Genomic DNA, 42044 nt, shown 5'->3' on the forward strand with positions numbered 1-42044 from the left:
AGAGCACGTTCTGCCCGTCGAGCAGGATCTGGCCATCGGCGCGCTGCTCGGGATACAGGCTGTAGATGCGGTTGAAGGTGCGCAGCAGCGTCGACTTTCCGCAGCCGGACGGGCCGATGAGGGCCGTGACCTGCCGGTCGTAGAAGTCGAGCGAGATGTCCTTCAGGCTGCGGAAATCGCCGTAATGGAAATTGAGGTTTTTCACGGCGATGCGCACCGGCGCGCCGGTATCCGCAGCCGCCGCGTTTCCGATGGCGCTGCTCGTGTTGAGGGCAATCGTGCTCATCGGACTTTATCCTTCCTCAGGAGCAGGCGCGCCACGATGGACAGCGCCAGGATCGACATGGTGATGATGAGGGCGCCGGCCCAGGCGAGTTCGCGCCAGTTCTCATAAGGCGACAGGGCGAACTGATAGATCATGACCGGCAGGTTCGAGACGCCGCCCATCAGGGTCGGGTTGAACCAGAAATTGTTGTTGAGGGCCGTGAAGAGAAGCGGCGCGGTCTCGCCGGCGATGCGGGCCGTGGCGAGCAGGACGCCGGTGACCATGCCGGCGCGGGCCGCCTTCCAGCTGATCTTGATGATCACCGTCGACATGGGCGCGCCGAGCGCCGCTCCGGCTTCGCGCAAGGAACCCGGCACGAGGCGCAGCATGTCCTCGGTGGTGCGAACGATGACGGGAACCGCGATGATCGCCAGCGCCACGCCGCCGGCCCAGCCGGAATAGCCGCCCATCGGCTGCACCATCAGCATGTAGACGAAGAGGCCGATGAGAATGCTCGGCGCGGCGAGCAGGATGTCGTTCACGAAGCGGATGATCTCGGCAAGCTTCGAGCTCTTGCCGTATTCGGCCAGATAGGTGCCGGCCAGCACGCCGATGGGTGTGGCCACGACGATGCCGAGGACGGTCAGGATCAGGCTGCCCACGATGGCATTGGCGATGCCGCCGCCCTGGCTTCCGGGGCCCGGCGTCGTCTCGGTGAAGACCGCAGGCGAGAGGCCGCCGATGCCTTCGACGAGCAGCATCAGCAGGATCCAGCCGAGCACGGTGGCGCCGAGGATCGTGAACAGGGTGCAGACGATCTTGAGGGCGCGGTCGGCCACATGGCGGCTGCGGCGCACCCGTCCCCAAGGAGCCGGGGCAGGCGTCGTTCCGGCCGTCACGCGGGTCTGGAGAGCGGTATCCATCATCAACCTCCTACCCGACCTTCACGCGCGCCACCAACAGGCGGGCGAGCACGAGCACGGTGAACGTGACCAGGAACAGGATGCAGCCGAGAGCCATCAGCGCATTGAGCTGCAGGCCGACGGCCTCATTGAATTCGTTGGCGATGCGCGAGGCGATGGTGGAGCCAGGATCGAACAGCGAACCCGACAACCGGTTGGCATTGCCGACCACGAATGTCACGGCCATCGTCTCGCCCAGCGCGCGGCCGAGGCCTAGCATGACGGCGCCGATGATGCTGACGCCTGCCTGCGGCAGGAGCACGTTGCGCACCACCTCCCAGGTGGTGCAGCCGATGCCGTAGGCGCTCTCGCGCAGCACGGACGGGATCTGATCGAGGATGTCGCGCGAGATCGACGCGATGAAGGGAATGATCATGATCGCCAGGATGATGCCGGCCGTCAGAATGCCGACGCCGGAAGGCGTGCGCGCATAAAGGATGGTGCCGACGATGGGCATGCCCTCGACGATGTTAGACAGGGGGATCTGCACGTAGTTCGCGAAGAGAGGCGCGAAGACGAAGAGGCCCCACATGCCGTAGATGATGCTGGGCACGGCGGCGAGCAGCTCGATGGTGGTCGCCACAGGGCGCTTGAGCCAGGGCGGGCAGAGCTGCGTGAGAAAGATCGCGATCCCGAGGGACAGAGGAACGCCGATGACGAGGGCGATCGAAGCTGTCGACAGGGTGCCGACGATGGCGACCCACGCGCCGTACTGATCCTCGTTGACGTTCCAGACGCTCGACGTGATGAAGCCGAGGCCGAATTCCCGGAACGCGGGCAGGCCACCGTAGATCATCGACCCGATGATGCCCAGGAGCACGATCAGCACCAGGAGGGCCGATCCGAGGCTCGCGAGACGAAAGAGCCGGTCGAAGCTCGGTTGAGAGGATCGGTGAGCGGGAGCATCCGCGCTCGACACGAGACGTTCTTGCGAGAGAGCCACCATTCGCCGATCCGCTTTGTTGTGCACGCGAGGTCAGATTACTGATTGAAGACGGGCTGGCCCGAAGCGTTCTTGATCTCGCTCGCCCAGGTGGCGCGAACCTGATCCTTCAGCTGGGTCGGGAGCGGCACGTAGTCGAGTTCGACAGCCATCTTGTCGCCGTTCTTGAAGGACCAGTCGAAGAACTTCAGGGCCTCGGCCACCTGCTCGGGCTTCTCGGGGGACTTGGGCACGAGGATGAAGGTCGGAGCCGTGATCGGCCAGGCCTCGTCGCCGGGCTGGTTCGTCAGCGAGATGCCGTAGCCGGGAGCCGACTTCCAATCGGCATTGGAAGCGGCGGCCTGGAAGGTCTTGGCTTCCGGCGACACGAACTTGCCGTTCTTGTTCTGGAGCTGAGCGAACGGGATGTTGTTCTGCTTGGCATAGGCGTATTCGACGTAGCCGATGGAGTTCGGCACCTGCTTCACGAGAGCGGCGACGCCCTCATTGCCCTTGCCGCCCTGGCCGACCGGCCACTGCACCGAGGAACCGGCACCCGGTCCGCTCTTCCAGCCTTCCGAAACTTGGGACAGGTAGGTGGTGAACACGCTGGTGGTGCCCGATCCGTCGGAGCGGTAGACCGGCGTGATCGACGCGTTGGGAAGCGTCACGCCCTGGTTGGCCTGGGCGATCTTGGGGTCGTTCCATTTGGAGACCTTGCCGTTGAAGATGTCGGCCAGAACCTCGCCCGTCAGCTTGAGCTGGCCGGCGCCCTGGACATTGTAGACGGCCACCACGCCGCCCATCACGGCCGGGAACTGGACGAAGCCGTCCTTCTGCAGCTCCTCGCCCTTGAGGGGGGCATCGGTCGCACCGAAATCGACGGTCTTGGTCCGGATCTGGCGGACGCCGCCGCTGGAGCCGATCGATTGATAGTTCATGCGGTTCCCGGTTTCCTTGTAATAGGCCTCGGCCCACTTGGCGTAGATCGGAAACGGAAAGGTCGCGCCTGCGCCGGTGATGTCAGCAGCAGTTGCCGTGGTCGTAAGGCTCGCGACGGCAAGGCCGGCCGCAATGGCGTAGGACATAATCTTCACGATAAGTCTCCTGTTCCTGCAAACGCGACAGGCGGCTTAGAAGCCTTGGGCCGTGTCTCGCGATGGGACAGCTAGGCCCTGCGGATGTCTCCTCTACGACAGTTGGATGACAATTAAATGACACCCTAAAAGGATCCCTCGGGAGGGGTGGAACCTTCACGTCATGGCCGGGCTTGTCCGGCCATCTCGATAAGGTGAGGCTCGGCGCTTCTTGGACCGGGATCACCGGCACGAGGCCGGTGATGACGTCGCGGGTGTCGTCACCGCCACGCCTCTTCCTCTCCCGCCCGGGAGAGGGGATTCCGTAGCCCCTACGGGCGAGGCCCCGCCTCCGAGAACCGCACCGTGAAACGGGCGCCCTGCCCCGGCTCGCTGGCAATGTCGAGGTGACCGCGGTGGCGGTTGACGATGTGCTTGACGATGGCCAGCCCGAGGCCCGTTCCGCCCTTGTCCCGGCTCTGCACGACATCGACCCGGTAGAACCGCTCGGTCAGGCGCGGCAGGTGCTCGGGCGCGATGCCGGGGCCGTAATCCTGCACGGAGAACGCGACCTGGGGCACCGGCCCCTCCGTGCGGGCGACCGCGACATCCACCTTCCCGCCGCTCTCGCCGTATTTCACGGCGTTCTCGATCAGGTTCTCGGCCACCCGCAGAAGCTCGTCCCGGTCGCCGAGCACCAGGACGGGCCGATCCGGCAGGGTGGCCTTGACGACCACGCCCCTCTCCTTGGCCAGCGGCGAGACAGTCTCAACCATCTGGGAGGCGATGGTGGCGAGATCGACGGTTTGCGTGGGCGAGAGGTGAGCGCGCATCTCGATGCGCGACAAGGACAGGAGATCGTCGATCAGGCGCTTCATGCGCTGCGCCTGCCCCTTCATGATGTCGAGGAAGCGCTCTCTCGCCTTGACATCGTCGCGGGCAGGACCCTGGAGCGTTTCGATGAAGCCGAGAAGCGAGGCCAGCGGGGTGCGCAGTTCGTGGCTCGCATTGGCGACGAAGTCGGCCCGCATGGCCTCCAGGCGCCGGGCCGAGGTGAGATCGCGGAAGAACAGGACGACGCCCGCGTGGACATCCGCAACATCGGACTGGAGAGGGCCGATATGCACCTCGAAGGTCCGCTCCGTCGGAATCCGCTCCGAATACTCGACCTTCAGGGGCTCAGCCGTCTCCAGCACCTCCTGGATGCCGTCGAGCACGTCCGGGGTGCGTAAGGCAAATGACAGAGGATGACCCGTCTTCAGCCCTGCCAGGAGCTCGTAGGCGGCCCTGTTGGCCTCGATCACCACCGCCCGCTGGTCCACCAGAATGACGGGATCGGGGATCTGGGCCAGGACCGCCTCGGCGACGCTGGAGCGAGGATTTGCCTTCGGCTGCGGCGTGATCCTGGTTCCGAGCCCGAGGCTGCGCTTGGGTCCCGCGACGAGAATTCCGGCGAGAATGGCCACGGCGGCCCAGAACAGAAGCCACGCATCCCCGTAACCCCGTACCAGCGCAACGGCGACCAGAACGAAACTGGTCACGACGGTCCCGCGCAAAGCGGCGTCACGGATCGGCGTGGCGCTCTGCCGGCCGGGGTCCGGCGTGAGGTCGTCGGGATCGCTCATGGCGGGATGACTTATGGGAGGAGGTGTCTCGGAGGCGCTGCCTGTCTTCTTTAGGCGAGGCACGCGCAGGTGTCATCACCCGCCAAGCTCGACGTCGCCCTCATCCGGCTTGAAGGCCAGCCGGGCGGACCGGATGCGGTTGCGGATCTCATACGCGCCGAGAATGGCAAGGGCGATCATGAAGGGGACGAGGTAATAGCAGAGGCGGTAGAGGAGCAGCGCTCCGAGGACCGGTTCGCGCGGATAGTTCGACAATGCCAGGAGAATGGTGGCCTCGAAGACCCCGAGCCCGCCCGGCGCATGGCTCGCGACGCCCAGCATGACGGCGAAGATATAGACGGCCAGGAAGGTCTCAAAGCTGAGATTGTGCCCTCCGGGCAGGAGCACGAAGAGCACGCCGGCGCCGGCACAGACGTCGCCCGCGCCGATCAGGATCTGGGCGAGGGACAGGCGAAAGCCCGGCAGTTCCAGCTTCCAGCCCTGGATTTTCACGGCGCGGCGCTGGATCGAGACCCAGATCATGTAGCCGACGACGAAGGTGGCAGCGCCCAGGCCCACCAGCTGGTTCATCCAGATATGGGTATAGACCAGGCTCGCCAGCTCGTCGGCCTTGCTGATCAGGCTCCAGGCAAGGACGAGCGCCATGCCGAGCCAGAAGGTCACTCCGGCGATCACGGTGAGGCTCGCCACCCGTCCCGGGCTCACCCCTTTCGGGGAATAGATCCAGTAGCGGACCGTGCCTGCCGTCAGCAGGGGGAACCCGAGGGTGAAGCTCACCGCATAACTCGTGAAGGAGGCGAGAGCGGTCGTTCGGTAGGGGATCTGCAGCTTGAGCTGCCGCAGGGCGATGGCATCGTAGCAGGTCAGCAGGCCGTAGCTGATGGCGGTGAAGAGGACGGCGAGACCGATCTGGCGCAGGCTTGCCGCCGTGAAAGCGGATTTCAGTTCGTTGACATCGATCTCTGACACGATGTGCCACAGAACTACCAGAGATGCACCAAACAGCAGGATGCTTGCCGCCATCCCGATCCAGGCGAACCGGCGGGAGCGTCGCTCCTTCGGATGAAGGGCTTCGGCAGAGGACATCTCGGGCGGAGACACCGGACGGGGGCTCATATCATTCATGAAAACGGTCAATCAGCCTCAGCGTAGGAAAGATCGCATCGGGGTCCGAGGGCTGTCCTGCATCTATGCGCTGGCGGGAGGAACCGCCAGACGTCGCCGGCCTTTTAATGGTTTCGCAAGGCTGGCGCTACTCTTTCGCCTGAGAAATCGCCGCTGGTGTCCGATGTGGGTTGTCAGCCTCGAAAAAGGCCTACAACAATGGTCCCCTCGCTATCGGGACTTGGCTGCAAGGGCAGCCCTGGGAGTTTTGAGTGGATTTCAAGGAAACGCAGTTTGCTGTTCTGGCGGAGTCTCTGCCTCAACTTGTCTGGTCGTCCCGCTCTGATGGATCTGTCGATTACGTGAATCGCCGGTGGCGTGAGTTTACAGGACTTTCCGGAGAGCAATTTTTAGAAGATGGCTGGGAAGTGGCCATCCACCCGGATGACTTGCCCCAGGTCCGGGAGCACTGGCACCGATCCGTCTCAACCGGACAAGCCTATGAGTGGGAGTATCGGGTCAGGAACGCCGCGGGCGATTACGAGTGGTTTCTCAGCCGGGCCATTCCGATCCAGGATCTGACAGGAAAAATCACCCGCTGGTTCGGTACGAGCACCAATATCAATGCCCAAAAGACCGCCGAGGAAGCCGTCCGCATGCTCGAGAGCCAATACCGGCTCGCCCTCGAAGCAGCCGATCTCGGGATCTGGCAGATCGATCTGGACAAGCACCTGATCACCTGGGACGAAGGCTCCTGCGCTCTCTATCATCTTCCGCACAACGGATTGTACAGCCTCACCCTCGAAGAGGCCTGGGCCATGATCCATCCGGACGATGTGGACGAGGTCAAGGCGCGGATTGCAGCGGCAGCCGCTCCCGGATCCGATGGCAAGTATGACAGCCAGTACCGCGCTATTCTGCCGGATGGGAGGCTCCGCTGGTTCCGATCGCACGGACAGGTGCTTTATACGAATGAGGGCGGCTCGCATCGGGCCATCAGCCTTTATGGCGTCGTCAGCGACATCACGGAGCGCCATGGGTTGGAAGAGGGTCAGAAGCTTCTGACGCGAGAACTCAACCATCGCGTGAAGAACCTGTTCGCCATCGCCAACGGGATGGTCTCGATGACCGCCCGCACGGCCAAAGACACCAAGGATATGGCCAATGCCCTGCGCGGGCGCCTGAGCGCTCTGTCACGGGCGCATGAACTGGTTCAGCCTGTCGCAGCGGGCGAGATGGGCGCAGGCCCCGACGTGGAGTTCGCCCGGCTGATCGAAGCGGTCCTCGAGCCCTACCAGCAGTCCGGCCAGAACAGGATCGCGATCGAAGGGCCGAGCGTGCTCGTCGGGTCCAACACGACGACGAGCCTTGCCCTCGTCCTGCACGAATTGGCCACCAACGCCGCCAAGTATGGCTGCCTATCATGCGCGGAGGGCGAGCTTGTCATCCGATGGGCCCTGCAGGATGAGAACGTCGATCTCCTCTGGACCGAGAGCGGCGGACCACCCATCGAGAGCCCTCCGACCTTTGAAGGGTTTGGCACCCAGCTGTCGCAGCGAAGCATCACCGGGCAACTCGGCGGGACCCTCGAGCGCGAGTGGAGACTGGAAGGCTTGCGCGTCCACATGATACTGCCGCTCAACCGGCTGAGCGCCTGAGCGATCATGAGCATCTATCGCCGCGTCCTGGTCCTGGGCGGAGCACGCTCCGGAAAAAGCCGCACCGCCCTGCAACTGGCCGAGAGCGCATCCACAGAACGGATCTACATCGCAACCGCTCAGGCCTTCGACGGTGAGATGCGCGAGCGCATCGCGCAGCACCAGGCCGAGCGCGACGGTTCCTGGCGAACGGTGGATGCTCCGCTGGATCTCCCACAAGCCGTTCAGGCGCAGACAGCTCCTGGAAAGGCCGTGCTGGTCGATTGCCTGACGCTCTGGCTCTCCAACATCGTCCTGGCCGACCATGATCCGGCCCGTGAGGCGGATCGGTTGGTTCAGGCCGTTCGGGACGCACCAGGCCCGCTTATCCTGGTCTCGAACGAGGTCGGCCAGGGCATCGTGCCCTCGACACCCTTGGGGCGAACATTCCGGGACGAGCAGGGCCGCCTCAATCAACGGATCGCAGAGGCTTGCGATGCGGTCGTCTTCGTCGCGGCGGGCTGCCCGATCCTCCTCAGGCCGGCCCCTCCCCTGCAGCTGCGGCTGGAATAGGCTTGTGTCCCGATCAGCGCAACCTGGCCTGCACTGCGGCGCTCAACATGTCGATCGCGACGGGAGTCGAGGGTCCTCCGCAGATCGTGAGTTGGCCAGGCAGTGCCAGGCGCTGCTCCAAGGGCACGGCCCCTGCAAGGGCAGGGTGCGCGAAGAGCGCCGTACCATTATCGACCGCCTGGCTTGAAGCCGCATCAACGAGCATGAAATCCGGCGGCATCGTAACGATGGTTTCGAGACGCGCGACCCCGCCCTGGCCCAGTCCCAAAGCCTCCTGATGCAGCCTGAAGCCCATGTGAACCAGAATCTCGTTGAGCGGCGAATGGAGAGCCATGACCCAGCCGCCTCGTTCATAAACCAGGATGCTGCGCCTGACCGGGACGATCCCCCTCGCCCGCTCCAGGGCCGCATCGATCCGGGCGATCAGAGTCTCGCCGCGATCCGGATGCCCCAGCCTGCGGGCCAGAGTGCGAATTTGCCCACGCCCATCCTCCAGGTCCGCCCAGGGCCCGAGGGACAGCACCTCCAGCGCCTGCCCTTTCAGAAGAGCGATCTGCTCCTGGTGGCCATAGGTGCCCGTCAGCACGAGGTCCGGCCGGTCGAAGAGGATCGTTTCGGCGCTGCCGTCATTCATGGGCAGCCCGGCGGCTTGGTCGGCCAGAAACGAGATCGAAGTGTCCCGGGCGAGACGGCTTAAGGACAAGATCTGGCTGCGATCGGCCAGAGTCAGAACGAGCTGATCGGTGCAGAGGTTAAGGGACGCAACCCGCGACGGCCAGGATTGAGCCTGCACTGCCCCGGTGACGAAAGCCGCCAAGCACGTCAGCAGAGCCAGCGCTGCACCGGAGCTGGCGTGTCGGTGGAGCATCATGAGCGCTTTCGGTCCGCAGTCCGCAAGTTCTTTATCATTCGCCGACACAGTTACGAAAGTCGCCAGTAAGCCCATCGGCCCATCGGCCCGGCCGGAATGCGGTCTCACCTAGGATCGGTCTGAGGCAAGGCGCAGCCGTCATTCGGCCTGTCAGGGTACCTTTGGGGTGCGCGAAGCGCAGTATTACGTTGCGAAAGATGAAGCAAAGTAGGCTATATCCGGCTCATCAAATCGTATTATTGACCCTGCGTCATCTCGCCACCAGTCATACTCATAAAAAATTAAGCTTTTCGTTGAGAAACAAGGCTTCTTTGAAGATGAACCGCTTTGAATGAACAAGCGCGAATGGTCGCACCCTGGAACATAATCGAAGTTTTAACGCCAAGCTGACCTATTCTGGACATATCGACCTATCACATACTTGCCACTGTTGAACGAAGAACGCCCGTGCAACCGCCATGGCGGAGAAGCGGCGCATTCCTGGGGGCTTATTCATATGCAAATCGCTCTGACAGCGTTTCAGGACGCATGCCAGCAGACGGCCATTTGCCTTAAAAATGAAACGAAGACGGGGCTCAAGTCCCGTGTCGTATCCCGCCAACGCTCGCGGTTGCAGGGGGGCAGAACCCTGCTCGACCTCACCAAGTGCTTCGGTTTCGGCGCATGCCTGACGATCGTCATCGGCACGGCAGCCCACACGCACTCCGCCTCGGCTGCCGAACCGTGGACGACCCTGCCGGCCGCCCTTGACGTCGGTCGCAATGCCATCCAGGTGCCATTCGACCACCCGCCGATGCCGTTCACCATGTCCGCTGAGGAAGCCACCCCAACCGATCCGCTCGAAGCCATCGTTCCGGTTCCGACCGTGGAGGCGACGCCGGCCGAACTGCAGAAGCAGATCATCCTGTCGATCCCGCTGTCCGATTCACCGACTTCGGAGGGCAGCAAGGACGAGGAACCTATTTCCCGCGAACTCACGGAGTTCATGGAGTTCGAAGAAATGCGCGTTCCCGTCTGGATCGTCGACACGATCCTGCGGGCCTCCAAGCTGACCGGCGCCGATCCCGTGTACATGATGGCCCTCGCGGACAAGGAATCGAGCTTCCTGCCCGGCAACAAAGCTTCGACATCCTCCGCCGTCGGTCTGTTCCAGTTCATTTCCAGCACGTGGCTTGAGGCCGTGAGATCGTTCGGCCCCTTGCATGGCCTCGTCGCCGAAGCGCAAGCGATCGTCGGCTCGGGTGCGAAGATCGATGTCGCGGACGGAGCGATGCGCCAGCACATCCTCGGCCTACGCCGCAACCCTTACATCTCGGCCCTCATGGCCGCTGAGATGATGAAGCGCGACAAGACGAAGATCGAGACAAAGCTCGGGCGCAGGCTCAGCCGCTCGGAATTCTATCTGTCCCACTTCTTCGGGGTCGACAGCGCGAGCAAGTTCATCGCGCTCGTGGACGACACGCCCAAGAAAAGCGCGCCAGATGCTTTCCCGGCTGCCGCAAAGTCGAACAAGTCTCTGTTCTTCACCAAGGACGGCAAGAAGAACCGCCAGCTCAGCGTGGCCGAGGTCTACGACAAAATCGACGACATGATCGATAAGCGCCTCAACCGTTACGAGGCAGTATCGGCCCGGGCCACGGAAGACGCATCCGCCTTCTGACCGGGTTCTTCAGCCTGGCGCGAATTGTTCGAGGCGGAGACCTGATCCTCGACAGCATTGATGTCTGCGCGGGGCGTAAGGCTCCCCGTGGCAGAGCTGGTGGGGGCGATATCCGCAAAGCCTCCCCTGGTGGGCGAACGCTGCACCTGGAGGATCCGCACCACGATGAAGATGACGAGCCCGAGGGAGGCTATGGCCGAGTAGATGAAGAGCCCCTTCGGCCCCATCATCTCCATCGCTGCAGCGCCGAGCAGGGGCCCAACAGTGACACCGGTGGCCCAGGAGAACAGTAGAGTGCCCACGGTGGAGACGATCTGCCCCGGATCCACGATATCGCAGGCATGGGCCACGCAGACGGAGTAGATGCATAAGGCCAAACCGCCCCAGGCTGCGAAGGACCACAGGATCAGCAGGTTCGCGCCCTGCGCGCTCGCCCACAGGATCAGAAGCGAAACGAGGCTGGTTCCTGCAGCGAGCCCCGCAATCACATAGCGCCTGTCCGACCGATCAGAGAGCCACCCGAGCGGCCATTGCATCGCGAGGCTGCCGGCCTGCAAGGCGAACAGAAGGGCGGCGGCCTGATCCTGGCCCAATCCGATGCTGACGCCGAAGACGGGCGTGATGGCGATGACGGGACCATTGACCAATCCGACCACGAAGGCCCCGATCACGGCGGACGGGGCCTTCGCGAACAGCTTCCGAACCTCGATCCGCACCCCCTGCGGCGCAGCCGGCTCCTTCGTTGTCGTCGCGGCGATCGGGAGAAGCGAGAGCGAGATCAGCGCGCTCACCGCCATGAACAATCCGTCCGTGCGGATATTCCCGAAGCCGATTCCGAGCGGGGACAGCATCAGGGCGACCTTGGTGCAGATCATGTAGATCGACAGAATCCGCCCGCGATGGCTCGATGTGGCGCGGGCGCTGATCCAACCGTCCGTGACGGTGAAGATGCAGGCCAATGTCACGCCTGTCAGCCCGCGCAGGATGATCCAGGCCAGAGTCGAATGAGCCTGGGTCATGACGAGCACCAGGACGGACACCACGGCCGCGAGGCTGGCGAAGGCCCGGATATAACCCACATGACGGATGAAGCTCGGGGCCAGAAAACAGCCCGTCGAGAACCCAAGGCCGTAGGCCGCCGCCACGACGCCGATGGACGCGACGGAGATCCCCTCGGCCTGCATGCGCAGAGGCATCAGCGCCTGAAGCAGACCATTGCCGGCCTGCAGCAAGGTGGTTGCGGCCGTGATGGTCCAGATGAGAGCGAGGGAGGAGTTCACAATCGAATCGGTGATGCAAAGCGGCGGGCGCAAAGATCAGCAAGATAGAAAGCAGGTGCCGCCCAAGATCAAGGGTCGATCCGAACCGTATCGATGTTCTTTAGTCGATCGGGCATGCCCGGCCGATGAGCCGGACATACGGGAAAGGCCGCCAGTCCCTACCGGCCGGGACGGTCCTTCTGGAAGCTGGCGAAAAGATAAAAACCGTTGAAGCGAACGCCTTCCACGGCTGCCCTCCGGTCGAAGCCGAGGGGCGCCTCCTGGTTCTCGATCCGCCCGCCGAACTGCCAATTGGGCCCGACGACGAAAGAGGGAACCGAGCGCTCTTCCGGAACAGCACAGACAAGTCCGTCCGGTTGCGTACTTCGGAACAGATTATATGAGTACATGTCCCTGCTCCTATGTTCGCGTCACGAATCGCACCCTGCAGGAAAAGAGTGACAGGAGTGTGATATTGCAGCGCAACAAAAGCAAAATTTCTTCTTTTCCTTCAATTGAGGGAAGTGGCGCAAAGGGATGATCCTTTGTTAGGCTCACCTGAGCCCATAGGGTGCAACGACAGAAGAGGGAGATTGTCAGCATGATCACTCGGAGCGCCCTTCGGCGAGGTTTCTTCGGCCTCGGCCTTCTTGCCAGCCTTCCCTTGTCTGCGCCGGCATTCGCCCAAGCTCTCGCTCCTGCGCCCGAAGCCCCCACAGGGCGTACGTTCAAGCCTGTCGGCACGGCGACGAAAGACATGGTTGCCGCGGCCAATCCCCTGGCCGCGCAAGCGGGCCGGGAAATCCTGGCAGCCGGCGGCAGCGCCGTCGATGCGGCGGTTGCCGTTCAGCTGGTTCTCAATCTCGTCGAACCGCAGAGTTCCGGCATCGGCGGCGGCACCTTCATGGTCTTTTGGGATGGAAAGACCATGGCCACGCTCGACGGGCGCGAAACGGCCCCTGCCGCAGCCAAGCCCGAACGATTTCTCGGGCCGGACGGCAAGCCGATGAAATTCTACGATGCCGTGGTCGGTGGCCGCTCGGTCGGCGTGCCGGGCACGCTGCGCCTTCTGGAGGCGGCACACAGGAACTGGGGCAAGCTGTCCTGGCCTCAGGTGATCGAACCGGCGGCTCGTCTCGCCGAGGAAGGCTTTGCGATTTCACCGCGCCTCAACGGCCTTCTAAGCCAAGAGAAGTATCTCCAGAACGATCCGGTGGCGCGTGCCTATTTCTACGAGGCCGACGGCAAGCCGAAGGCGGTCGGGACCGTTCTCAGGAATCCGGCCTTGGCCAAGACCCTGCGCACCATCGCCGACAAGGGAGCCGACGCCTTCTACACGGGGGAGATCGCGCAGGACATCGTGACGACGGTGACCGGTCATGCTACGAATCCAGGCGACATGACCCTGGAGGATCTGAAAGGCTACAAGGTCCAGGAGCGTGATGCCGTATGCGGCAATTACCGCACCTATCGGATCTGCGGCATGGGCCCGCCGAGCTCGGGGCAGGTCGCAGTGCAGCAGATCATGGGCATTCTTGAAACGCAGGACATGGCATCCCTCAAGCCCGGACCGGATGCGGTTCACTGGATCGCCGAAGCGGGCCGCCTCGCCTATGCGGACCGGGCGCTCTTCCTGGCCGATCCCGCCTTCGTGAATGTGCCGGTCAAGGGTCTGACCGATCCAGGCTATCTCAAGAGCCGTGCGGCTCTCGTCGATCCCAACAAGTCCATGGGCAAGGCAAAGCCCGGTGATCCTCCCTTCCAGAAGACCTTCCTGTGGGGCGCGTCGGACAGCATCGAGTTCGGCACGAGCCACATCTCCATCGTGGATCGCAACGGCAACGCAGTGTCGATGACGACTACGATCGAGGACGGCTTCGGCTCGAGGCTGATGACGAAGAGCGGCTTCCTGCTCAACAACGAGTTGACCGATTTCTCCTTCGCCACGACGGAAGACGACAAGCCCATCGCCAACCGGGTCGAAGCCGGCAAGCGGCCGCGCTCATCGATGGCGCCGACCATCGTGCTCGACGGCAGCGGCAAGCTCTATGCGGTCGTGGGCTCGCCGGGCGGCAGCCTGATCATCAACTACGTGGCTAAGACCCTCGTCGGCATCCTTGACTGGAAGCTCGATCCCCAGGTTGCCGCCGATCTTCCCAATGTGGGCAGCCGCAACGGCCCGACCGAACTGGAAGCCGGGACGGAGGCGGAAGGATGGAAAGCTGCGTTGGAGGCGAAGGGCCACGAGATCAAGCTGATCGACCAGAATTCCGGCATCCATGCTATCGTCGTGACACCGGCCGGGCTGGTCGGCGGCGCCGACAGCCGTCGCGAAGGCGTTGCCATCGGCAACTGATCTTGCCTGGGCGGCCTTGTTCCGATAGGGCCGCTCGCACCATCAGAGAGGATTGCGGGAGTCCATGCGTATCATCGTCGTCGGCAAGGAGGGACAGGTCGCGCGCGCTCTGGCGGAACGTGCACGGGCGCATGGTGCGCAAGCGGTGCTCGTCGGCCGCCCCAAGCTCGATCTTGCCGACCCGTCAGGCATCGAAGATGCCCTGATCGAAACCGGCGGCGACGTGATCGTGAATGCAGCCGCCTATACGGCCGTGGACCAGGCGGAATCCGATCCGGAACTGGCTGAGGCCATCAACGGCATCGGCGCAGGCGTCGTGGCCGGCGCGGCAACCGCCATGAACGTGCCCGTCATCCATCTGTCCACCGATTATGTCTTCGATGGCACGGCCGACCGGCCCTACCGCGAAGACGATCCGGTTTCTCCGCTGGGAGCCTATGGTGCCTCCAAGCTTCTGGGCGAGGAGGCCGTGGCTGCCGAGGCGGAGAACCACGTCATCCTGCGCACCGCCTGGGTCTACAGCCCTTTCGGCAAGAATTTCGTGAAGACCATGCTGCGCCTTGCCGCCGACCGTGAGGAGCTCGGGGTCGTGGCCGATCAATACGGATCGCCCACAAGCGCCCTCGACATCGCCGATGGCATTTTCGCGGTGGGCCGCAATCTGCTCGAAAAGCCAGAGGACCGGAGCCTGCGTGGGCTGTTTCATATGACGGGAACGGGCTCTGCGAGCTGGGCCGAATTTGCCACGGAGATCTTCACCCTCTCTGCCCGTTTCGGCGGTCCCTCGGCGAAGGTCCGGTCGATCGCGACGGCGGATTACCCGACGCCGGCCAAGCGGCCCGCCAATTCCAGGCTCGATTGCAGCAAGCTGAAGCAAGCCCACGGAGTGGTTCTCCCGCCCTGGCGCTCCTCCCTGGAGCCTTGCGTGAAGCGGCTGATCGAGGAGGCCCGCAAGGAAGTCGCTCGCTGAGAGCGGGATCGGAGAAGGAAGTTGCGAGACTTTCCGCGAAAGAAGACGATTGTTCTTTTTAAAGAACAATCGTAGGATCGCCTCATGACCTCGCCTCAGCACCCCGATCATCATCTAGAAACCCGCCTCGTTCACGAGGGCTCTCAACGCACGCCTTTCGGTGAGACGTCCGAAGCGCTCTTCCTGACCCAAGGCTTCGTCTATGAAAGCGCGGAAAGTGCCGAGAGGCGTTTCCTGAACGAGGAGCCCGGCTACAGCTACAGCCGCTACTCCAACCCCACGATCGATGCCTTCGAGCAGCGCATCGCCTCCCTCGAAGGAGCCGAGGCGGCCCGTGCGACGGCGAGCGGCATGGCCGCAGTGACGGCCGCCATGGTCGGGCAGGTTCAGGCCGGTGACCATGTGGTTGCCGCGCGTGCCCTCTTCGGTTCCTGCCGGTGGGTCGTGGAGGATCTCCTGCCCCGCTTCGGCGTCGGCTGTACCCTCGTCGATGGAGCGGATCTCAGCCAATGGCGCGAGGCCGTCCGGCCGGAGACGAAAGCCTTTCTTCTCGAGACACCGACCAATCCGAGCCTCGACATCATCGACATCGCCGCCGTCGCTGCCATTGCACACGAGGCCGGCGCAACGCTAACGGTCGACAACGTCTTTGCCACACCGCTCTTCCAGAAGCCCCTGGCGCTGGGTGCCGATTGCGTCGTCTATTCCGCGACCAAGCACATCGATGGACAGGGACGATGTCTCGGCGGCGTCATCCTGGCGTCCACCGAATTCATCGAGACGAAGGTGCAGCAGTTCCTGCGCATGACGGGACCGTCGATCTCGCCCTTCAATGCCTGGGTGCTCCTGAAGGGATTGGAGACGCTTCCGCTTCGCGTCGAGAAGCAGACTGCAACCGCAGGCTATCTGGCGGACGCGCTCCACGATCATTCCAAGCTTCAGCGCCTCATCTATCCAGGACGAGCCGATCATCCTCAGGCCGAGCTGATCCGACGCCAGATGAGCGGCGCCTCCACCATGATCGCCCTCGAGGTGAAGGGTGGAAAGGCCGGTGCCTTCCGGTTCCTGAATGCGCTGAACCTGATCCGAATCTCGAACAATCTCGGCGATGCGAAAAGCCTCGTCACGCATCCGGCGACGACCACTCACCAGCGCTTCACGCCCGAACAGCGGGCCGAGATGAGCATCCCAGATGGACTCGTGCGCCTCTCCGTCGGGCTGGAGCACCGCGACGATCTGCTGGCGGATCTTACCCGTGCTCTCGAGTGCGCGTGAGAACGGCTCGTTCTTGCTGCAAGAAACCGGTCGCACGTTGACCTGAGCGCAGGAGAAGCCAGCCGGCGATCAGCATAGCGGCACCCCAGATCAGAAAGCCCAGGTCCCAATAGATCCATTGCTCCCGTGGCACGGTTTCGTTGACGTGATGAAGGCCGAGAAGCTGATGGTTGACCGTGCCCTCAACCACATTGAACAGACCGAAGCCTATCAGGAGAGTGCCGAAGAGCAGCTTGCTCGACCAGCGGAGATGGGTGCGCCGTGCGGCCCGCCATAGAAGTCCCAGCCCAATGGCGACGAACACGTAGGTGAGCGCATGAAAGAGCCCGTCCCAGAACGTGTTGATCTTCAGGTTCTCAAGGCTGTCGGGCGGATAGCCGGCAGCCGTGACCATATGGTGCCACTGCAGCAATTGATGCAGGACGATCCCGTCGAAAAAGCCGCCGAGGCCGAGACCGAAGAAGATGCCGGCTGAAACAGGAAAGCTTGCACTTTCTCGAGCGATCTCGCGGTCCATGGCGCCTCTGGCCCTTGGGCGCCTTTATTGAGGTGACTGAGAAGGAGCCGGAGTTGCCGGCGGCCTCGTGGTCGTTCCCTGCTGGGATTGTATCCGGTCGAACATCCGCAGAGCGGCATCGACACAGGCTTGCGTGGACTCTCGATTGCCACAGACGATGCGAAGCTGCGTGTCGCCGCTGCGCAGGAAGAAACGAGCGCCACGCTCAGAACGCTCACTCCGGTCGTCCTCGTCATCGTCCCGCATGATCGGGCCGCTGCGATGATCCCTGTCGCGGTCCCATCTGTCTCGCCCTTCACGCCAACTTCCACGGTCGTAGCCATCACGATCTCGCGATGATTCCTGGCCGAAAGCACCTGTCGCGAAAAGAGCGAGACCGGCAGCCAGAATGAAAGCACTTTTCATATGAAGCTCCATTCGGAGACACGCGAAAGAAGAACCCGGTTTCTTTCGCGATGCACCCTGACAATTGCGTGTCGTTACGCATGAAAGTGAACAGGCCACAGGGCTCATGGTTCCTGATGCTGGACCTCAATCCTTCTTCCGGACGTCGCCTCCAGGCAAAGCACCTACGACTAACGTCGTAGCATCTGCATGGTGTTGGAAAGTAAAACTTTCTCCTGGATCCAGCATGACCCAGGTTTCATCTGCAGCCACTTGCACGACCTGCCAAAATGACGCACCATCGATCAAGGAATAACGCGTTCCAGCACAAGAAAGCGCGGTCCTTCACAATAAAGGGGGTGAGGGAGGACGCTGTGAAGAAAGACAACTCGTCTGCGCCAAAGACTTCAAGTGAATCCAAGCAATCGCGCCGCCGGTTCCTGCAGGTGGCCGGCCTGGGAGCAGCAGCAACAGTCGCGGTTCCCCAGATATCCAGAGCCCAGACGGCCACATGGAAATTCCAATCGACTTGGCCGAACCGGGACATCTTCCACGAGTTCTGCAACGACTTCGCCAAACGCGTGAACGATATGTCCGGAGGGCGTCTGAAAATCGACGTTCTCGCCTCCGGGGCGGTCGTTCCGGCCTTCCAGCTCCAGGATGCCGTCCATGCCGGCATCCTCGACGGCGGCCACGGCGTTGCCGCCTATTGGTACGGCAAGAACAAGGCCTTCGCGCTCTTCGGCACGGGTCCATCCTTCGGCTGGAACGCCAATTCCTTCCTGGATGGATGAACTATGGCGGCGGCTACGATCTCTATAACGAGTTGCAGAACCAGATCCTGAAGCTCAACATCGTCGGCTTCGTATCCGGTCCCATGCCCGCCCAGCCTCTCGGCTGGTTCAAGAGCGAAGTGACCTCCGCCGATGTCTTCAAGGGCCTGAAATACCGCACCGTCGGACTTGCCGCCGACCTCAACCGCCAGCTCGGCGCCGCAGTGACCATTCTTGCAGGCGGCGAGATCGTGCCGGCGCTGGAGCGCGGGGTTATCGATGGAGCCGAGTTCAACAATCCATCCTCGGATCTGGTGCTCGGCTTTCCCGACGTCTCGAAGAACCTGATGCTCCAGAGCTATCACCAGTCCGGCGAGACCTTCGAGCTCATCTTCAACAAGACGAAGTATGATGCGCTTTCGCCCGAGTTGAAGGCCATCATCAAATATGCCGCCGAGTCGGAATCGGCGGACATGTCCTGGAAGGCGCTCGATCGCTACTCGAAGGATCTCGAAGCCATCCGCGCCCGCGGCGTCAAGGTGGCGAAGACGCCCGACTCGGTGCTGAAGGCTCAGCTCGACGCCTGGAACAAGGTCATCGACGAATTCTCGAAGGATCCTTTCTTCAAGAAGGTGATCGACAGCCAGAAGGCCTGGGTGCAGCGCACCTATGCCTATGAGCGTCTGAACGAACCTTCGCGTGACATGGCCTACGACCACTTCTTCAAGACGACCTGAAGAATGGCGCGGGAGCCTATTCCCGTCTGAAGGACTCCTTTCAAAAACGAGGGCGGCAGGAGAAATGCGGCCCTCGCGACACGTTCCGAAGGCTCGTGAAAGGGCTTCGATCCATGCGCTTCGTCTATTTCATCGACCGCATCAACACCTTCATCGGAAAAACGGTCGCCTGGGCCATCCTCGGTCTGACCTTCGCGATCTGCTACGAGGTATTCTCGCGCTATGTGTTGCGGTCGCCGACCGAATGGGCGTTCGACGCGAGCTACATGCTCTATGGCCTGCTCTTCATGGTGGCTGGACCCTACACGCTGGCCCGCAACAACCATGTGAGAGGCGATTTCCTTTACCGCAATTGGCAGCCTCGGCGGCAGGCGGGGTTGGACCTCGTGCTCTATTTCCTGTTCTTCTTTCCCAGCATTCTTGCGCTCGTTTATGCCGGCCTGCCGTTTACGGAGATGTCCTGGATGATGAACGAGCATTCGATGAATTCGCCCAATGGACCGCCGATCTATCCGTTCAAGGCGCTCATTCCCATTGTGGGCGTACTGATGGCGTTTCAGGGTATGGCGGAGGTCATCCGCTGCATCGTCTGCCTGCGCCAAGGTGAGTGGCCGCCGCGCCTCCATGACGTCGAAGAAACCGAAAAGCTCATTCTCGAGCAAGCCGAACAACAAGGCCTTACCAAGGGGACCGTCTGATGCTGGCATCGTGGGGGCTGGGAAATCCCGAACTGGGCGTGCTGATGCTCGGCCTGTTCGTGGTTTTCATCATGTTCGGATTTCCCATTGCGTTCACGCTGATGGCTTTGGGCTTCGGCTTCGGCTACTTCGCCATGGGCGACATCGTGTTCGCCCTCGTGGTGCAGCGTGCCTATTCGGTGATGACGAACGATACGCTCGTCGCGATCCCGCTCTTCGTCTTCATGGGCTACATCATCGAGCGAGCGAATATTCTCGATCGCTTGTTCCACTCGATCCAGATCGCCGTCGGCGGACTTCCCGGCTCGCTCGCCATCGCGACGCTGATGACATGCGCCATGTTTGCCACCGCGACGGGCATCGTCGGCGCGGTCGTTACCCTCATGGGGCTTCTCGCTTTCCCAGCCATGCTGCGCGCCGGCTATGACGTGCGCCTCTCGGCCGGCGTGGTCTGCGCCGGCGGCTGCCTAGGCATTCTCATCCCGCCCAGCGTGATGCTGATCCTCTACGGGGCGACCGCGGGCGTGTCCGTGCCGAAGCTCTATGCCGGCGCCCTCTTCCCGGGACTGATGCTCGCCGGCCTCTACATGCTCTACGTTCTTATCCGCTGCGCGCTCAATCCAAGCCTCGCGCCCAAGCTGCCGCCGGAACAGCGCAAGGCTTCGTTGGTGAAGATCTTCTGGTCCCTCGCCACATCGTTCTTCCCCCTGGCGCTGCTCATCCTGTCCGTTCTCGGCGCGATCTTCTTCGGCATCGCAACGCCGACCGAGGCCGCCGCCGTGGGCGCGCTCGGCAGCCTTCTGCTCGCAGCCGCCTATCGCTCGCTCTCGTTCGGCAAGCTGAGGGAATCGGTGATCCTGACGGCGCGCACATCAGCCATGGTGTGCTGGCTCTTCGTCGGGTCCTTCATCTTCTCCTCGATCTTCGCCTTCCTCGGTGGACACCAACCGATCGAGGCCTTCGTCACGCATCTGAACCTGTCCCCCTTCTGGTTCCTCATCCTGACGCAGGTGATCATCTTCGTGCTCGGCTGGCCATTGGAATGGACGGAAATCGTCGTGATCTTCGTACCGATCTTCCTGCCGCTTCTCGATAATTTCGGCATCGATCCGATCTTCTTCGGCATTCTGATCGCGCTCAACATTCAGACATCGTTCCTGTCGCCACCTGTCGCCATGGCGCCCTTCTATCTGAAGGGCGTCGCGCCGCCGCATGTGAACATCAACGATATCTTCGCAGGCGTGATGCCGTTCCTGCTGCTGGTTATCGTTGCCATGGCGATGTTCTACATCTTCCCGGGAATCGGCCTCTGGCTGCCGCGTTATCTCTATGGCTGAGCTTGAAGAGCTGGACGCTCGAAGCTTCGCATGAAGCAGTTGGTTGAGGGGCGGAACCCTGACTTCAGCTCCACGTTGGCCTCCTGTTCATGCTGCAAATGGAGGCCATCATGAAGTGCCAGTTCTGCCAACAGGAGATCGAGAACCCCTGCCATAATGCTCAGGAGATGCAGCAGCGTGCGGCAAGCCATGTGGAGCGTTGCGAGCATGCTCTCCAGGACCGGCAGGGCATGGGATCCGGCTCACATCGCAGCGATATTCAAAGCAACGGGTGAGGCCATGGCCGGCAAGGCTGAAGACCGCGCTCAAGGCTTGGCCGAGCGAAGCGTGAACACCAGCATCGTGCATCCAACCGAGGGCAACTCCGATCGTCGGATTCGAGACGGCCATTCCGCAAGCGACCGCCACCTGACCGAGAACGATCAACGCGAAGGTATGGAGAAAACCGATCCTGGAAATCCGAAAGCTTAAGGCGCATGAAGCCTTGGCAGTGTGCCGAACGCCTGGAAATCCCGGATGAGACCGTCCTGGAAGAAGGTGTAAGGCCGGAAGCAGAAGTCCACGGGTCCCCGTAACGAACGGGTCACCCAACGCAGTTCACCACTGAGAGAGTTGCTTCGACGGCCCGTAAAAGCGGGCCGTTCCTATGTCGGATTCCTTCTTATCGGAGACGATGCGATAGACTGGCAAAGCCGCTGGCAATACATGACATTTAATAACGTTAATCCTTCCAAGTAACCTCGAATATTTATTGTGATTTTCCACACATCGGACATTGTGCTCGCGGTTGTAGTGAAAACGTAAACAAACCAACCGGGGAATACTTTCAGGAGGACCTTTATGACTGCGTCGTCGCTCAGCTTCAAACTTGCTGTTTTGTTCGTCATTGCAGGCATGGCGATGGGAATCGGGATGGCGGCTTCCCAGGACCATTCGATCATGCCGGCCCATGCGCACCTGAACCTGCTCGGGTGGGTGTCGCTGTTCCTCTTCGGCATTTATTACGAGCGCCGCCCGGCCCTCGATGCGAGCCGCCTGGCCCTGGTCCAGGTCATTGTCTGGTCTGTCGGCACCGTCATCCTGACCATTGCCGTTGCCGCCCTTCATCTCGGCTACACAGCTTTCGATCCGGTTGCCGCGATTGCATCGCTCATCGTGCTGGCCGCAATGGTACTGTTCGCCTATTTCGTCTTCAGGCCTGCTCGTGGCATCGCTTCGTCACCGACGGCTCGCCTGACGCCCGCCGAGTGAAAAGCATGCAGACGGGGCGGCGCCTGCCGCCCCGGAACCATCGCTGCTGTCGGCAGGTCTTAATTCGCGCCGGCAGAACCTGCCGCTCTTTTGAGCGCAGCTGAATTAGCCATGTCCAGAAAAGCAAAAGCCTCGCACGAGGCGAGGCTGCTTATCGAACCTTTGGCGCTCCCTAGGGGACTCGAACCCCTGTTTTCGCCGTGAGAGGGCGACGTCCTAGACCGCTAGACGAAGGGAGCTAGCAAGGTTGAGGCCGCTCGTATAACCACCCTTCTGAATCCCTTCAAGTCCTTTTGCTGAAAAAAGCGAACGGCCCAGGTGAAATGAGGATGCGGTGAACGACACGACTCAACAGGAATGGCTCTTGGAAGACGGCATGGCGGCCGAGCGGCTGGATCGGGTGCTGGCACGCCTTCAGGCAGATCTGTCGCGGAGCCGCCTACAGGCGCTCATTCGTGACGGTCAGGTTGCCGTCGATGACACGCCGGTCCTCGATCCGAACCGGAAGGTGGCAGGCGGTGTTCGGATCACCCTGACAGTGCCGCCGCCCGTTCCTGCAGAGCCCGCCGGCGAAGCGATCGATCTCACCATCGTCTACGAGGACGACGACGTGATCGTCATCGACAAGCCCCCGGGCCTCGTGGTTCATCCGGCGGCCGGGCACGATTCCGGCACTCTGGTGAACGCCCTCATCGCCCATTGCGGCGAGAGCCTTTCGGGGATCGGCGGCGTGAGGCGGCCCGGCATCGTCCATCGCCTCGACAAGGACACGTCAGGCCTGCTGGTGGTCGCCAAGAACGACCTCGCTCATCAGGCGCTCGCAGCACAATTCGCCGATCACGGCCGGACCGGCCCCTTGGAGCGCGCCTATCTGGCGATCCTCTGGGGCGTGCCCGAGCGGCGGCGGGGAACCGTGGAGGCGGCGCTCGCCCGCAGCACCCATAACCGCGAGAGGATCGTCGTGGTGGGAGAGGATCGTGGCCGTTATGCCATCACCCACTACGAGGTCCTGGAAGGCTTGCCTCCCGCCAACCCTATCGCAAACCTGGTCCGATGCGAGCTGGAGACGGGCCGCACGCACCAGATCCGGGTTCACATGGCCCATCTCGGCCATCCCCTCCTGGGCGATGCGACCTACGGCTCCGGCTTCAAGACCAAGGCGAACCGTCTCTCGGAGCCGCAGAAGGAGGCGCTGAACGCCCTGAATCGACAGGCCCTGCATGCCGCGATCCTCGGCTTCGAGCATCCGCGCAGCGGAGAATTCATGCGTTTCGAGAGCCCCCTTCCCCTGGATATGGCAGCGCTTCTCCAGGCTTTGCGAGTTGCAATCTAGCGTCAATCGGTCGCAAAATCAGGTTACGCTGGCACCCTTGCGACTCTGAAGCGTTCACCACGTCTTGAAGCCTGAGGCCTCTATTCGGACAACGTTGAACCGCTTATATAGAGGGCAGGGTGGCCGGCCATGGAGGGGGGCCACCCCAGGCTTGCCTCGTGTTGAGGGAGCCAAAGGAGGAGACAATATGGCTGCAGCGCTTCCAGTGCTTGCCAATGAAGGGGGCCTTTCGCGCTATCTCGACGAAATCCGTCGCTTCCCCATGCTCGAGCCGCATGAGGAGTACATGCTCGCCAAAAGCTGGCGTGAGCATGGAGATCGCGAAGCGGCCCATAAGCTCGTGACGTCCCACCTGCGCCTGGTCGCCAAGATCGCCATGGGCTATCGCGGCTATGGCCTGCCGATCGGCGAGGTGGTGTCGGAAGGCAATGTCGGTCTGATGCAGGCCGTCAAACGCTTCGAGCCCGACAAAGGCTTCCGCCTCGCCACATATGCCATGTGGTGGATCAAGGCGGCGATTCAAGAATACATCCTGCGCTCCTGGTCCCTCGTGAAGATGGGCACCACCGCGAACCAGAAGAAGCTGTTCTTCAACCTGCGCAAGGCAAAGGGCCGCATCTCCGCGTTCGAGGAAGGTGATCTTCGCCCCGACCACGTGAAGCAGATCGCCACCCAGCTCGGCGTGACCGAGCAGGACGTGGTGGACATGAACCGCCGCCTCGGAGGCGACGCCTCCCTCAATGCGCCCTTGCGCGACGAAGGCGAAGGTGGCGGCGAATGGCAGGATTGGCTGGTCGACACCGGCCAGAGCCAGGAGCAGGTGCTCGTCGAGGAGGAGGAGGGCCAGAACCGTCTGGCCGCCTTGCGCTCGGCGCTCTCGGTGCTCAATCCGCGCGAGCGCCGCATCTTCGAGGCGCGCCGCCTGTCTGACGATCCGATCACGCTCGAAGAGCTCTCCACCGAGTTCGGCGTGTCCCGGGAACGCGTCCGTCAGATCGAGGTGCGGGCCTTCGAGAAGATCCAGGAAGCGGTCAAGAAGAACCTGACCCAGATCGAGACCTCGTCGGCCGACGCTTAAACCGCCGACAGCGGAAGCATGGAAAAGCCGCGCATCGAGCGCGGCTTTTTTGTTGTCAGAGATCGGTTCGTCTTACTGCCACTGATTGAAAGCGTCGTTGAGGATCTGGCTGCCCGAGCCGCCTTTCTCGAAGCTCAGGATCGCGCGCTGGCCGGACGCCATCCGCACCGGCAGGTCGATCCAGTTGCGGCGCACGAACAGCTGGGTGTTGCGTGCCACATCGACCTGGAGATTGGAGAGGCCGATCAGGAACAGGTTCTCGCGCACCGGCACCGGAAGCCCGGCGACCGGGGTTCCGCGAGCGGCTTCCTCATCCTTGAACTGCAGCAGGCCCACATCCCGGATGACACGGTTCGTGTCGCCTTCGCGGGTGGTGAAGGTGAGTTCGACCGTATGCGAAGCGGGCAGCGTCGCGTCGAGGTTGCGCCTCAGCACCATGCGCATCGTCAGCCCGGCATCGGGCACCTCGATCTGGGCGCTGACCGCTTTCTCGAGCGGCTGACCCTGACCGGGATTCACGTCCTCGAGACGCCACGTCACGCGACCGACCTGCGCCTTCGGGGTCTGCGGACTGGTGGGATCCTCCTCATAGAAGACCGCGCGCTGCACCACACCCGCCTCTTGGCGGGGCGCGGGAGTGGGAGCGGTCGTGGGAGCAGCCTGACCGCCGACCCGCTCGTTGATCTTGGAATCGGCAGGAGCCGGCTGCGGGGCTGCCGCGACAGGTGTTTCGGGAGCCAGATCTTCGGGCTTGTCGCGCCACAGGAAGGCGAAGGCGGCAATGGCCGCGATCACGAGCGCCAGAACCGATCCGAAGATGATGGTCCGAGCCCGCCCCTTGCCCTGCATGGCCGGATGAGGACGGCTGTCGATCTTGGGCCGCGCCACCGCGGGCTCGGCATAAGTGTCCCCGGCCTCTTCCTCGGCGGCGGCTGGAGGAGCGGGAGCGCGCAAGCCATGGACCGAGCCTGTGTTCCGAGGTCCCTCGGGCGCCGGCTGATCGTCGGCCAGCATGTTCGAGAAGGCATCGGGATCGAACCCGGCCGCAGGCACGGTGTGATCCGCCTCGACTCGGGCGATGGCTTCGTCGAGGGAGCGGCTCTCCTGCTGGATCTCCGGCTCGCTCAGGGGCGGGTTGAGAGAACGCAGCTGCGCGATCAGAGCCGTGCGGGCACGCTCATACACGGCGTGCCGCTTGTCGGGCGTCTGCTCGGGCAAGCCTTCGACGGCTCGTGCGATGAGAGGGTAATAATCTGCCATTTCTCTTTGGGAATGACCCGCCGTGGCTCCGTCGTCAACCCTCAAAGGGGTTCTTCATGAGGATTGTGTCGTCACGCTCCGGCGAGGTGGAGAGCACGGCGACGGGCGCTCCGATCAATTCCTCGACGCGGCGGACGTATTTGATCGCCTGTGCCGGAAGGTCAGCCCAGGAGCGCGCTCCTGCGGTCGAACCGCTCCAGCCTTCGATCTCTTCGTAGATCGGCTCGACGCGCGCCTGAGCGCCCTGGCTCGCCGGGAAGTAATCGATGGTCTCGCCATCGAGCTTGTATCCGACGCCGATCTTGATCGTCTCGAAGCCGTCGAGGATGTCGAGCTTGGTGAGGGCGATGCCGTCGATGCCGGAGGTGCGCACCGTCTGGCGCACGAGCGTGGCATCGAACCAGCCGCAGCGGCGCTTGCGGCCCGTCACCACGCCGAACTCCTTGCCCTTCTGGCCGATTAGCTCGCCGGTCTCGTCGAACAGCTCGGTCGGGAACGGCCCCTCGCCCACGCGGGTCGTATAGGCCTTGGCGATGCCGAGCACGTAGCCGACGCCGCCCGGGCCGAGGCCGGAGCCGGTCGCCGCCTGTCCGGCCACCGTGTTGGAAGACGTGACGAAGGGATAGGTGCCGTGATCCACATCGAGCAGCGCGCCCTGTGCGCCCTCGAACAGGATGCGCTTGCCGGCGCGACGCTCCTCGTCGAGCAGGCGCCACACGGCATCCATGTAGGGCAGGACCTTGGGCGCGACCGAAGCCAGCTCGTCATAGATCGCCTTGGGCTCGAACTCGTCGAGACCGAAGCCGCGGCGCAGGGCGTTGTGATGCGTGAGCAGCCGCTCGATCTTCTCAGGCAGAGACGAGAGGTCGGCGAGGTCCATGAGCCGGATGGCGCGGCGGCCGACCTTGTCCTCGTAGGCCGGGCCGATGCCGCGCTTGGTGGTGCCGATCTTCGTGCCGGCGCTGCCGCTTTCGCGCAACGCATCGAGCTCGCGGTGGATGGAGAGAATCAGCGTGGCGTTTTCAGCGACGCGCAGGTTCTCGCGGCTGATCGAGACGCCCTGCTCGCTCAGACGCTGCACCTCGCCGGCGAGCGCATGCGGATCGAGCACGACGCCGTTGCCGATGACGGAGAGCTTGCCCGGACGCACAACGCCGGAGGGCAGGAGCGAGAGCTTGTAGACCTTGTCGCCGATCACGAGGGTATGGCCGGCATTGTGACCGCCCTGGAACCGCACGACCACGTCCGCCTGTTCGGACAACCAATCGACGATCTTGCCCTTGCCTTCGTCGCCCCACTGGGCGCCCACGACAACCACGTTCGCCATCGCTCAAGCCTCACATAAAAAAACCCCGGCGCAAGGCCAGGGTTGGGTAAAAACCTTGCAAACCCTCATCGTGGATCGCGCGCCTCAGGTCAAGGCGGAATGAGCCTCGATTCCTCGATCATATGTGTCGTGAAGGGCGGGAATATGATTTTCCGTCGGGCAGAGGGCGTGAACATTGCTCGCCGGCGGGGAACAGGCCCGGGTGCAGTCTGTCGCACACTCTGTTCCCTCGCGGGGAAGGATCGAGGGTCGGGTCGTGACCTCGGAGCAGGCGCGTGACGAATATCGTCATGGCCCGCTTCTCCCCGTCCTCTCCCCGGACTTGGTCCAGGGATCGGTGCTGGTGATCCCGATGAAGGGAACGCGGCGCTCGTCTGATCGGGATGGCCGGGACCGGCCCGGCCATGACGGTGAGGAAAGCCGCAGATTGGGGCACGCCTGAGGAGCGAAGCGTCGCGCAGGACGGCGCGCTTCCGGTGCTCTCCGGAGCCTCCTTCGAGACGCCGCTTGCAGCGGCTCCTCAGGATGAGGGCTGTGAGACTGACAGCGTGAATCGGTGGATACGTTCTGCCCTCGCACCCTCCGACTGCACCCTCCGACGTCATCACCGGCTTTGTGCCGGTGATCTCGATGGATCGAAGCGCTGTGCTTTTCCGCATCCGGATGGCCGGCCATGACGTGGTGGGTGTGATGACGGGCGCAGGGACGATGTGTCTGTCCAAGAGCCAGCACCCGTAGGCCCAGGGCTTGAGAGCCCTGAGCCATGAGGATGATCGAGGGTGGTGCGAATGGCAGCCCGGCTCGATGGCTATGGTGGAATGGAAGAGCCGGACGGCGCCTCGCACGCGGGACTGTTAGGCGTTTCGACTTGGACCAGCACAGGGCTGCCAAGGGCCTCCCGCCAACCGGCGTGCGAGGCCTGCTGCAGGACCGCTCCCCGCCCCACATCTGCGACGCCTCGCGAGCGCGCCCCCCGTCGGGCCGGGATGAGCACGGGTCGAGCCCAGATGATACACAGTGTCAAGAACAAAGTGAGAACATAGTCCGCAGGCCTGGCTATAATCCTCCCCGTCATCACCGGCCTTGTGCCGGTGATCCCGATCCGTAAAGCGAAGCACCTCACCGGATCGGGATGGCCGGGGCAGGCCCGGCCATGACAAGGAGAGCGGCGGTTCGGGATGGCATCGTCCGGTTCACCTTCCCTCTCACCTCCTCAGGATGCGGCTGGAGAGACGGGAAGGCAGGCGGGAATGGCGGCACAGCCATCATTTGACAAACACGATGCGGTGTAGGAGCCTCGGCCCATCATGTTGAGCCTTCTACGCCATCGTCGCGGCCTGCATCGGGCAGGCAACCTCATCGCGGGCCAGTAGCCCCGAGCTCAACGCGCGTCTGCGCTCCGAGCTCGGGGCGCCTCATACGATCTGAACCACCGGACATGGTGTGAGGCTGGATGCCGGCTGAGCCGGCGCGGCGACACTGGTATCGCGGCTTCATGCGGGCGCTCCGTGCCGCGAAGGCAGGATCGTCCACGGTCAGACGAACTCAACCGCGCTCCTCCGCCTGCGAAGGCCCTGATCGGCGGGACCACCACACAGCCCGGGACGCCTATGCCCGCGCCCCGCAATCCATCTCACGACCGACCGGAATCCAATGGCGATCCCGGTGCCTGTTGCAGCGTCGCGCGCTGCAGCATCTTCAAAAAGGAAATATCGAATGACCAAGAGAACAAGCGGCAGGGCGAAGCCACGGATCACTCTGACGGCGGCCGATCACGAAAAACTCTCAACCCTTGCCGCAGCGGCCCTGCACACGATGCCGGACGTGGCACGGGAGCTCGCCGAGGAACTCGATCGGGCTCATATCCTGCCTGAGGGAAAGCGACGCGCAGACATTGTCTACATGGGCTGCGAAGTCGATTTCCGCGATGACACCGCGGGCCGCGTGCAGACAGTCACCCTGGTTTATCCGCACGAAGCCGACATATCGAAGGGAAAGATCTCGGTGCTGACGCCGATCGGGACCGCTCTCATCGGGCTCCCGCTGGGACAATCGATCGGCTGGACCACCCGCACGGGTGAATCGAAGCGCCTGACCGTGCTGCAGGTGAGCAACGCCGCCGCGGCGGAACGGGAGCCCGTCTGAGCAGCCACGCCTGAAGACACCCTGCTCGTCATGGCCGGGCTTGTTCCGGCCATCCACGTCCTCTGCCGAAGCGCGTGTGCGAACGCGACGAGCGAGAAGCCTCACGCCCGTCCGCGCACGCTCTTTTGCGTCTTCACGCGATGCTCGATGAAGTTGCGGATTTCGCGGATGCGGCGATGGGGGTCGAGGATTTCCGCATCGATGCCGTGCCGCCAGGCGAGGTCGAAGCGGGACGGATCCTTGTCGAGGGCGGACAGATCCTGCGTATAGGCAACGGCCTCTTCAGCCGTCCGGCAGAAGCCCTCCCTCACCAGGATGTCCGTCCGGCGGCTCAGGATGGCGGCGAGTTCGCTTAAGGAGAACTCGGGATGATACTGCACGCCCCAGAACACGCCGCCATTCTGGCGGATCTCGGCGGCCTGGACCGGCGAGATGGCATTGCTCGCCAGCACCGTGCAGTCGCCCGGCAGGGCCGTGACCACGTCGAGATGAATGGCGGGCGCATCGTAAGCCGCGGGACGTCCCTCGAGCAGAGGGTGAGTGCGGCCTGCCTCGGTGGCCGTGAGCTTGCGCGCGATGCCCACTTCGCGCCCGAGCGGGTTCGGCCGCACGTCCCCGTCCGCCGCGACGGCCGCCACCTGCAGGCCCCAACAGGAGCCGAAGGACGGGGTCCGGGACGCATAGACCGCCCGCATCAGGTCGATCTGGCGTAGGATGTCGGGCGTGCGGTCGTAGATGTTGAGATGGGAGCCGGTGAGCACGATGCCGTCGTAGGATTCGAGCCCGGCCGCATCCGGCAGGTTCGCGCCCTCGTCCGTCGGAAAGGCGATGTCGCAGACGGAATCGTCATCAATGCCGTGAATCACCTCCGCGTAGGACTCCGAGAGCGTGAGTCCATAGGCTTCCTTGTGGGCCTGCCTTGCACCCCGCGTATTGCCCTCAACCACCAGAAACCGTAAGGCCATGCGTGTCACCCGCTTTCTTTCGTGCCGGTTTAGCCGAACGGCACGCGGCGGCAAGCGCAATAAGGTCCGGCCTCCGATGAAATTTCTGAATTCGCTCCGGCAAGGCCTTTGGGGGCGGGCCTATGTTCTCCTGGTCCTCACCACGCTCATGTGGGCCGGCAACGGCATCGCCGGCCGGCTCGCCATCGGCGAGGTCTCGCCCATGGTGCTGACCTGCCTGCGCTGGATCGTCGTCGTGGCGATCCTGCTGCCCCTCGTCGGGCGGCAGCTCGTGGCCGAGTGGGCGAAATTCAAAGCCCGCTGGCTGTTCACCATCCTCATGGGGGTCTTCGGCTTCACCGCCTTCAACGCATTGTTCTATGCCGCCGCCCATCACACCAGCGCGGTCAACCTCACCATCTTCCAGGGCTCGATTCCCGTCTTCGTGCTTCTCGGCATGATCCTCGTCTTCCGCGCCCGCGTGATCCCGCTGCAGATCCTAGGCATGATCGTCACGCTGATCGGCGTGATCATGGTGTCCGTCAAAGCCGACTGGGAGATCCTGAAGACGCTGGCGATCAATATCGGCGACGTGTGGATGCTGATCGCCTGCGTGTTCTATTCGATCTACACGCTGGGCCTGCGCTATCGTCCGGAGATGCCGGGCCTCGTGTTCTTCGCCGCCATGGCCGTCGTGGCCTTCGCCAGTTCCCTGCCCCTCGTGGGCGTGGAGATGATTCAGGGCACGGCGCAGTTCCCCACGCCGAAGGGCTGGCTCATCCTGCTCTATGTCGCGCTCCTGCCCTCGCTGCTCTCGCAGATCTTCTTCATCCGCGGCGTGGAGCTGATCGGCCCGGCGCGAGCGGGGCTCTTCGTCAATCTCGTGCCGGTGTTCGGCGCCCTGCTCGCGGTGGTCCTGCTCGGCGAGCCTTTCGCGACCTATCACGCGCTGGGTCTGGCGCTGGTGCTCGGCGGCATCTGGCTGGCAGAACGGCGGCGGTAGGCATTGACGCCCTATATCCCGACTCTCCGCGTCACGGCAGGGCTTGTCCCGGCCATCCGGATCATTTGAAGGCCGCGCCTCAGTCGATCGGGATCACCGGCAAGGCCGGTGATGACGTCGTAAGTGTGACAGCCCGCTGCCTCTAATCCGCGAACACCACCGTCTTGCGGCCGTTGAGCAGGATGCGGTCTTCCAGGTGATAGCGCACGGCGCGGGCCAGGACGCGGCGTTCGATGTCGCGTCCCTTGCGCACGAGATCCTCCGCCGAGTCGCGGTGCGTGATCGATTCCACGTCCTGCGTGATGATCGGGCCTTCGTCGAGATCGGACGTCACGTAATGCGCGGTCGCGCCGATCAGCTTCACGCCGCGGGCATGAGCCTGATGGTAGGGCTTGGCGCCCTTGAAGCTAGGAAGAAACGAGTGGTGGATGTTGATGCAGCGTCCGGCGAGCTTTGCCGCGAGACCGTCCGACAGCACCTGCATGTAGCGCGCGAGCACCACGAGATCGGCCCTGGAGTCGCGGATGACCTCCCAGACCCTGGCTTCCTGTTCGCGCTTCGTGTCCTTCGTGACGGGAAGGCAGTGAAACGGAACGTTGCCGAGATCCACATGGCTGTAGGTTTCGGCCGGATGATTGGCGATGACGCCGACGGGCTCGAAATCGAGCTCGCCGATGCGCCAGCGATAGAGCAGATCCGCGAGGCAATGATCGAATTTCGAGACCAGCAGCATAACCCGGCGCTTCTCGCCGGGATCGCGCAGGGTCCATGTCATGCCGAAGCGCTCAGAGAGCGGCACGAAGCCGCTCTTCAAGGCATCGATATCGCTCTTCCCCGACACGGGATCGAACACGACACGCATGAAGAAGCGATCCGTCTGCGTATCGTCGTATTGCTGGGCGTCGAGGATGTTGAGACCCGCATCTGACAGATGCCCGGCCACGGCGGCCACGATACCGGGACGGTTCGCGCAGGCGAGCGTCAGGACGAAGCGTTGTGAAGGGACATGGGCCATCATGCTTACCTCAGCGTCTTGCATGTCGCATCTTCCGGCAAAGTCGACGCCGGTTTGCCGGAAGAGGCGTTTAGAACCGCACGGCGCGGGCGCGCTTGACCTGCGGAATCTCCTCGATCTTGCGCAGGAGTTCATCGGAGACCGGCTGGTCGACCGACACGAAGCAGATGGCGTCGCCGCCCGGTTTGTCGCGACCGAGCGCGAAGGTCGCAACGTTCACGCCTGACTCGCCGAGCAGCGTGCCGAAGCGTCCGATGAAGCCGGGCTTGTCGTCGTTGCGCACATAGATCATGTGCGGCGCGAACTCCGCATCGACCGCGATGTCCCGGATATCGAGCACGCGCGGCTTGCCGTCCTGGAACACGGTGCCGCCCGCATGGCGCGGCATGTCCTCGGCATCGACGATGATGCGGATGAAGCTTTCGTAGTCGCGGACCGCGCTCTCGCGCTTGACCTCCTCGACCGTGATGCCGCGCTCTCGCGCGACAACCGGAGCCGACACCATGTTGATGTCCTGCAGGAAGGGACGCAGCACGCCGGTCACGGCCGCCGAGGTCAGCGCGCGGGTGTTCATTTCCGCCACGGCGCCCTCGTATTCGATGCGGATGCCCTTGATCGAGGCTTCCGTGAGCTGGCCCAGGAAGGAGCCGAGTTTGTCGGCAAGCGCGACAAACGGCTTCAGGCGCGGCGCTTCCTCCGCGGTGATCGAGGGGAAGTTCACCGCGTTCTGGATCGCGCCCTGCAGCAGATAGTCCGACATCTGCTCGGCGACCTGCAGCGCCACGTTTTCCTGCGCTTCCGTCGTTGCGGCACCGAGATGCGGCGTGCAGACCACGTTGGGATGGCCGAAGAGCGGGTTGCTCGTGGCCGGCTCCTCGATGAAGACGTCGAAGGCCGCGCCCGCCACATGGCCGGAATCGAGCGCGGCACGAAGCGCCACCTCGTCGACGAGACCGCCGCGGGCGCAGTTGACGATGCGCACGCCCTTCTTGGTCTTGGCGATGTTTTCGGCCGAGAGCACGTTCTTCGTCTTCTCCGTCATCGGCACGTGCAGCGTGATGATGTCGGCGCGGCGTAAGAGATCGTCCAGCTCCACCTTCTCGACGCCGAGTTCGACCGCGCGCTCCGGAGACAGGAAGGGATCGTAGGCGATCACCTTCATGCGCAGGCCGATGGCGCGATCGGCCACGATGGACCCGATATTGCCGCAGCCGATGACACCGAGCACCTTGGCCGTCAACTCGACGCCCATGAAGCGGTTCTTCTCCCATTTGCCCGCTTGCGTGGAGGCGTCGGCCTGCGGGATCTGGCGCGCGAGCGCGAACATCATGGCGATCGCATGCTCGGCGGTGGTGATAGAATTGCCGAAGGGCGTGTTCATGACGATGACGCCCTTCGCCGTGGCGGCAGGGATCTCGACATTGTCGACGCCGATTCCGGCGCGGCCGATCACCTTCAGGTTCTTGGCCTGCTTGAGGATCTTCGCCGTGACCTTGGTGGCGGACCGTATGGCAAGGCCGTCATACTCGCCGATGATGGCGGCGAGTTTGTCCTTGTCCTTGCCGAGATCGGGCTGGAAATCGACCTCGATGCCGCGATCCTTGAAGATCTGCACGGCGGCGGGAGACAAAGCGTCGGAAATGAGAACGCGGGGAGCGGGCATGGGTTGAACCTCATGGCGTCATGGCCGGGCTCGTCCCGGCCATCCATGTTTGCCGGTATTGCAAGCTCAGCCCTCGAAAGGCGTGGATCCCTGGGACACGCCCGGGGATGACGGGACAGGGGTCAGTGAGCGTTACGCCGCTTTCGCGAGCTTCGCCTTTTCCTGCGCGAAGGCCCAGTCGAGCCAAGGCGTCAGGGCTTCCAGATCGGATTGCTCGACGGTGGCGCCGCACCAGATGCGAAGGCCGGAAGGCGCATCGCGATAGGCGCCGATGTCGAGAGCCACATTCTCCTTGTCGAGCGCTGTCGTGATGCCCTTGGCGACCTGCGCCACGGCCTCGGGGCCCTGTGCGACCACGTCCGGATCGGCGATGACGAGGCAGACGCTGGTGTTCGACGCGGTGGCGGGAACCTTGGCGAGATTGGCGATCCACGGGGTCTTCGCGACCCAATCGTGAATGACCTTCGCGTTGGCGTCGGCCTTGGCCACGAGCGCATTGAGTCCGCCGATGGACTTCGCCCATTCGAGCGCGTCGATGTAATCCTCGACGGCCAGCATGGAGGGCGTGTTGATCGTCTCGCCCTCGAAGATGCCTTCGATGAGCTTGCCGCCCTTGGTCATACGGAAGATTTTCGGCAGCGGCCAGGCCGGCTTGTAGGTCTCGAGCCGCTCCACCGCGCGGGGGGAGAGGATGAGCATGCCGTGGGCCGCTTCGCCGCCGAGAACCTTCTGCCAGGAGAAGGTGACCACGTCGAGCTTGGAAAAATCGAGCTTCTGCGCGAAGGCCGCCGAGGTGGCATCGCAGATGGTCAGCCCCTCGCGGTCGGCCGCGATCCAGTCGGCGTTCGGCACGCGCACGCCGGAGGTGGTGCCGTTCCAGGTGAAGACCACGTCGCGGTTCTTCGCATCGACCTGCTTGAGATCGGGGAGCTCGCCATAGGGCGCATTGACGACGCGGGCGTCGGCAAGCTTCAACTGCTTGATCACGTCCGTGACCCAGCCCTCGCCGAAGCTCTCCCAGGCCAGCATGTCGACCGGGCGAGCGCCCAGCATCGACCACAGCACCATCTCCACGGCGCCGGTGTCCGAGGCCGGCACGATGCCGATGCGGTAATCGGCCGGCACCTCCAGCACCTCGCGGGTGAGGTCGATGGCGAGCTTCAGGCGCGCCTTGCCGAGCTTCGCGCGGTGCGAGCGGCCGAGGCTGTCGGTCTTGAGGTTCTGGAGAGACCATCCGGGGCGCTTCGCGCAGGGGCCGGACGAGAAGAAAGGCGCGCGCGGACGCGCGGCGGGCAGGTTTGGCATGGTAATCCATCCTTACAGATGGGCGCCTCTCGGTGGGGAGAGGTGTCCCGCCGACCGGTATGACGGAGGCAAGGACCACGGTCAAGGCACGGATCGTCGGGGCAGGTGTTCAGATTACGAAATCGTAATACAAAACATCGTGTCTGCTGCGTTATGTTCACAGCGCTTGGCATATATTGTGCTAGGACACCTTCCGACAATTGTGACCGAAAAAGCCAATAAGGCCGAGAGACTGAGTAAGGAGCGAGCATGCGTGTGTCCGGTCAACTCGCTGTCATTGCCGTGCTGGGGGCAGCAGGCTTTGGCGGCTGGTACGCCTACAAGGGCGGCCATCTGGCCCAAGTGCCCGTGATCGGCGCCTATGTGAGCCAACCCGCAGACCAGCAGGCCGCTGCTCCGGGAGGTCGCAGCCGGGCCGGTCAGTTGGGGCCTGCGGCGGTCGACGTGGACACGGTGAAGACTGGACGCATCGTCGAGGTTCGGGAATCGGTCGGTACGGTGCGTGCCTATGAATCGATCACAGTGACCGCCAAGGTGGCAGGAATCATCGGCCAGATCGGCTTCGAGGAAGGCCAGAAGGTCAAGGCCGGCGATACCCTGATCCAGTTCGATGCCGCCGAGCGCCGCGCCGAAATCGAGCAGACCATCGCCGAAGCGAGCCGCGCCGAAGCCCTCAAGAACGAAGTCGCCATCAAGCTCGAGCGGGCCCAGGCGTTGAGCCGCACCGGAGCAGGCACCGGCGCCCAGGTCGACGACCTGACGGCCCAGATGAAGTCGCTGGAGGGCTCCATCGCCTCCGTCCGCGCCCAGCGCAAGGCCGCCGAGGCTCGCCTCGAAGATCTGAACATCCGGGCCCCCTTCGCCGGCCGCGTCGGCGTCCGTTCGGTCTCGCTCGGCGCCTATGTGGCACCGGGCACCCGGATCACGTCGCTCGACGACCTGTCGAAGGTGCGCCTCGACTTCGCGGTGCCGGAGAACCTCCTAGGCCGCCTCAAGCCGGGCCAGACGGTCAACGCCACCTCGGCGGCCTATCGCGGCCGCACTTTCAAGGGCACCGTTGCGACCATCGATACACGCGTCGATCAGACGACCCGCACGGCGCGCCTGACCGCCGAGTTCGACAATCCGGACGAAGCCCTGAAGCCCGGCATGTTCCTGTCCGTGGCCCTGGAGGTTTCGACCAAGGACGACGCCGTCGTGGTGCCGGAGGAGGCCGTCGTCAGCGAGGGCCTGCGCCATGTCGTCTATCCGGTGAAGGACAGCAAGGTGGAGCGCCGCGTCATCACCATCGGCCAGCGCCAGGGCGGCAAGGTCGAGGTGGTGGACGGGCTGAAAGCCGGCGAGACCATCGTCGTGCTGGGCGTCCAGCGCGTGCGGCCCGGAGCCGAGGTCGTCGCCCGCCCGGTGGGCTCGGGCGCGCCGGCCGCGCCTGTCCCGGCGGCGAACCGGGAGCAGCCCTCCCGCTCCTCGCTGAACGTCCCGCAGGCCATCGGCGCCGCCCAGGCGGCCGAGCGCAAGTGACTTCTCTCTCCCGCTCCGGCGGGAGGTTTTCGTTTACAGACTGGTATAGAGCCGAACCACCATGCAGGTTTCAGACCTCTTCATCCGCCGTCCTGTCTTCGCCGTCGTGGTCAGCCTGCTGCTGATCGTGGGCGGCCTTGCCGCGCTCATGAACCTGCCGGTTCGCGAATATCCGCAGACCGACCGCCCGGTCGTCTCGGTCTCCACCGTCTATCGCGGCGCCTCGAACGAGGTGATCGAGAGCCGGGTGACGGAGATCGTGGAAGGCGCGGTGGCCGGCATCGAGGGTATCCGCCAGATCACGTCCCAGAGCCAGAACGACCGCTCGTCCGTCTCCATCGAGTTCGAGGTGTCCCGCGATCCGGAAGCCGCGACCTCCGACGTGCGAGACGCCGTTTCCCGCGTCGCCGGACGGTTGCCCGACGGAGCCGATACGCCCGTGGTGCGAAAAGTGGATGCGAACGCCTCGGCCATCCTGTGGGTCGGCGTCACGTCCACCACTCTCGATGCGCTGGAGCTCAGCGACTACCTCAAGCGCGTCTATGTGGATCGCCTCTCCACCGTTCCGGGCGTGGCCAACGTCAACCTGAGCGGCGAGCGGCGCTTTGCCATGAGGATCTGGGTCGACCGGCCGGCGCTCGCAGCCCGCGGCCTGACGGTGCAGGACCTGGAAACGGCTATCAAGCGCCAGAACGTGGAGCTGCCCGGCGGCAGGATCGAGTCCAGTCAGCGCGAATTCACCGTCAAGACCGATTCCCGCCTCGCCACGCCCGAAGAGTTCTCGCAGGTGATCGTCACCAACAAGAACGGCTATCTGGTCCGGCTCGGCGAGGTGGCTCAGGTCGAGGTGGGCCCGGAAGACACGCGCTTCGAATTCTACCAGTCGGGCGAGACCGCCATCGGCATGGGCGTCGTGCGCCAATCGACCGCCAACACGCTCTCCGTCGTCGATGGCGTGCGCAAGGAACTGGACGAACTCAAGTCCTCCCTGCCGCCCGGCACCATCGCTGAAGTGGCCTATGACGAGAGCCAGTTCATCCGTGCCTCCATCGACGGCGTGCTGCACACGCTCGTGGAAGGTGTGGCGCTCGTGATCCTGGTGATCCTGATCTTCCTGCGCGACTGGCGCTCCACCATCGTGGCCATGGTGGCCATCCCGGTCTCGATCACCGCAGCCTTCATGGTGATGAGCTTCTTCGGCGCGTCCATCAACGTGCTGACCCTGCTCGCCATCGTGCTCGCCATCGGCATCGTGGTGGACGATGCGATCGTGGAGATCGAAAACGTGCACCGGCGCATCGAGGAGGGCCAGCCGCCGCTGCTCGCCTCCTTCGACGGCGCCCGCGAGATCGGCTTCGCGGTGATCGCCACCACGGCCACGCTGATGGCCGTGTTCGTGCCGCTCGCCTTCATGACGGGCAATACCGGCAAGCTCTTCCGCGAATTCGGCATCACGCTTGCCGCCTCGATCTTCTTCTCCGGCGTCGTGGCACGCACGCTGACCCCGATGCTGTGCTCCAAGCTGATGGTCCCGGCCCACGGCCGGATCCAGCGCATGACCGAGCCTGTGTTCGAGAAGATGAACAACGGCTACCGCTGGCTCCTCTCCCGCGCCCTGAGGGTACCGGTGGTCATCCTCTTCATCGGCTTCCTGGTGTCGCTCTCGGCCTACGGCCTGTTCCAGTCCCTGCCGAAGGAGTTCGCGCCAACTGAGGATCGCGGCGCCGTCATCGTCCGCCTCCAGGCGCCGGAGGGCGCCAGCCTCGACTACACCCGCGACCGGGTGAAGGAGGTCGAGCGCGCCCTCATGCCCCTGCATGAGCAGGGCCTCGTCGCCTCGATGCTGAGTCAGGTGGCCCCCGGCTTCGCACGCCCCTCCCCGGTCAACGAAGGCATCGTGATCGTGCGCCTCGTGCCGTGGGAAGACCGCACCGAGAGCCAGCAGGACATCGTGCGCCAGATGACGCCGAAGGTGTCGAGCTTCCCCGGCGCGCGCGTGTCGTTGGTCAACCCGCCGGCCTTCGGCGGCGCCGGCGGCTTCGGCCAGCCGATCCAGTTCGTGCTTGGCGGCCCGGATTACGAGACGATCCGCGGCTGGCGTGACATCGTCATGCAGAAGGCCCAGGAGACGGGCAAGTTCGTCAACATGGATTCCAACTATCGCGAGTCGCAGCCGGACATCCGCGTGCAGATCGACCGCCAGCGCGCCGCCGATCTCGGCGTCTCGGTGGAGGATATCGGCCGCACGCTCGAACTGATGTTCGGCGAGACCGAGGTCTCGACCTTCGTCAGCCGCGGCGACGAGTACCCGGTGATCATGCGTGCCCGCGCCCAGGACCGTGCGACGCCCAACGATCTCACCAACACCTTCATCCGCGCTGCCAACAGTGAGCTCGTCCCCCTCTCCTCCTTTGTGACCCTGACGGAATCGGCTGCGCCTCAGGCCCTGAACCGGTTCGACCGCCTGCGCTCGATCACGATCCAATCCTCGCTGTCACCGGGCGTCTCCATCGGCGAAGGCCTGGAGATCCTCCAGCAGATCGTGCGCGACAACCTGCCGGCGGAGGTGCGCATCGGCTATAACGGCCAGTCCAAGGACTTCCTGGACTCGACCGGAGCGATCTACGTGACCTTCACCATGGCGCTGCTGGTGGTGTTCCTGGTACTGGCGGCGCAGTTCGAGAGCTGGATCAACCCGTTCATCATCATGCTCACCGTACCGCTTGCAGTGACGGGCGGATTGCTGGCTTTGTTCGTCACCGGACAGACGCTCAACATCTACAGCCAGATCGGCATGATCCTGCTCATCGGCCTCATGACCAAGAACGGCATTCTGATCGTCGAATTCTCGAACCAGCTGCGCGAACGCGGATACTCGGTGCGGGATGCGGTGCTCGAAGCCTCGGTGCTGCGCCTGCGTCCGATCCTGATGACCTCGATCGCCATGATCGGCGGCGCCGTTCCGCTCGCCTGGTCCACTGGGGCCGGCGCCGAGGCGCGCAACGCCATCGGCTCGGTGATCGTGGGCGGCGTCACCGTCTCGACCATGCTGACCATGCTGGTGGTGCCCTCGATCTACCTGCTCCTCGGCGGCTTCACCAAGCCTGCCACCTACGTGAGCGAAATGCTCGACAAGCTCCGCGCCCAGACCGGCCAGCCCGCCCACGGCGACGACCTACCGTCGCGGACCAAGCACGTGCCGCCGGCTCAAGCGGCGGAGTGATCCGGAGCGGACGCCTTCTCCCTTGAGCCTCAATCCTGAGGAGGACCGTCAGGTCCGTCTCGAAGGACGAGGGCGGGTCCAGTGCTCTCTGAATCCTCCTTCGAGACGCCTGCTGCGCTGGCTCCGCAGGATGAGGTTGAGAGACACACTACCAAGAAGACGGAAAACAAAAGCCCCGGCGAGATGATCGCCGGGGCTTCTGTTTTGAAAGCGAAACGGAAGCCGTGCTTACGCAGCGGCCCTCGAAGCAGCCTGGGTAACGGCCTCCACCACGTCGTCCACCACGCGGTTGACGAGGTCCTCGTTGTCACCCTCGCCCATCACGCGGATTACAGGCTCGGTGCCGGAGGGACGGATCACGAGACGGCCGGAGTTGCCGAGGGTCTCGCGGCCGGACTCAATGGCCTGGATAACCGAGGCCTCCTGCAGCGGCTTGCCGGACTTGTAGCGCACGTTCTTGAGCACCTGCGGCAGCGGCTCGAAGCAATGGCAGACCTCCGAGACCGGCTTGCCGAGGCTCTTTACCACGGCGAGGAGCTGGAGAGCCGCCACGAGGCCGTCGCCGGTCGTGGTGTAGTCGGACATGATGATGTGGCCCGACTGCTCGCCGCCGAGATTGTAGCCGTGGGCGCGCATGTGCTCGAGCACATAGCGGTCGCCGACCGCGGTGCGCACCAGGCCGAGGCTCATGCCGTTCAGATAGCGCTCCAGGCCGAGATTGGACATGATCGTCGCGACGATGCCGGGCTGCGCCAGGCGGCCGTCCTCCTTCCAGGAGCGGGCGACGACGCCCATGAGCTGGTCGCCATCGACCCGATGGCCCTTCTCGTCGACGATCAGCACCCGGTCCGCATCGCCGTCGAGGGCGATGCCCACATCGGCGCGCAGTTCGCGCACCTTGTGGATCAAGGCGTCGGGCGCGGTGGAGCCCACATCGTGGTTGATGTTGAAGCCGTTGGGTTCGACGCCGATGGACACGACTTCGGCGCCCAGCTCCCACAGGGCCTCCGGGGCGACCTTGTAGCCGGCGCCGTTGGCGCAATCGATCACCACGCGCATGCCTTCCAGGTCGACCTGGCGCGGCAGGGTGCGCTTGGCGAACTCGATATAGCGGGCCTGGACGCTCTCGATGCGCTTGGCGCGGCCGAGCGTGGACGACCCCGCCAGACGTCGCGTCAGGTCGGAATCGATCAGAGCCTCGATCTGAAGCTCCATGTCGTCGCTGAGCTTGAACCCGTCGGGGCCGAACAGCTTGATGCCGTTGTCCTCATAGGGGTTGTGGGAGGCCGAGATCATCACGCCCAGGTCGCAGCGCATGGAGCGCGTCAGCATGGCGACCGCGGGGGTTGGGATCGGACCCAGCAGCAGCACGTCCATGCCCACCGAGGTGAAGCCGGCCTGAAGGGCGGATTCGATCATATAGCCGGAGAGCCGCGTATCCTTGCCGATCACGACCCGATGGCGGTAATCGCCGCGCTGCTGGAACATGAGACCCGCTGCCTGTCCGACCCGCAGGGCCAGATCCGGCGTGATGATTCCGTTGGCGCGGCCCCGGATGCCATCGGTTCCGAAGTATTTACGCACGTGCCTTGTCTCCGCATTCCGTAGCGCCAATGCGCGCCTTGGCTTTTTCAAAGCAACCTCCCTGAATTAGGTCAAGGCACCTGAGCCAATCCGCGCCATCACAAGTGATAAGCGATTGTTACAAGCCTTAAACCTGGTCCTTAGGGATTATTAGATCTTTGAGGTAAACAAAAAGAACGCCCGCCGGGAAGCGGGCGTTCTGAATTTTACATGTCCAGGCGTCTTCAGGCCTGCGGCTGGGGCTCCATGCCCCCGTCGCTCTCCCGCGGGCGGCCACGGCCGGCGGTGGGCACGGCGGAGCCGCGGCTGGGGCTGATCGCCTCGCCGGTATCGCGCACCGGAGGCTGTCCGTCGAGGAGATGGCGGATTTCGTCGCCGCTCAGGGTCTCGT

The 42044-nt window shown here is 63.6% G+C and carries 35 protein-coding genes, 1 tRNA gene and 1 pseudogene; 19 read left to right on the plus strand and 18 right to left on the minus strand.

Annotated elements, in window-relative coordinates:
• The 6 genes from FS320_RS12340 to FS320_RS12365 all read right to left on the minus strand — a co-directional run.
• The coding region (locus FS320_RS12340) for an ATP-binding cassette domain-containing protein (RefSeq protein WP_152711890.1) at positions 1 to 286 on the minus strand (286 nt) is incomplete at its 3' end.
• Positions 283 to 1188 carry a phosphate ABC transporter permease PstA gene (pstA, locus tag FS320_RS12345; protein ID WP_152711949.1) on the minus strand — a complete coding sequence of 302 codons (906 nt, stop codon included), beginning with the start codon at positions 1186 to 1188 and terminating at the stop codon, positions 283 to 285. The genes FS320_RS12340 and pstA, both read right to left, overlap by 4 nt.
• 10 nt (positions 1189 to 1198) lie before the next feature.
• The gene (pstC, locus tag FS320_RS12350) at positions 1199 to 2173 is read right to left on the minus strand and encodes a phosphate ABC transporter permease subunit PstC (protein WP_152711892.1); all 975 of its coding nucleotides are present in this window, start codon (positions 2171 to 2173) and stop codon (positions 1199 to 1201) included.
• A 35-nt stretch (positions 2174 to 2208) separates the two neighbouring features.
• Positions 2209 to 3246 (minus strand): phosphate ABC transporter substrate-binding protein PstS, encoded by a 1038-nt coding sequence (gene pstS / locus FS320_RS12355; protein WP_162002950.1) that lies wholly within the window; start codon positions 3244 to 3246, stop codon positions 2209 to 2211.
• A 311-nt stretch (positions 3247 to 3557) separates the two neighbouring features.
• Complete coding sequence (locus FS320_RS12360) at positions 3558 to 4850, minus strand: ATP-binding protein (protein ID WP_152711895.1); 1293 nt, start codon at positions 4848 to 4850, stop codon at positions 3558 to 3560.
• Positions 4851 to 4925: 75 nt separating this feature from the next.
• Complete coding sequence (locus FS320_RS12365; RefSeq protein WP_152711897.1) at positions 4926 to 5975, minus strand: lysylphosphatidylglycerol synthase domain-containing protein; 1050 nt, start codon at positions 5973 to 5975, stop codon at positions 4926 to 4928.
• A gap of 251 nt (positions 5976 to 6226) precedes the next feature.
• On the opposite strand from FS320_RS12365, the gene FS320_RS12370 reads away from it, so the two are divergent.
• Together FS320_RS12370 and cobU are read left to right on the plus strand one after the other, a co-directional pair.
• Positions 6227 to 7612 carry a PAS domain-containing protein gene (locus tag FS320_RS12370; protein WP_152711899.1) on the plus strand — a complete coding sequence of 462 codons (1386 nt, stop codon included), beginning with the start codon at positions 6227 to 6229 and terminating at the stop codon, positions 7610 to 7612.
• Between the two features lie 6 nt (positions 7613 to 7618).
• Entirely contained in the window at positions 7619 to 8164 is a 546-nt protein-coding gene (cobU, locus tag FS320_RS12375) for a bifunctional adenosylcobinamide kinase/adenosylcobinamide-phosphate guanylyltransferase (RefSeq protein ID WP_152711901.1), read from the plus strand.
• Positions 8165 to 8177: 13 nt separating this feature from the next.
• Here cobU and FS320_RS12380 read toward each other — a convergent pair whose 3' ends face one another.
• Positions 8178 to 9035: an ABC transporter substrate-binding protein gene (locus tag FS320_RS12380; protein WP_152711903.1), complete on the minus strand. Its 858-nt coding sequence runs from the start codon at positions 9033 to 9035 to the stop codon at positions 8178 to 8180.
• A gap of 496 nt (positions 9036 to 9531) precedes the next feature.
• Between FS320_RS12380 and FS320_RS12385 the strand changes: the two genes are divergently transcribed.
• Positions 9532 to 10695 (plus strand): transglycosylase SLT domain-containing protein, encoded by a 1164-nt coding sequence (locus FS320_RS12385; RefSeq protein ID WP_152711905.1) that lies wholly within the window; start codon positions 9532 to 9534, stop codon positions 10693 to 10695.
• Here the strand turns inward: FS320_RS12385 and FS320_RS12390 are convergent.
• Positions 10647 to 11975 (minus strand): MFS transporter, encoded by a 1329-nt coding sequence (locus FS320_RS12390; protein ID WP_152711907.1) that lies wholly within the window; start codon positions 11973 to 11975, stop codon positions 10647 to 10649. The genes FS320_RS12385 and FS320_RS12390 overlap by 49 nt on opposite strands.
• A 158-nt stretch (positions 11976 to 12133) precedes the next feature.
• Positions 12134 to 12364: a hypothetical protein gene (locus tag FS320_RS12395; protein WP_152711909.1), complete on the minus strand. Its 231-nt coding sequence runs from the start codon at positions 12362 to 12364 to the stop codon at positions 12134 to 12136.
• 191 nt (positions 12365 to 12555) lie between these two features.
• Between FS320_RS12395 and ggt the strand changes: the two genes are divergently transcribed.
• The 3 genes from ggt to FS320_RS12410 all read left to right on the plus strand — a co-directional run bounded on the left by ggt (position 12556) and on the right by FS320_RS12410 (position 16555).
• On the plus strand, positions 12556 to 14310 hold the full coding sequence (gene ggt / locus FS320_RS12400) for a gamma-glutamyltransferase (protein ID WP_152711911.1): 1755 nt from the start codon (positions 12556 to 12558) through the stop codon (positions 14308 to 14310).
• Positions 14311 to 14374: 64 nt separating this feature from the next.
• Entirely contained in the window at positions 14375 to 15280 is a 906-nt protein-coding gene (gene rfbD / locus FS320_RS12405; RefSeq protein ID WP_152711913.1) for a dTDP-4-dehydrorhamnose reductase, read from the plus strand.
• Between the two features lie 84 nt (positions 15281 to 15364).
• On the plus strand, positions 15365 to 16555 hold the full coding sequence (locus FS320_RS12410; protein ID WP_152711915.1) for an O-succinylhomoserine sulfhydrylase: 1191 nt from the start codon (positions 15365 to 15367) through the stop codon (positions 16553 to 16555).
• On the opposite strand, the gene FS320_RS12415 is transcribed toward FS320_RS12410, so the two are convergent.
• Positions 16530 to 17072, minus strand: coding sequence for a DUF2243 domain-containing protein (locus FS320_RS12415; protein WP_152711917.1), 543 nt, complete (start codon positions 17070 to 17072; stop codon positions 16530 to 16532). The two genes, FS320_RS12410 and FS320_RS12415, sit on opposite strands and share 26 nt — an antisense overlap.
• A gap of 129 nt (positions 17073 to 17201) precedes the next feature.
• Between FS320_RS12415 and FS320_RS12420 the strand changes: the two genes are divergently transcribed.
• From FS320_RS12420 to FS320_RS12445, 6 genes and pseudogenes are all read left to right on the plus strand, one after another.
• Entirely contained in the window at positions 17202 to 17411 is a 210-nt protein-coding gene (locus FS320_RS12420; protein WP_152711919.1) for a hypothetical protein, read from the plus strand.
• A 419-nt stretch (positions 17412 to 17830) separates the two neighbouring features.
• Positions 17831 to 18966 (plus strand): annotated as a pseudogene (locus tag FS320_RS12425) (TRAP transporter substrate-binding protein).
• 113 nt (positions 18967 to 19079) lie between these two features.
• The gene (locus FS320_RS12430; protein ID WP_152711921.1) at positions 19080 to 19664 is read left to right on the plus strand and encodes a TRAP transporter small permease subunit; all 585 of its coding nucleotides are present in this window, start codon (positions 19080 to 19082) and stop codon (positions 19662 to 19664) included.
• Positions 19664 to 21001 (plus strand): TRAP transporter large permease, encoded by a 1338-nt coding sequence (locus FS320_RS12435; RefSeq protein WP_152711923.1) that lies wholly within the window; start codon positions 19664 to 19666, stop codon positions 20999 to 21001. The genes FS320_RS12430 and FS320_RS12435 overlap by 1 nt, the downstream gene beginning before the upstream one ends.
• A gap of 177 nt (positions 21002 to 21178) precedes the next feature.
• Entirely contained in the window at positions 21179 to 21472 is a 294-nt protein-coding gene (locus FS320_RS12440; protein ID WP_152711925.1) for a hypothetical protein, read from the plus strand.
• Between the two features lie 369 nt (positions 21473 to 21841).
• Positions 21842 to 22252 carry a hypothetical protein gene (locus tag FS320_RS12445; protein WP_152711927.1) on the plus strand — a complete coding sequence of 137 codons (411 nt, stop codon included), beginning with the start codon at positions 21842 to 21844 and terminating at the stop codon, positions 22250 to 22252.
• Between the two features lie 163 nt (positions 22253 to 22415).
• Here FS320_RS12445 and FS320_RS12450 read toward each other — a convergent pair.
• A tRNA-Glu gene (locus FS320_RS12450) sits at positions 22416 to 22491 on the minus strand.
• 137 nt (positions 22492 to 22628) lie between these two features.
• On the opposite strand from FS320_RS12450, the gene FS320_RS12455 reads away from it, so the two are divergent.
• Together FS320_RS12455 and rpoH are read left to right on the plus strand one after the other, a co-directional pair.
• On the plus strand, positions 22629 to 23585 hold the full coding sequence (locus FS320_RS12455; RefSeq protein WP_152711953.1) for an RluA family pseudouridine synthase: 957 nt from the start codon (positions 22629 to 22631) through the stop codon (positions 23583 to 23585).
• A 187-nt stretch (positions 23586 to 23772) separates the two neighbouring features.
• Positions 23773 to 24663, plus strand: coding sequence for an RNA polymerase sigma factor RpoH (rpoH, locus tag FS320_RS12460; protein WP_152711929.1), 891 nt, complete (start codon positions 23773 to 23775; stop codon positions 24661 to 24663).
• A 72-nt stretch (positions 24664 to 24735) separates the two neighbouring features.
• On the opposite strand, the gene FS320_RS12465 is transcribed toward rpoH, so the two are convergent.
• Both FS320_RS12465 and FS320_RS12470 read right to left on the minus strand, forming a co-directional pair.
• A complete protein-coding gene (locus tag FS320_RS12465; RefSeq protein ID WP_152711931.1) occupies positions 24736 to 25923 on the minus strand; it encodes a histidine kinase in 1188 nt (395 codons plus the stop codon).
• A gap of 34 nt (positions 25924 to 25957) precedes the next feature.
• The gene (locus FS320_RS12470) at positions 25958 to 27250 is read right to left on the minus strand and encodes an adenylosuccinate synthase (protein ID WP_152711933.1); all 1293 of its coding nucleotides are present in this window, start codon (positions 27248 to 27250) and stop codon (positions 25958 to 25960) included.
• A gap of 256 nt (positions 27251 to 27506) precedes the next feature.
• Here FS320_RS12470 and FS320_RS45925 point away from each other — a divergent pair, with 256 nt between their 5' ends.
• On the plus strand, positions 27507 to 27692 hold the full coding sequence (locus FS320_RS45925; RefSeq protein ID WP_152737955.1) for a hypothetical protein: 186 nt from the start codon (positions 27507 to 27509) through the stop codon (positions 27690 to 27692).
• Between the two features lie 1274 nt (positions 27693 to 28966).
• Entirely contained in the window at positions 28967 to 29395 is a 429-nt protein-coding gene (rnk, locus tag FS320_RS12475; RefSeq protein WP_152711935.1) for a nucleoside diphosphate kinase regulator, read from the plus strand.
• Positions 29396 to 29496: 101 nt separating this feature from the next.
• Here rnk and FS320_RS12480 read toward each other — a convergent pair whose 3' ends face one another.
• Entirely contained in the window at positions 29497 to 30360 is an 864-nt protein-coding gene (locus FS320_RS12480) for a type 1 glutamine amidotransferase (protein WP_152711937.1), read from the minus strand.
• Between the two features lie 76 nt (positions 30361 to 30436).
• On the opposite strand from FS320_RS12480, the gene FS320_RS12485 reads away from it, so the two are divergent.
• Complete coding sequence (locus tag FS320_RS12485) at positions 30437 to 31342, plus strand: DMT family transporter (protein WP_152711939.1); 906 nt, start codon at positions 30437 to 30439, stop codon at positions 31340 to 31342.
• Between the two features lie 142 nt (positions 31343 to 31484).
• On the opposite strand, the gene purU is transcribed toward FS320_RS12485, so the two are convergent.
• The 3 genes from purU to FS320_RS12500 form a co-directional block, all read right to left on the minus strand.
• Entirely contained in the window at positions 31485 to 32357 is an 873-nt protein-coding gene (gene purU / locus FS320_RS12490; RefSeq protein WP_152711955.1) for a formyltetrahydrofolate deformylase, read from the minus strand.
• 70 nt (positions 32358 to 32427) lie between these two features.
• Positions 32428 to 34020 (minus strand): phosphoglycerate dehydrogenase, encoded by a 1593-nt coding sequence (gene serA / locus FS320_RS12495; RefSeq protein WP_152711941.1) that lies wholly within the window; start codon positions 34018 to 34020, stop codon positions 32428 to 32430.
• Positions 34021 to 34152: 132 nt separating this feature from the next.
• Complete coding sequence (locus tag FS320_RS12500) at positions 34153 to 35325, minus strand: phosphoserine transaminase (RefSeq protein WP_152711943.1); 1173 nt, start codon at positions 35323 to 35325, stop codon at positions 34153 to 34155.
• A 249-nt stretch (positions 35326 to 35574) separates the two neighbouring features.
• On the opposite strand from FS320_RS12500, the gene FS320_RS12505 reads away from it, so the two are divergent.
• The gene (locus FS320_RS12505) at positions 35575 to 36846 is read left to right on the plus strand and encodes an efflux RND transporter periplasmic adaptor subunit (protein ID WP_152711945.1); all 1272 of its coding nucleotides are present in this window, start codon (positions 35575 to 35577) and stop codon (positions 36844 to 36846) included.
• Between the two features lie 61 nt (positions 36847 to 36907).
• Positions 36908 to 40069 carry an efflux RND transporter permease subunit gene (locus tag FS320_RS12510; RefSeq protein ID WP_152711947.1) on the plus strand — a complete coding sequence of 1054 codons (3162 nt, stop codon included), beginning with the start codon at positions 36908 to 36910 and terminating at the stop codon, positions 40067 to 40069.
• 228 nt (positions 40070 to 40297) lie between these two features.
• Here the strand turns inward: FS320_RS12510 and glmM are convergent, their stop codons facing one another.
• Complete coding sequence (gene glmM / locus FS320_RS12515) at positions 40298 to 41653, minus strand: phosphoglucosamine mutase (RefSeq protein ID WP_162002949.1); 1356 nt, start codon at positions 41651 to 41653, stop codon at positions 40298 to 40300.
• Positions 41654 to 42044 lie beyond the last annotated feature (391 nt).

It is taken from the genome of Microvirga tunisiensis (assembly GCF_009296175.1).
Taxonomy (GTDB): Bacteria; Pseudomonadota; Alphaproteobacteria; order Rhizobiales; family Beijerinckiaceae; genus Microvirga; species Microvirga tunisiensis.

What these genes read in the sequence shown, in the direction of transcription:
- pstA (WP_152711949.1), bottom strand. Translation starts at nt 1,188, where the DNA reads ATGGATACCGCTCTCCAGACCCGCGTGACGGCCGGAACGACGCCTGCC.
- pstC (WP_152711892.1), bottom strand. Translation starts at nt 2,173, where the DNA reads ATGGTGGCTCTCTCGCAAGAACGTCTCGTGTCGAGCGCGGATGCTCCC.
- FS320_RS12360 (WP_152711895.1), bottom strand. Translation starts at nt 4,850, where the DNA reads ATGAGCGATCCCGACGACCTCACGCCGGACCCCGGCCGGCAGAGCGCC.
- FS320_RS12365 (WP_152711897.1), bottom strand. Translation starts at nt 5,975, where the DNA reads ATGAATGATATGAGCCCCCGTCCGGTGTCTCCGCCCGAGATGTCCTCT.
- cobU (WP_152711901.1), top strand. Translation starts at nt 7,619, where the DNA reads ATGAGCATCTATCGCCGCGTCCTGGTCCTGGGCGGAGCACGCTCCGGA.
- FS320_RS12380 (WP_152711903.1), bottom strand. Translation starts at nt 9,035, where the DNA reads ATGATGCTCCACCGACACGCCAGCTCCGGTGCAGCGCTGGCTCTGCTG.
- FS320_RS12385 (WP_152711905.1), top strand. Translation starts at nt 9,532, where the DNA reads ATGCAAATCGCTCTGACAGCGTTTCAGGACGCATGCCAGCAGACGGCC.
- FS320_RS12395 (WP_152711909.1), bottom strand. Translation starts at nt 12,364, where the DNA reads ATGTACTCATATAATCTGTTCCGAAGTACGCAACCGGACGGACTTGTC.
- ggt (WP_152711911.1), top strand. Translation starts at nt 12,556, where the DNA reads ATGATCACTCGGAGCGCCCTTCGGCGAGGTTTCTTCGGCCTCGGCCTT.
- rfbD (WP_152711913.1), top strand. Translation starts at nt 14,375, where the DNA reads ATGCGTATCATCGTCGTCGGCAAGGAGGGACAGGTCGCGCGCGCTCTG.
- FS320_RS12410 (WP_152711915.1), top strand. Translation starts at nt 15,365, where the DNA reads ATGACCTCGCCTCAGCACCCCGATCATCATCTAGAAACCCGCCTCGTT.
- FS320_RS12415 (WP_152711917.1), bottom strand. Translation starts at nt 17,072, where the DNA reads ATGGACCGCGAGATCGCTCGAGAAAGTGCAAGCTTTCCTGTTTCAGCC.
- FS320_RS12430 (WP_152711921.1), top strand. Translation starts at nt 19,080, where the DNA reads ATGCGCTTCGTCTATTTCATCGACCGCATCAACACCTTCATCGGAAAA.
- FS320_RS12435 (WP_152711923.1), top strand. Translation starts at nt 19,664, where the DNA reads ATGCTGGCATCGTGGGGGCTGGGAAATCCCGAACTGGGCGTGCTGATG.
- FS320_RS12445 (WP_152711927.1), top strand. Translation starts at nt 21,842, where the DNA reads ATGACTGCGTCGTCGCTCAGCTTCAAACTTGCTGTTTTGTTCGTCATT.
- FS320_RS12455 (WP_152711953.1), top strand. Translation starts at nt 22,629, where the DNA reads ATGGCGGCCGAGCGGCTGGATCGGGTGCTGGCACGCCTTCAGGCAGAT.
- rpoH (WP_152711929.1), top strand. Translation starts at nt 23,773, where the DNA reads ATGGCTGCAGCGCTTCCAGTGCTTGCCAATGAAGGGGGCCTTTCGCGC.
- FS320_RS12465 (WP_152711931.1), bottom strand. Translation starts at nt 25,923, where the DNA reads ATGGCAGATTATTACCCTCTCATCGCACGAGCCGTCGAAGGCTTGCCC.
- FS320_RS12470 (WP_152711933.1), bottom strand. Translation starts at nt 27,250, where the DNA reads ATGGCGAACGTGGTTGTCGTGGGCGCCCAGTGGGGCGACGAAGGCAAG.
- rnk (WP_152711935.1), top strand. Translation starts at nt 28,967, where the DNA reads ATGACCAAGAGAACAAGCGGCAGGGCGAAGCCACGGATCACTCTGACG.
- FS320_RS12480 (WP_152711937.1), bottom strand. Translation starts at nt 30,360, where the DNA reads ATGGCCTTACGGTTTCTGGTGGTTGAGGGCAATACGCGGGGTGCAAGG.
- FS320_RS12485 (WP_152711939.1), top strand. Translation starts at nt 30,437, where the DNA reads ATGAAATTTCTGAATTCGCTCCGGCAAGGCCTTTGGGGGCGGGCCTAT.
- purU (WP_152711955.1), bottom strand. Translation starts at nt 32,357, where the DNA reads ATGGCCCATGTCCCTTCACAACGCTTCGTCCTGACGCTCGCCTGCGCG.
- serA (WP_152711941.1), bottom strand. Translation starts at nt 34,020, where the DNA reads ATGCCCGCTCCCCGCGTTCTCATTTCCGACGCTTTGTCTCCCGCCGCC.
- FS320_RS12500 (WP_152711943.1), bottom strand. Translation starts at nt 35,325, where the DNA reads ATGCCAAACCTGCCCGCCGCGCGTCCGCGCGCGCCTTTCTTCTCGTCC.
- FS320_RS12505 (WP_152711945.1), top strand. Translation starts at nt 35,575, where the DNA reads ATGCGTGTGTCCGGTCAACTCGCTGTCATTGCCGTGCTGGGGGCAGCA.
- FS320_RS12510 (WP_152711947.1), top strand. Translation starts at nt 36,908, where the DNA reads ATGCAGGTTTCAGACCTCTTCATCCGCCGTCCTGTCTTCGCCGTCGTG.